We start from the raw sequence: 57,671 nt of genomic DNA, 5'->3' as shown, positions 1-57,671 counted from the left end.
GGCGTACCCGCTCGTCGTCCTCGAGCATGCAGTCCAGGTAGCTGTCGGCCACCTCCCACGGCAGGTGCACCGCCCCCAGTACCAGCAGGCGGGCCTCGTCCCAGGCGTTGTCGGCACCGTGGCCGAAGAACAGGTCGTGCTCGTGGAAGCGGCTGACCGCCCAGCGGATGTAGTCGCGCAGCGTGCGCAGGCGGGATGTGATCACGGGGTACTCCTAATTCAGACCGGACAAAAGTCTAACAGCCCCACCCGCACATTTGTTCCTTTGCCTTACCCAATGGCTAGCCACAAGCCAGTAACCATGCCGCTTGCGTTGTCAACCATTCCCATTGGCGCCAAGGCAGGGGAGAATAGGTATACAAAAGCCCTATCCAAGGAGCCCTTGATGTCCGTTCCAACCACGATGTTTCGCCTCACTGGCCGCGACTACCCGCCGGCCAAGCTGAGCCACGCCAGCCTGATCATCATCGATGCGCAAAAGGAGTACCTCAGCGGGCCCCTGGCGCTGTCGGGCATGGACGAGGCCGTGGCCAACATCGCCAGGTTGCTCGACGCCGCGCGCAAGAGCGGCCGTCCGATCATCCACGTTCGCCACCTGGGCACTGTCGGTGGCCGCTTCGACCCACAGGGGCCGGCCGGCCAGTTCATTCCGGGGCTGGAGCCGCTGGAAGGCGAAATCGTCATCGAAAAACGCATGCCCAATGCATTCAAGAACACCCAACTGCATGAGACCCTGCAGGCGCTGGGCCATCTGGACCTGATCGTCTGCGGCTTCATGAGCCACTCCAGCGTCAGCACCACGGTACGCCGCGCCAAGGACTATGGTTACCGCTGCACCTTGGTGGAAGACGCTTCGGCGACCCGCGACCTGGCATTCAAGGATGGGGTGATCCCGGCCGCGCAGATCCACCAGTGCGAAATGGCCGTGATGGCCGACAACTTCGCCTGCGTGGCCCCCACCGCCAGCCTGATCTGATCGGCTGGTACAACCGCCCGGCAGCCGGGCGGAACCCGATGGGCGGCTCCAGGTCGAATTCCGGATATCCACAGAGGAGAGCGGAATGAAGCTCAAAGGCAGTTTCGACGCCAAGCGCCTGCGCCCGCGCGAACCGCGTAACTGGGGCGCCCGCCTGGCGGCCGGCCTGTCGGCCATGCTGGCGACCCTTGGCGTGCTACTGGCAATGGCCGGCGTCGCCGGCCTGCTGGGCAACTACCCTGCCCTGGCGGAGCTCAATGCCAACAAACCGCTGGCCGGCATCCTCACCGTGGCCGGTTTGCTGCTGCTGTGGCTGGGCGTGCGCTTCTGGCGGCGCAGCCGCATTCGCCTGCGCCGCGGGCGGGAACTGAACCTGTCGCCACACCTGATGAAAAAGCATGACTGATGGGGTTGTATTACCTGTATCGGCCTCTTCGCGGGCACGCCCGCTCCCACAGGTACCCCGCTCACTTCAGCCCCTGTGATATCCCTGTGGGAGCGGGCGTGCCCGCGAAAGGGCCGGCACAGGCTGCACAAGGCCCCACAGTCGCGTAAACTACGCCGCCCACGTGGAGGCATCATGCAAGACGACGATTTTTCCCTGTTCAAGGCCGAAGTGCGCGGTGTCAAACCGATCACGCACGACCGCGCCGAAGTCGGCAAGCCGAAGGCCGACCGCCAGAAGCTGGCCGGCCTGCGCCAGGCGGCGACCGTGCGCAGTGACAAGGCGCTGGTGATCGACGGCATGTCCGACCAGTTCGTCATCGACGTTGGCGCCGAAGACGAGCTGCTGTGGCGCCGCGACGGCGTGCAGGAAGGCCAGCTGCGCAAGCTGAAGCTGGGGCAGATCCCGTTCGAGGGCAGCCTCGACCTGCATGGCATGACCGTGGAAAAGGCCCGCGAAACCCTGTGGGACTTCATCGCCGAAGCCACCAAACTGGAAGTGCGCTGCGTGCGGGTTACCCACGGCAAGGCCGCGCGCCTGGACGGCAAGCGCCCGATGATCAAGAGCCACGTCAACACCTGGCTGCGCCAGCACCCGCAGGTGCTCGGTTTTGCCTCGTGCAACGCCCGCCACGGCGGCACCGGCGCGGTGTATGTGATGCTCAAGCGAACCATGCTCGAAGGCCGCGACGAGTAACGCCGCGCTTGCAGCGCCGCCCTCACCGCCGTACCCTTCGTTTTTGCGATTTTTTCCCACAGGTAGATCCATGTCCCTGGAACAGAACTACACCGAGATCCTCAGCCAGATTGGCGAGGACGTCTCCCGTGAGGGCCTGCTCGACACGCCCAAGCGGGCTGCAAAGGCGATGAAGTACCTTTGCCGCGGTTATGAGCAAACACTGGAAGAAGTCACCAACAACGCGCTGTTCAGCTCTGACAACAGCGAAATGGTGCTGGTCCGGGACATCGAGCTGTATTCGATGTGCGAACACCACATGCTGCCGTTCATCGGCAAGGCGCACGTGGCCTACCTGCCCAAGGGCAAGGTACTGGGCCTGTCGAAGGTGGCGCGCATCGTCGACATGTACGCTCGCCGCCTGCAGATCCAGGAAAACCTCAGCCGCCAGGTTGCCGAGGCCGTGCAGCAGGTAACCGGTGCCGCCGGCGTTGCCGTGGTCATCGAAGCCAAGCACATGTGCATGATGATGCGCGGTGTCGAGAAGCAGAACTCGACCATGATCACCTCGGTGATGCTGGGTGAGTTCCGCGAAAACGCCGCCACCCGCAGCGAGTTCCTCAGCCTGATCAAGTGATTGGCTGCTGACCCCGAGCCGACCCTGCCGGGTCGGCTTTTTCATTTCAGGAGTTGCCCATGATCGTCAAAGCCCTGCGGGTTGGCCTCGGCCAGCTCATCGTGTTCGGCGACTGGATCAGCCGCCCGGCCAAGCGCAAGCGCGACGCCGCCGCCCAGGCCCGCGTCGAGCAAGCGGCCCAGGGCCTGGCGCTGTACCAGTTCCACGCCTGCCCGTTCTGCGTCAAGACCCGCCGCACCCTGCACCGCTTGAACGTGCCGGTGGCGCTGCGCGATGCCAAGAACGACCCGACGCACCGCCAAGCCCTGCAGGAAGGTGGTGGCCGGGTGAAAGTGCCGTGCCTGCGCATTGAAGAAGCGGGCAAGGTGACCTGGATGTATGAGTCCAAGGCGATCATTGCCTACCTGGATGAGCGGTTCGCTTCGGCCTGACCGTTTGCAGGTGGCCTGTACTGGCCCTTTCGCGGGTAAACCCGCTCCCACAGGTACTCCACTGCCGTCAGGTCCTGTGATTTCCCTGTGGGAGCGGGTTTACCCGCGAAGAGGCCGGCACAGGCTAGAAACTAGCCCACCATCGGCACATGCCGTGGATGGCTGCTGACCCGCTCCAGCCAGGCCCTCACTGCCGGGTAGTCGGCCAGGTCGAACCCGCCCTGCTGCGCCACATGGGTGTAGGCATACAACGCCACATCGGCAATCGAATACTGCTCGCCGACCAGGTACGGCGTCATCTGCAGCTGCCGCTCCATCACCCTCAGGGCCTTGTAACCGCCCTTGTGCAGCTTGCGGTACTCCTCCAGGCGCTCGTCCGGCAACCCCAGGTAGAACTGGATGAAACGCGCCACGGCAATGTACGGCTCATGGCTGTACTGCTCGAAGAACTGCCACTGCAACACCTGAGTGCGCAGGCGTGGCTCGGTAGGCAGAAACTCGCTGCCATCGGCCAGGAAGTTGAGAATGGCATTGGACTCCCACAGGTAGCTGCCGTCTTCCAACTCCAGCACCGGCACCTTGCCGTTAGGGTTCATCGCCAGGAACTCGGGCGTTTCGGTCTCGCCCTTGAGGATGTCCACCGGGTGCCATTCATATGGCCGGCCCAGCAGGCTCAACATCAGCTTGACCTTGTAACAGTTGCCCGACTGGTAGTCGCCATAGACCTTGTACATCACCCCTCTCCCCTCTATGCCAAAGATCTCGCCTGGCCCTGTAGGAGCAGCCTTGTGCTGCGAAGAGGCCGTTACAGGCGCAGCACCTGCATGGGCTGAAACGGCCTCTTCGCAGCACAAGGCTGCTCCTACAAAAGCGGGCACCATTCTTGTGGCTGCCTGTGCAGTTCTGCATTTGCGCCCAATAGTTGGCGACTGTACGGCTAAAAGCAATGGCCGCTGTATGGCAAGGATCAACCTTGCTCGCTGTAGTCTGAAAAAACTGCTTACACCTTTACAAGGATTTTGTTCATGACCGATGCCACTTCCGCACGCCTGCGGCCCCTGGCAGACAGCTCCCCGTCGGCGGTGGTCGCCGGCTTCATCGCCATGCTCACCGGCTATACCAGCTCGCTGGTGCTGATGTTCCAGGCCGGCCAGGCTGCCGGGCTGACCAGCGCGCAGATTTCGTCATGGATCTGGGCGTTGTCGATCGGCATGGCGGTGTGCAGCATCGGCCTGTCGCTGCGTTACCGCACACCGATCACCGTGGCCTGGTCCACCCCAGGCGCCGCCTTGCTGATCACCAGCCTGGGCGGGGTCAGTTATGGCGAGGCGATCGGCGCCTACATCACCTGCGCCGTGCTGGTGGTGATCTGTGGCCTGACCGGCAGCTTCGAGCGCCTGGTCAAGCGCATCCCGGCCTCGCTGGCCTCGGCGCTGCTGGCGGGCATCCTGTTCAAGATCGGCAGCGAAATATTCGTTGCCGCCCAGCACCGCACCTTGCTGGTACTGGGCATGTTCTTCAGCTACCTGCTGGTCAAGCGCCTGTCGCCGCGTTACTGCGTACTGGCCGCGTTGCTGGTGGGCACGGTGCTGTCCGGTGCCCTGGGCCTGCTGGACTTCAGCGGCTTCCGCCTGGAAGCGGCCACGCCGGTGTGGACCACGCCAAGCTTCTCGCTGGCGGCGACCATCAGCATTGGCATTCCGCTGTTCGTGGTGGCGATGACTTCGCAGAACATGCCGGGTGTGGCCGTGCTGCGCGCGGACGGCTATCAGGTGCCGGCCTCGCCGCTGATCTCGGCCACCGGCTTTGCCTCGCTATTGCTGGCACCGTTCGGCTCGCACGGGGTCAACCTGGCGGCTATCAGCGCGGCGATCTGCACCGGGCCGCATGCCCATGAAGACCCGGCCAAGCGTTATACCGCGGCGGTGTGGTGCGGGATTTTCTATGGCATTGCCGGGGTGTTCGGCGCGACCTTGGCGGCGTTGTTTGCGGCGCTGCCGAAAGAGCTGGTGCTGTCGATTGCGGCGCTGGCGCTGTTCGGCTCGATCATGAACGGGCTGACCGTGGCCATGAGCGAAGCGCGGGAGCGGGAGGCGGCGGTGATTACCTTCATGGTGACCGCTTCGGGGCTGACCTTGTTCTCGATTGGTTCGGCGTTCTGGGGGATTGTGGCGGGGGTACTGGCCTTGATGATCCTCAACCCGCGCAGGGCCTGAAGGTATTTGTTGCCTGTACTGGCCTCTTCGCGGGCACGCCCGCTCCCACAGGGATATCACTGGACCTGAGGGCAATGATATCCCTGTGGGAGCGGGCATGCCCGCGAAGAGGCCGGTACAGGCAACACAAAGCCCAAGCCCAGATCACAACCTGAAATGCCCCACCATCCCCTTCAGGTCGGTCCCCAACTGCGCCAGCTCGATACTCGACCGGGCATTGTCCTGCATCGCCAACGCCGCCTGATCGGCACTACCACGGATCTGCGTGACGCTACGGCTGATCTCTTCCGCCACCGAGCTCTGCTGCTCGGCCGCCGCGGCAATCTGCTGGTTCATCTGCTGGATCAATGACACCGCCGCCGCAATGCTGCCCAGCGCGCTTTCGGTCTGCAGTGCATCGGCCACCGCCAAACGCACCAGCTCGGTACTGCCGCGAATCTGCGCCACCGACTGCTGAGCATTGCCACGCAGGCTGGCGACCAGGGTCTCGATCTGCTCGGTAGACTGCCGGGTACGCCGCGCCAGCGCACGCACCTCATCAGCGACCACGGCAAAACCACGCCCCTGCTCACCCGCCCGGGCGGCTTCGATAGCAGCATTCAGCGCCAGCAGGTTGGTCTGCTCGGCCACGCTCTTGATCACTTCCAGCACGTCGCCAATGGTGTGGATCTCGGCACTGAGGCTGTCGATGCCGGCGCTGGCCGTCTCCGCCGCCGACGCCAGTTGCTCGATGCGCTGCATGCTCTGGCGCACCACCTGCTGCCCGGAATCAACCTTCTCGTCCGCAGCCTGGGCCGCCTGCGCCGCCTCTTCGGCATTACGCGCCACATCGTGCACCGTGGCGGTCATCTGTTGCATGGCGGTGGCTACCTGCTCGGTCTCTTCCTTCTGGCTGCCCACCTCGCGGTTGGTCTGCTCGGTCACCGCCGACAGCGCCTGCGCATTGCCGGCCAGTTGCTCGATGCCCTGCTGCAAACCGCTGACAATGCCCGACAAGCCCGCCGCCATCTGCTGCATGGCCTGCATCAGCTGCCCTACTTCGTCACGCCGTGGTGCCTGGGCGTCAAAGCTCAACTCCCCGGCAGCGATGCGCTGGGCGCGGGCAATCACATGCTTGAGCGGGCCGACCACGGCGCGGGTGATCAGCCAGGCGGCCAGCACACCTACCAGCAGCGCCAATGCCGTAGCCAAGCCGATGGCCACAGCATTGCGTTGCAGTTCGCCCTGCAGGGCCTGCTCCTGCCCCAGGTAAGCCTGGTCGACCCGGCTGGTGACTTGTTCGGCACTGGCCTGCAACTGCGCCTTCAAGCCCTGCTCGCGGGCCAATTGGTCAGTGTATTCGTTGAGTTTTTCCGAGAAGCTACCAATGTGCCCCGCCACTTCGCCCAGCACACTCTGGTAGCCAGCATCGCTGACGGCGCCCTGCAACTGGCTGACCAGGCTGGCGGCCTCGACGGTCTGGGCGATGCGTTCCTGGCTGACGCCCTCTTCGCCCTTGCGGCTTTTTTCCAGGCGTACCCGCGCTTCGTCCATGGCCTGCAGCATCAACCGCGACACCTGCGCCACCTGCCCGGCCTGCTCGAGGAACGCACCGCCCTGCTGGCCCTGGGACTGCTTGAGGGTATACACACCGTCGTCAGCCAGGCCGGCCTGCAGCACATCGAGGTTGTTGGCCACGCTGGACACCGACCAGCTGGCCATGTCCAGCGCCAGCTCCTTGGCCTGCACCGCCTCAACAAAGGCCTCGAATGCCTGGCCGTAGGCGGCCAGGTCGGTTTCCGCCGCCGCCAGCGCCGGCAGGCCACGGGCGCGTTCGGCCAGGCCCTGCAGGCCGCTGCGCAAAGCCTCGGCCTGCTGCAGGTCGGAGCGCAGGGCAAAGGCCTGCTCGTGCTGGCGCAAGCGCAGCAGGTCGGTATTGAACTGGGCCAGCTGGCGCAAGCTGTCGAAGCGCTGGCCAACACTGTGCAGCGCGGCAATGCCAATGGCCGCCACCGCCAGGGTCAGCACCAGCACCAAGGCAAAGCCCAGGCCAAGTTTGCGGGCCATGCCCAGGTTGGCCAGCACACCGTGCTTGCTCGCGCCCATGCCGATTCCCCTTCTGCGTGCGAGGTTATCCCGAAGGCCAAGGGTGGCAACGTTGCCAGCCGATGAACAAGGGCCTGGCGTCAGAATAGTGTCAAATAGCTATGAGCATGTCGCTATCAGCTTGCCAGAGGTCGCCCTGCGTGCTGAAGGAAGGCCTGGGCGCGGGAGTCCTGCCCGTAGGCGACATTGATGCGCAGCCAGGCGCTGGCCGCGCCCTGGTAATCGAAGGCGCTGCCGGGGGTGAGCAGCACATCGTGTTCCAGCGCCAGGCGCTCCAGGCTGGCGAAATCCCGGCCCGGCACGCAGGCCCAGACGAACATGCCGCCGTAGGGTTCGCAGAACACCTGCCAGCCCGCCTGTTCCAGCTGGCCTAGCAGCCTGGCCATGTGCTGCCCCAGGCGCACACGCAGACGCTGCACGCTCTTGCGGTAGCTGCCGTTGGCCAGCATCTGCCCCACCACCTGCTCGGCAAAGCGCGAGGTGCCGATGCCGCTGACCATCTTCAACTCGGCCAGGCGCGCCAGCAACGCGGGGTCGGCGACCAGGTAGCCGACCCGCAGCGAGCTGCTGAGGGTTTTCGAGAAGCTGGCCATGTAGATTACCCGCTGTTCGCTGTCGAGGGTGGCCAGGCGAGTGGCCGGGCCTTCCTGGAAGTCGGCGTAGATATCGTCCTCGATGATGCGCAGGTCGTGCTCGCGGGCCAGCTCCAGCAGGCGATACGCCACCTTGGGCGTCAGGCTGGTGCCGGTGGGGTTCTGGTACAGGCTGTTGATGAACAGGCAGCGCGGCTTGTGCGCCGCCAGCAGCGCTTCGAGGGTGGCCAGGTCCGGGCCTTCGGCGGTGCGCGGCACCGGCAGCATGTGCACCTGGTGCTGGCGCAGCAGGTTGTACAGGTTGTAGTAGCCGGGGTTTTCCACCAGCACCGTGTCGCCCGGGCGCAGCAGGGTGCGCACCAGCAGGTCGAGGCCGTGGCTGGCGCCATGGGTGGTGAGGATACGTTCAGGGCCGGCGGCGATGCCCAGCTGCGCCAGGCGCTTGTGCAACTGCTGGCGAAGGCTGGCCAGGCCCAAAGGTGGGCAATAGTCGAACAGGTCCTGTGGGTTGCCGCGGCTGACCTGGCGCACTGCCTGGGCCAGTTCGGTGGCGGCGCGCCAACTGCTGGGCAACCAGCCACAGCCCAGCTTGAGCAACTCGTCATGGCCCTCGCGAAACTGCCGCCAGCTGCCGTCGCCGGCCTCGCCCCAGGGTTGGGCGTCTTCCACGGCCAGACCGGGTTTGCGCTCGGCGACGAAAAAACCAGTGCCGTGGCGGGCCTCCAGCCAGCCGCTGGCGACCAGGCGGTCGTAGGCTTCGATCACACACGACGCACTGACCGCCTGGCTGCGGGCCAAGGCCCGGATCGACGGCAGGCGCGCGCCGGGGCGCAGGCGTTGCTGGTCGATCCAGGTTTGCAGGTGGTCGGTGAGTTGCTGTACCAGCGGGGTGGGGCTGGTGCGGTCGAGGGGCAAGTGCATGGGGCAGGTGTTCGCTGGTTTTGAGCGAACAGTTAAGCATAAAAGGGGTGGCGGTGTGTCTGGTGGACGGTAATCAGAGTTATCACCATTCAACCGGCTGACGCGGTTCTTGTAGGAGCGGCCTTGTGTCGCGATGGGCTGCGTAGCAGCCCCGGCAATTTGTGCTTGAGCGGAGATCTCGGGGCTGCTGCGCAGCCCATCGCGACACAAGGCCGCTCCTACAAGAACCGCATGATGCCTGGATTTCCTACACCTGCAGACAAGGACCCTACCCATGCCCTCCGCCCCGGCCCGCCTGGCCTTCGCCCTCTGCCTGATCACCCTGGCCGTCAACCTGCAGGCCCCGCTGTACATCACCTACGCCGACCTCTCCGGCCAAGGCGCCGCCGCCACCGCGGTGGCCTTCTCCGGCTATGTGCTCGGCGTACTACCCGTGCTACTGGCCCTGGGCGGGCTGGCCGATCGGGTTGGGCGCCGGCCATTGGTGCTCGCCGCACTGGCCCTGTCGATGGTCGCCACCGTGCTGATGCTGCTGGCCCCCAGCCTGCAAACCCTGGGCCTGGCGCGGCTGTTCCTCGGCCTGGGCACCGGCCTGGCCTCGGCCACGGCCACCGCCTACATGGGTGAACTGATGGGCGGCGCAGACAACACCCGCGCCGCCAATTGGGTTACCGCCAGCACCTCGTTGGGCTTTGGCCTGGGTGCGGCGCTGACCAGCCTGTTCCTGCTGCGCGGCCCCAGCCTGACCCCAGGCAGCTTCCACCTGCAACTGCTGCTGGCGGCGCTGGCCATGCTGCTGGTGTGGCGCCTGCCGGACCCACGCCCGGCACAACGCAACCCCATGCTGCGCCTGCCCTGCTACCCCCGTGGCAGCGTGGCCTATGGCCTGGCCATTTTGCTGGCATGGGCCTGCGTGGGGCTGGTGATCGCCCTGCTGCCGGGCATACTGCGCCAGCACGGACTTAGCGCCTGGTCGGGGTTCTCGACCTTTTGCGTGATCAGTTGCGGGTTGTTGTTCCAGCCCATGGCACGGCGCCTCAGCAGCCGTACGGCCACGTTGCTGGGGCTGGTGATATTGCCGTGCAGCTATGCCGTGCTGGCCTGGGGTGCGGACAGCGGCCAGCTGGGCGCGGTATTGCTGGGTGCGGTGGCGGCCAGTAGTGCGTGCTACGGGTTTATCTACCTGGGCGGGCTGGCGGCGGTGAACGAGCTGGCCGGCAGCGAGAAGACACGGGCCAGTGCCGGGTTCTTCCTGCTGGCGTACCTGGGGTTCAGCCTGCCGGTGATCTTTACCGGGCTGTTGAGCGACCGGTTGGGATCACGATTGGCGTTGCTGGTATTTGGTGGGGTGTTGATGGTGGGGTGTGTGGTTGTAGGGCTGGCATTGCTATCCAGCTCGGTGAAAACCGCACAGGCAGCGCGGTCAGCGTAGGAGCGGCCTTGTGTCGCGATGGGCTGCGCAGCAGCCCCGGCAAATCATGCGGCGAAGCTGAGATTTTGGGGGCGCTTCGCACCCCGCTCGCGACACAAGGCCGCTCCTACACGGCCCTCAGGGCCAGTGATATACCCGCGAAGAAGGCCACGCGGTTTCGGCTCAGATCGCCGTAGCCCCACCATCCACCGCCAGGCAATGCCCAGTAGTAAACGCCGCGCCGTCACTGCACAGGTACAGCACGGCGCTGGCAATTTCCTCGACCTTGCCAATGCGCCCCACCGGATGCATGGCAGCGGCAAACTCGGCTTTGCGTGGGTCGGCCTCATAGGCACGGCGGAACATGTCGGTGTCGATCACCGCCGGGCACACCGCATTCACCCGGATGCCCTTCTTGGCGTACTCGATGGCCGCCGACTTGGTCAGGCCGATCACCGCGTGCTTGGAGGCGCTGTAGATGCTCATCTTCGGCGCCGCGCCCAAGCCCGCCACCGAAGCGGTATTGACGATGGCCCCACCGCCCTGGGCCAACAGCAACGGCAGCTGGTACTTCATGCACAGCCACACACCCTTCACGTTGACGCCCATGATGGCGTCGAACTCCGCCTCGCTGCCCTCGGCCAGGCGGCCCTGCTCTATCTCGATACCTGCGTTGTTGTAGGCATAGTCCAGCCGGCCATAGGCGGCGATCAGGCGCTCGTGCAGTTGGCGCACCTCGGCGTCACGGGTAACGTCGCAGGCAATGAACAGCGCCTCCCCGCCCGCAGCATGGATCAGGGCCACAGTTGCCTCGCCACCGGCCGGGTCGAGGTCGGCCACCACCACCTTCAGGCCCTCCCGGGCGAAAGCCAGGGCAGTTGCCCGGCCGATGCCGGCGGCACCGCCAGTGACCAGGGCTACCTGGCCGGAAAAGGTCATGCTCATCGCGTGCTCCAAAGCGTGCTTGGTGGGGTTCAGAGCATAGTCAGCCACCACCCGCCCGGGCAGCATCATCACCCCACCGGTTGGGCTACCATGCTTGTCAGTGATGTTAAGGACCTGCCTACATCAACAGGGTAGATTTGACGCCTCCCCCTTCCATTGCCCACAAGGACCCGCCATGACCAACACCAACCGCCGCTTCCTGCTCGCCAAACGCCCGGTCGGCGCCGTGCGCCGTGACGACTTCAGCTTCGAGACCGTGCCCGCCGAACAACCCGGCGAAGGCCAGGTGCTGGTGCGCAACCTGTACCTGTCGCTGGACCCGGCCATGCGCGGCTGGATGAACGAAGGCAAGTCCTACATCCCGCCCGTGGCCCTGGGCCAGGTGATGCGCGCGCTGGGTGTTGGCGAGGTTGTTGCCTCCAACCACCCCGCCTACAAGCCGGGCGACCATGTAAGCGGCGCCCTTGGCGTGCAGGACTACTTCACTGGCGAACCCCAGGGCCTGCACAAGATCGACCCCAGCCTGGCGCCCCTGCCGCGCTATCTGTCGGCGCTGGGCATGACCGGCATGACCGCCTACTTCGCCCTGCTGGACGTCGGCCAGCCCAAGGCCGGTGACACCGTGGTCATTTCCGGCGCGGCAGGCGCGGTGGGCAGCATTGTCGGGCAAATTGCCAAGATCAAAGGCTGCCGCGTGGTCGGCATTGCCGGCGGCGCCGAGAAGTGCCAGTACCTGAAGGACGAACTGGGCTTTGACGGGGTGATCGACTACAAGGCCGAAGACGTGCTGGCCGGCCTGAAGCGCGAATGCCCCAAAGGCGTGGACGTGTACTTCGACAACGTCGGCGGCGACATCCTCGACGCCGTGCTGACCCGCATCAACTTCAAGGCACGCATCGTGATTTGCGGCGCCATCAGCCAATACAACAACAAGGAAGCGGTGAAAGGCCCGGCCAACTACCTGTCGCTGCTGGTGAACCGTGCGCGCATGGAAGGCTTCGTGGTGATGGATTATGCCAAGGATTACGGCAAGGCCGCGCTGGAGATTGCCGGGTGGCTGGCCAGCGGGCAGGTGAAGAGCAAGGAGGATGTGGTGGAAGGGCTGGAGACCTTCCCCGAGACCTTGCTGAAGCTGTTCAGTGGGGAGAACTTTGGCAAGTTGGTGCTGAAGGTATAAACCCCTCAACACTGCGCGGCCCCCTGTAGGAGCGGCCTTGTGTCGCGACGGGGTCGCGCAGCGGCCCCTCATTTGTAGCTTCGCCGCAGATATTGCCGGGGCCGCTTTGCGGCCCAATCGCGACACAAGGCCGCTCCTACACTGACCACCTATGCAGGAGCAGCGCGTCAGACTTTCCTGAACCTTGCCCCCAACCGCTTCAGCTTGAAGCAGCAAGCGAACTATCCTACGCAGCGGTCGGAAGCAGCTGAATTGTCGGGGAAATCCCTCAGGGTTAAGTTCACCGGGTCGCCATGTTGGTGACCGGGTGTGAGAACCTGTTATGCACTGCTGCTCCACTGTTCAATGGCAGCCATTCGCGGGCAGGCTTCGGCTTGGCCGGCGTCAGTGCACCGGTTTCTCACCCCGCGCAATGGCTGCCACCTTTGTCCGTGAGAAAGATCCGGGTGGTTGCTCCTCGTCACGCACTGGATTTTAACCATGAAAAAGTACACCCCCTCCCCCATCCTAACCGCAGGCCTGGAAACCTTCCTCGAAGCCGGCAACCCCACCCTGGACCTGCTCCGCGTGCAACCCGGCATACCGATCGATGATGCCTACGAGCACGTGTCAGTCCTGCTGGGCTACATCAAGCACCTTGTGCGCGAAGGCGACATGGAAGATGACCACAAACTGCTGGGCTCCGCCGATTACCTGCTGGCCATGGCCAAGGCCCTGATGAACGACATCGAACTGGCCAAGAATAAGCTGCACTGACCTGCAAAACCTTGGCAGCAGAGGCCGCACAGGAGCTGGGCCTGCTTAGAAACCTATGACTCTGAGGAAGGCATGGTTTTTTCATAGCCAATCATAAACTCGGAAACTCCTGACATCGGTGGCCCTCCTTTGCATATGGAGTCTGTGCCTTGAGTCTATATTTCACGATTCTCGAAAGGTAATGCGCCCGAGCGATATCATGACAATCTCGAGATTTTGGATAGCTACGAACACGTGGCCCAGTCAAGGGGGAAAAAGACTGGCCCCAACCCAATGTACGATACCAGCCAGTACCCGAAAGCCAATGTGGCTGCCAGTGAGCACCCACACAAATTTACGATCGACGCCCTGAAAAGAATGCAAAATGATCTTTTGGCGCATTCAGTCGCAAAACATGATTACGTAGGTGAGCCAGTATGATTCCTGTTCAATTTGCAAAATTTATGGACTTCGTTCTAACTCAAACCAGGAACGGAAAGTTGAAATGGCGCGAAGGGGAAGGCGGCTCCTATATAGCCAGCCACAAGGACATGAGCTTATTCATCTCATCTGACTACGACCCAGACAGAGAACTCGCCACCTTTTGGTTTCGATTGAATGGTGCTTCAGGCTCAACGCCATTTTCCGTTTCTGATAGAGAGCATGACTATAAAGACATGAAAGTACTTTTTGAGGAGGTCATCGCCAACGCTAACGATGTGGAAAGCGATGTCCAAAAATTCATGAACGATTTCGACTATTGATTTCAAGCTGCAAGGGGTACTTTAGTTCGAGGACGAAACCGCTAGCACAAACTTCCAACAGCTGCGCCATTGGGATTATTGTCTTGCTCAATGTCCAAAGCTTGCCCTCCCCTGTGGGAGCGGGTTAACCGGCGAAGCCGGTGCCATCCATCGCGTCGCATGCTTCGCGGGTGAACACGCTCCCACAGGTCCTGAGCAGGCCCCTGAAGCTTGGCTCTGCTATGTGAGCCTGCCTTGCGCAAAGCCAAAAATTTGTGCAAGGCCGCTTCCACACCGTTACAACCCCACACAAGTCTTCGCACCGTCGCTCTGGTAGCATCCGGCGCGCACCAACATCTTCGCCGCCTGAACCGGCAATCATAGGTAAATCAAGAGCATGGGCCGTGCAAGCAGCACGGCTCCAACGGGGGGGATCAGTGGATTTATGGACTGCCTTCCAGGCAATCATCCTGGGAGTGGTTGAAGGGCTCACGGAGTTTCTACCGATCTCCAGTACCGGGCACCAGATCATCGTTGCCGATTTGATAGATTTCGGCGGTGAACGCGCGATAGCGTTCAACATCATCATCCAGCTGGCGGCGATCCTGGCGGTAGTGTGGGAGTTTCGCGGCAAGATCCTGGAAGTGGTGTTCGGCCTGACCAGTCAGCCCGCGGCGCGGCGCTTCACCGGCAACCTGTTGCTGGCGTTCCTGCCAGCGGTGGTGCTGGGCGTGCTGTTCGCCGACCTGATTCACCACTACCTGTTCAACCCGATCACCGTGGCAACGGCCTTGGTGGTTGGCGGGGTAATCATGCTCTGGGCCGAACGCCGTACCCACCGCGTGGCAGTCGACCACGTCGATGACATGCGCTGGAGCCATGCCCTGAAGATCGGCTTCGTCCAGTGCCTGGCAATGATCCCGGGCACGTCGCGTTCCGGGTCCACCATCATCGGCGGCCTGCTGTTCGGCCTGTCGCGCAAGGCGGCCACCGAGTTCTCGTTCTTTCTGGCGATGCCGACCATGGTCGGCGCAGCAGTGTATTCGGGTTACAAGTACCGTGAGCTGTTCCAGCCCGGCGACCTGCCGGTGTTCGCCATCGGCTTCGTGACCTCGTTCATCTTCGCCATGATCGCCGTGCGTGCGCTGCTCAAGTTCATCGCCAACCACAGCTACGCGACGTTTGCCTGGTATCGCATCGCCTTCGGTTTATTGATCCTGGCTACCTGGCAGTTCGGCTGGATCGACTGGTCGACAGCTCAGGGCTGATAGCACGACACAAAAATGAAAAAGGGCTGCATCCGCAGCCCTTTTTCATTGGTCAGGTTCAGCCGCGTATTTCAGCGACTACCGCTGCCAGCGCTTGAGCCGGGTCGGCGGCCTGGCTGATCGGGCGGCCGATCACCAGGTAGTCCGAACCTGCATCCAGTGCCTGGCGCGGGGTGAGGATACGGCGCTGGTCATCCTGCGCACTGCCTGCCGGGCGAATGCCCGGGGTCACCAGCTGCAGCGACGGGTGCGCCGCCTTCAGTGCCGGGGCCTCAAGCGCCGAGCACACCAAACCGTCCATGCCAGCCTTCTCGGCCAGCGCCGCCAGGCGCAGCACCTGCTCTTGCGGGTCGACATCCAGGCCGATGCCGGCCAGGTCTTCACGCTCCATGCTGGTCAGCACGGTCACACCAATCAGCAACGGCTGCGGGCCGCTGCGCTTGGCCAGCTCTTCACGGCAGGCCGCCATCATGCGCAGGCCACCGGAGCAATGCACGTTCACCATCCATACACCCATCTCGGCCGCGGCCTTCACCGCCATGGCGGTGGTGTTGGGGATGTCGTGGAACTTGAGGTCCAGGAACACTTCGAAGCCCTTGTCGCACAGGGTTTCGACAATGCCCGAAGCACTGCTGGTGAACAGCTCCTTGCCAACCTTCACCCGGCACAGCGCAGGGTCAAGCTGGTCAGCCAGCTTCAGGGCGGCCTCACGGGTAGGGAAATCCAGGGCGACGATCAGGGGCGTCTGGCAGGCGGACATGGGCAGGGTCTCTTGGCAAGTCGAAAACGGCGCGCATTGTAAACGAAGTGGCACAGGCTTTGGGGCCCGCAGGTCACGGAATTGGCCCGACAGTGGCTGGCTCCTATAATTGAACCAACGGAACGGGCAATTGCTCAACATTTGTACAAGCGCTGCCCATCACCAGCAAAGGAGAACGACAATGCCCTGGTATGCCTGGCTGATACTCATCATAGCCCTCGGCTCGATCGTCGGCGGGCTAATGCTGCTGCGCGATACGGCAAAGAAACTGCCACTGACCGAAGAACAGCTGCGCAAGGTGCATGAGCGCAATGCCGAAGCGGATGCCAAGGATGCGCAGGACCGCTGACACGCCCTGCGATCAAGCACGCTGGCTGGCCAGCTGCGCCCACAGAACTTCACATAACTGACTGATTTAGCAGGGCCCCCTGTGGGAGCGGGCGTGCCCGCGAACACCGGCGCAGCCGGTGCCATGCACCGCGCAGGATTCTTCGCGGGCACGCCCGCTCCCACAAGGTACGCTGAGCGCCTGCCAGCATCAGTTCTCCGCGCGACAGCGCAGCCCAAAAGCTCGACGATCTCCCACAGGAACACCATAACCCCCCAGGCCTGCACCGTACCTGTGGGAGCGGCCTTGCGTCGCGAAAGGGCTGCAAAGCAGCCCCGGCAATATACGCGGCGAAGCTGAATCCCGGGTGCGCTGCGCCCCCCGCTCGCGGCACAAGGCCACTGTTACAACGACCGCATCAAAAGTTATCAACTAGTTAGCCTGCTGACACATAGCAAGCTAATAAAAAATACGACCCTCTCATTTTCAACAGGTTAAAGAGTCAAACCTTTATAACGTCAAACTTTCAACAAAAAGGGCCAGGGCAAAAAGCCCCAGCCCCTCCCCGCTTACTCCACCATCACCTTGTCCCGGTTACGCTCCAACAGTGCGTTACCAATCCCCTTTATCTCCAGCAGCTCATCCACCGAAGCAAACGGCCCATTGGCCTCACGGTAGGCCACTATCGCCTCGGCTTTGGCCTTGCCTATGCCATTCAATTCCTTCTGCAAGGTCAGTGCATCGGCCTTGTTCAGGTCCAGCCGCGGCGCCTGCTGCGCCTGCACCTGGGCCACCACCGGCACCGGCTCGGCCGCCGCCGTGACGCTGGCCGGGGCGGCGCTAATGGAGAACGACAGGCTGGCGAACAGCGGAAGCAGCAGGGACGACAGAAGTTTATTACGCATGGTGAACACTCCTTGGGTTGGTCATTTTTCAGCAGCCGTTTTCCCTCGGCTGCGCAATCAACCCTAGCGGTTCTGCGGTTATCCAAACAGCCACTTGGCCTGTTTAAACGTAACCAGATCAAACATTAAGAAAACCAGCTTCGACCACCCAAAAATGATGGCGTTCAGCCATATTTCGAGTTAACTTCATGAAAAAAAAGCGATAGCAAATCGCCGCCAGGTAAATTCCCGTTTAACCTGGGTTTCATTCAGACCAAAAGCTGTTGCTTTTCCTAAAGGCCTTGCAGCGCAAGGCCCCCACCCGTTCGTCGCATACGATGGTCATATTGATATCGTTGGCACGATGCCTGTATGACATCAAACAATCGTTTTCTCAGATAAATAAATGCTATTTATGATCCAATAGCTCGATGATTATCACCAATTCGCTGGATCAGGGGGAAAAAAATCGTGCCATAATGGGATGTCATAATGATGACGAAATGATAAATTTGCGGCCTTAGGACAACCGCTTCGCTTGAAGGATCCGAGCCGAATGAATTTTTTTTCACCTCCTCCCACTGGCCAAGCCCGTTTTCGAACGTGCTACGCCAGCCAGGCCACCCTAGGCCGCACTGAGTAACACTCGAAATCGTCACCCGTAGCACCCGTTTCAGCCGCCTTGACTCACACAGAAGACCCTCGCCGTGTCCCTGAAGACCCTCATCGTATTTGGCACCCGCCCAGAAGCCATCAAAATGGCACCGCTGGCCCTCAAACTTGCCCAGGACGATCGTTTCGAGTCGCGCGTCTGCGTAACGGGGCAGCACCGCCAGATGCTTGACCAGGTTCTAGGGCTGTTCGAGATCAAGCCCGACTACGACTTGAACATCATGAAACCCGGTCAGGACCTGACTGATGTGACCACTGCCATCCTGCAGGGTCTGAAACCTGTCCTGACCGAGTTCAAGCCAGATGTGGTGTTGGTGCACGGCGATACATCCACTACATTTGCAGCCAGCATCGCCGCCTATTACCAGCAGGTTCCGGTTGCCCATGTCGAGGCTGGCCTGCGTACTGGCAATATTTATTCCCCTTGGCCAGAAGAGGGCAACCGTAAACTCACTGGAGCACTTGCTTCACTGCACTTCGCACCTACCGAGACTTCGCGCGATAACCTGTTGAGAGAAGGAGTAAACCCTCAGAGCATTGCCGTGACAGGCAATACCGTGATCGATGCGCTCTTGCAGGTAGTCGCCAAGCTGGATACAAATGTTGAGCTCAAAGCACAATTCGCCTCACGCTTTGAATTTATACGCCCGGAACGCAAGTTAGTTCTGGTCACCGGGCACCGGCGAGAAAGCTTTGGTGACGGCTTCGAACGTATCTGCCAAGCCTTAGTACAGACTGCGCAACGCTTTCCTGACACTGAAATCGTCTACCCGGTGCATTTGAATCCTAATGTACGAGAGCCAGTCAATCGCTTATTAGGCGCTATCGACAATGTGCACCTGATTGAACCGCTCGATTACCTTCCCTTTGTCTATCTGATGAACCAGGCATATCTGATTCTCACTGATTCGGGTGGCATTCAAGAGGAGGCTCCTTCTCTAGGTAAGCCTGTACTGGTAATGCGTGAAACCACAGAGCGACCTGAGGCAGTTGCAGCCGGCACCGTAAAACTGGTGGGCACGAGTGTAAACGCAATTGTTGATGGATTAAATACTTTGCTGACCGATAACGATACATATAGAGCCATGAGCCAAACCTATAATCCATATGGAGATGGAAAAGCATGCTCGCGAATTATCGACTCCTTAAGCAAATTGGTTAAGAGGCAGTAAATGAATCTGGGCACCATCGCCGTGATTGGATTGGGCTACATTGGTTTGCCCACCGCAGCTGTATTGGCATCTCGAAAAATAAAAGTAGTAGGTATCGATGTCAACCTTCAGGCAGTAGAGGCGATCAATCGCGGCGAAGTTCATATCGTCGAGCCTGATCTCGACATGCTCGTGCATGCAGCTGTGACAGAGGGTTATCTACGTGCCACATCAGTAGCTGAACCAGCTGACGCATTTCTAATTGCGGTACCTACTCCCTTTAATGAAAAACATGAGCCGGATTTGTCTTTTATCAAAGCCGCGAGCAAAAGCATCGCGCCGATGTTGAAAAAAGGTAATCTGGTCGTGCTCGAATCCACCTCGCCAGTAGGAGCGACTGAGCAAATGGCCACCTGGCTGGCAGATGCTCGTCCGGATCTATCGTTCCCACAGGATGCAGGAGAGGCGTCGGATATTCGTATTGCGCATTGCCCCGAGCGTGTATTGCCAGGGCGTGTCCTGCGTGAGTTAGTACATAACGATAGAGTGATTGGTGGCATAACTGCGCGTTGCTCTGAAGTAGCTGCCAGCCTATATAATATATTCGTTGAAGCTGAGTGCGTCATTACCGACGCTCGTACTGCTGAAATGTGCAAGCTGACTGAGAACAGCTTTCGCGACGTCAATATTGCTTTCGCCAATGAACTGTCAGTTATTTGCGATAGATTAGGTGTCAATGTATGGGAGTTAATTCGCCTGGCGAATAGGCATCCGCGGGTAGATATATTAAAGCCTGGACCGGGAGTGGGAGGGCACTGTGTCGCAGTAGACCCCTGGTTTATTGTAAATCAGGCTCCCGAACTGTCTCCACTGATACGTACGGCGCGCGAAGTAAACGATGGGAAGCCAGCTTGGGTAATCAATAAGGCTCAGAGCCTGATCGATGAAGTAAGCTCTATTACTGGAAAAAAAAGAGAATCCATCCAGATAGCTTGTCTGGGCCTAGCCTTCAAAGCAGACATTGACGATTTACGTGAAAGCCCGGCATTGGCAATTACGCTCGAACTTGCCAAGTTGTTTCCTGGACGAATAGTGGCAGTTGAGCCAAATATTGCGTTGGCTCCGGATATCTTGTTTGAAGCGGAGGTTCCTTTGATTGAGCTTACGGCGGCCATGGAGGCAGATATTCTATTGCTGCTGGTCGACCATAAGACCTTCTCGCCGCAGTTGTTCAACCTGCGGCAGGAGCAGCGGCTTTTGGATACGCGAGGCGTATTCGCCTAACGTCAGTTTCAATTATTATCTTTTCTATTGGGCGCGAGCCCGAATCAATTAACACGGAGTAAATAATGAAGCAGAGGCTTCTGGAAAAACTTAATGACAGGACTGGCGTCATCGGTATCGTCGGGCTTGGCTATGTAGGCCTACCCTTGGTGCTACGATATGCTGAGGTTGGCTACAAGGTAGTGGGTTTCGATATCGATCAATCGAAGATCGATCATATCGAAGGTGGCACCAGTTACATTGAGCACATTCCGGCAGCCTCTATCGCCCGCGCGGTAGAACAGGGCTTCAAGGCTACTACTGACTTCTCGCTTGCCAGTGAAGTAGACGCACTCATTCTCTGTGTGCCTACGCCGCTGAACAAATACCGTGAGCCAGATCTGAGTTACGTACTGGATACCACTGATTCGCTAGTCCCCCATCTCCGCGTCGGGCACGTGGTTTCATTAGAAAGCACGACTTACCCAGGCACCACGGAAGAAGAATTGCTACCGCGTATTGAATCGCGTGGCTACAAGGTGGGCGAAGATGTGTTCCTGGTTTACTCGCCAGAGCGTGAGGATCCGGGCAACCCGAATTTCACCACGCGTACAATCCCAAAAGTGTGCGGTGGGCATACCACTTCCTGCCAAGAGGTAGGGATGGCTCTGTACGGACAGGTTATCGATCATGTAGTACCTGTTTCCAGTACCCGTGCTGCTGAAATGACCAAGCTGCTCGAGAACATCCACCGAGCTGTGAATATCGGCTTGGTTAACGAAATGAAGATTGTAGCTGACAAGATGGATATCGATATTCACGAAGTCATCCGTGCGGCGGCAACCAAGCCCTTCGGTTTCGTACCCTATTATCCTGGGCCTGGCCTGGGTGGACATTGCATTCCTATTGACCCTTTCTACCTGACGTGGAAGGCCCGCGAATATGGTTTGCACACTCGTTTCATTGAGCTAGCCGGTGAGGTTAACTCAGCAATGCCTGACTACGTGATCTCCAAGTTGACAGGTGCACTCAACAATCGAGAGAAGTCTGTAAAAGGCAGCAAGATCCTGGTTCTCGGAATTGCATACAAGAAAAACGTAGATGACATGCGCGAATCTCCGTCTGTTTTCATGATGGAAAAGCTGCGTGAGCTTGGTGCTATTATAAATTACAGCGATCCGCACGTTCCGGTATTCCCCTACACGAAAGAACACAGCTTTGACTTGAGCACAGTGCCCCTGTCTGCGAAAAACATAGCATCGTATGACTGCGTTCTTCTTGCTACGGATCATGACTGCTTTGACTTTGAGCTTATAGGCTCTAGCGCTCAGCTCGTTATCGATTGTCGCGGGCGCTTTAAAACCACTGCAGACAATGTGGTGCGCGCTTAATATGAAAGACAATGTATTCGAGTTTAATTATCACGGTGCAGCCATAGCTTTTAAATTCCCCGAACGATCGGATTATATAAAAGACAAAATTATTTCCAATGCAAACTTCTATGAAGAAGACCTGCTGAGCGAAATAAGTAGACTACCCATCGCTGAAGGTGCCTTCTGCGACGTGGGTGCCAATATTGGTAATCACAGTGTATTTTTCTCTCGGATACTGAGTCGAGATGTCTACTCCTTTGAGCCCGTCTTGGAAAGTTTCGGGCTTCTATCCGAGAATCTAAAGCTCAATGGAGTAGCATCCAAGGTTCATGCATTTAATGTTGCATTGGGCGCCAATGAAGGTTGCGGCGTCATGCATGTTCATGCAAGCAACCTGGGCGCGTCCAGGTTGACGGAAGAAGATGGCGGCGGTGTCAAAATATCGCAGCTGGATACCATGCTACCTACTGATTCCCGCATTGCGCTCATCAAGATTGATGTGGAAGGGTTTGAGTGCGCCGTACTGCGAGGAGCGGCCAATACGATAAAGCGTTGCAGGCCTGTGTTAGTTATCGAATCACAGTCAATCGTATCTTTTATTGAACTCAGTGCAGTCTTACGGGGGTATGGATATACACCCATTGGGCAAAAAGGGAACACTGCGACTGTCTTCTTTGTGCACGAAGATCATATGCCACTCTATCGGGATATGATTCCATTCCTTTCGCGAAACGATATAGACGAGGCTCGCCGCAGAGTTCAGGGACAACTGGAAGGCGTCAAGTCTAAAATCCTCTCTTCAATAAAAACCGTTGCTGAAAAAATTGAGCATGACGGTTCTGATCTTGCTGCTGATATTCAGCAACTAAAAGGTGCGAGCGCTGGCGTACAGCATTTGCTAGAGGGCGTTGTCGCCAACCTTAATGAACACTTGCGGGACGAACAGCGTTCGCGGGAACTGGAGAGTCGCTACAATAAGCTTGAATCCGAGTTCGAGCAACAAGTGGTCGCGCTCAAGGAACTCAATCATTCCTCGGACCGTAAGGTAGAAGCTTGCGAGCGGACCATTTCTGTCTTGGAGGTGAAGAATTCTGATCTCAAAGGGCAAGTAGACTTGTTAGAAAAGTCCGCTCTCTCTGCTAAGCAGGAGCTCGCAGAATGCGAACAGACTATTTCTGCTTTGAAGACAAACAACTCAGCACTTGAACATCAGGTACTGTTGCTTGAAGAGACCAGTCGTTCTTCCGAACAAGAGCTAGCGGCCTGCGAGCGAACCATTTCAGCTTTGAAGATGAATAACTCTGAGCTTGAAGGTCAAGTACTGCTACTCGAAGAGTTTAGCCGTACTTCTGAGGAAGAAATTGGCGCTTGCGAAGATACCATATCCACACTGAAGAAGCACAACACTGAACTCGAAGAAAAAGCTCTCACGCTTGAGCAACTTAGCCGGTCTTCTGAGCAAGAGTTAGCGGTGTGCGAGCAGATTATTGCCACATTGAAAAAGCACAACACTGAACTCGAGGAGCAAGCTCTCACGCACGAGCAGCTTAGTCGTTCTTTTGAGCAGAAATTGGCAAACTCCGACCAAACCATTCTCACCTTAAATATGAACAACTCGAAACTTGAGCGACAAATACACTCCCTCCAAGAAAACAATGTTGTTTCCGAAAAAAAATTAGCATCCTTTGAGCAGACCATATCACATATAGAGATGAGCAATCAGGAACTGGCATCTCGCTTGAGACTTGAGCAAATAAAGTCGGAATTATTATACGCTGCGCTGGAGCGAAGCTTTAATAGCAAGCTACATAAATTGCAAACCAATATGTTCTCCTTGTCCAACAAGGCAACATTTGGTTTAGTCTCTACCCGAAAAAGCTGGGATGTTTTTTCGGGCCAGCTGGATAGACAAATCCGTGCAGCTCAGGAACGACAAGGTGTTGCACTGACCTGTGCAGTAGAACGGCCTTCAGATCTTCCACAACGCTCACCTGTACTCGCACACGAACGCTCGCACAAAGCCACTTCGGCAGCGGCGCATAAAATACGGGTCGGTATTGCATCTATCGAAATCCGTAGAACGGCCTTGAGTCATGTCATAGACTGCCTTTATGATCAGGTTGATGAACTGTACATTTACCTGAATGATTATTCCTTTGTGCCGGACTTCCTGAAAAGGGAAAAGATTACCGTAATTCATGATCAAGGCGACGTTGGCGATCGTGGAAAATTCTATGGACTCATCGACTTTGAAGGATATTTCTTCACCTGTGATGATGACATCTCCTATCCTCCGTACTATGTCAAGCACTGTATCGATGGTATTGAGCGCTACGGCCGGAAGTCTGTAGTCGGATGGCATGGATCGCTTATTCTGCAGCCCTTTGAAGATTACTACACCCCAACATCCAGGCGTGTCTTGTCGTTCCGAGCGGGACGCCCCAAGGACACTGCAGTACACGTTCTGGGTACTGGATGCACTGCCTTCCACACCAGTACTATCCAGCTAAAATATGAAGATTTTAAAACATCTAATATGGCGGATATTTATTTTGCCCTGGTGGGTCAGGAGCAAAATATACCTTTCGTGGTCTTGAAGCACGACGCCGGTGAGGCGCTGCCTTTGGATATTCCAGATGACAAGGCCATTCATAAGGAATCCATGGCATCGACTGGTTCAAAAGCTGATACGAAAGCGTTGCAAAATAAGCTGGTTGCAGAACATGAAAGCTGGAACGCGCCCGTCGCCGATCTTGTTGTGCCACGCGATTCAAAGACTGTGGCTTATGTTGGCCGTGTTGATACAGAACGCTGGAAAAAAGGCGGCATCCTCAAGTCCGGTAAAATGATCATCAGCGCTCTGCGTCGATTCGGCCACAGGGTCATTCCCGTGGAGCTCGACACTGAATACAGCAGTCAGGTGTCCAGCATCAAAGATGCCGACATTGTCTGGATCTATCCTGGAGATCCAAATCGTCCAGATTTTCGCCTTGTAGAGCAACTGATTGAACATGCCGCAGGACGCGGTAAATCTGTTTTTGTCAACCTGTCTTTCAATGCGATGCCTGCTCGAACTGAGTGGATTATAGAGAAGCTCTCGGCCTGGAAACTTGCCTATGGCAATCGCGTGAAGGCCTGTGTGTTTACCAATACACTTAAAAGCCTTCCTTCCTTCGCTGAGCTTGAAGGCAATTTGGTTTGCCTGCCTAAAACCATTGACTTTGACGTAGACTTCCCCGCGCCGACATTTGGTTCTACCAAGGGGATATTCTTTGGCGACCTGCAAAAGTTGCTAAACAGGGAGTTGGTTGGCGGTGATATAGCTGACTGGCTTGACGCGCTACGAAAGGAGCTGCCAGGCGTTCCACTCTATGCCGTTCGTCAATATGGTGGGAACATTGACAGAGATTTGGGGCTTGAGGTTATACCTTACACCGTTGGCCAAGCGTGGGACGAGTTCATTTCATCTTGTCGCATCGTCACATGCTTAACGCCTCACGCCACGTTCGAAATGATACCTGTCGAGTCTGCCGGCTTAGGCATTCCTTCGATTTATCGACCGATGTTGCATGCTCACTCTGAAGCGCTTTCGGTTGCAGGAGTAGAAGTAAATAACATCGAAGAATTTGTCCATGCTTGCAAGTCTTTGTACAACGATGAAGCGATATGGAATAGTTACAGCACCGGTTCACGCCTGCGGGCACAAAGCCTTCATATAGATCACGTTTCTGCGTCTATTCATCAGCAGATGGTGATGGCTAGCCGCTGAGATAAAGGGTAAAAGCAATGGCGTTCAACAAGGAATTAAAGGCAAGAGGGTTGTTTGTAGCTGATCAGCACATACCCCGCTCGCCATTTCGATTTGAATCGAAAGTAACACTGGGCACCTGCGAAATACAGGCAGGTGTCAGTGTAGGCATGCACACTTATATCAATGATGGCTTTGTCCGCTCAAATGTTGTTATTGGCCGCTACTGCTCTATTGGTCGCAATGTGATAATTGGTTCAGGCCACCACGAAATGGGTTTTTTGTCTACAAGTTCATTTTTCCAGCCACCGCCAAATACAGGCTCCAGTATCAAGTTAGCGGATTACAAAAAAAGAATCAGAGTGCAAATAGGGCATGATGTTTGGGTAGGAGATCGTGCAATAATTTTGTCTGGTGTCACGGTCGGTAATGGCGCCGTTATTGCTGCTGGCTCGATTGTGACGAAAGACGTTGCTGACTATTCGGTTGTCGCTGGCGTTCCTGCAAAAGCGTTGAAATGGCGATTCGAGGATGAGACCGTTCGTGACCGGCTGTGCAAAGTACGCTGGCATGAATTTGATCCGGAAAGACTCAAGGCCCTGGACATTTCCAACATCCATGAAACCTTGGATACGCTGGAGTCTTGGCCGGATGATTGGCGGACCGCGAAAATTAGCCGGCATGTGCTGCTGTGAGACCGTCCGTGCAAGATAGACTGATAAGAGTGATAAAAAGGGTCGGCGACTACGCGCTAGACCTTGCATTTGGTTTATTTTGCCTGCGCAAAAGAACATACAGCGACGATGTGTACATTTTTTTGGCAATAAATGGCGCTGGTCTTGGCCATTTGACCAGAGCACTCGGTATCGCAAAGGCGCTGAAGCGTAAGAGACCTGATAGTAAAATCATATTTCTCACCACCAGCATCGGTGTGCCCTTGGTTGTTCGTCAAGGGTTTACCTGTTTTCATGTGCCACCTTTTGCCCTGGCGGGAGATGTAGGTTCGCGCGAATGGAATGGATTATTCTTTTCCCAGCTCTCAAGCCTGATTTCGCTGTATCGCCCGTCCAAAGTTGTATTTGACGGAACTGCCCCTTACGAGGGGCTGTTAAGAGCGATGCGACGATTCCCGGCGATCAAGTATGTCTGGATAAAAAGAGGGCTTTACAAGAGCGCGGCCCTTGATGAGAAACTAAAAAAGCATGTAAAGCGCTTTTCTTCCGTTATTATCCCCGGCGAAGTTGGTGATGAAACGTCAGCCCCAAACGAAAATGTGGTATTTGTACCACCCATTGTAATGTGTGGGTCTGATGAGGTTTTGCCCGCCGAGATTGCGATAGAGCGACTCGGATTGCTACCAAGCAAGAAAAGAGTACTTATTCAACTCGGAGCCGGAAATATCAATGATATTTCCGGCCAATTGGGGCAGGTCGTTTCATTCTTTAACGACCGTAGCGATGTGGAAGTCTGTGTCGCTCACTCGCCTATTTCTCTAAACCAGTTATTTCTTCCTAACGTGAAGAATATCGAAGTCTACCCGATGAGTTGGTATTTCTCGGCCTTCGATCTGGTGGTGTGTGCCGCAGGCTATAATTCGGTCTGCGAGATCGTTTATCACAAGGTTCCGGCAATCCTTATCCCCAACGTGTCTACAAAATCTGATGATCAAGTGACACGAGCGAAGATGGCGGCACTATTTGGAACCTTGGCGCTCAACGAGCCGCTGGATAGAAGCGAGTTTCTCAACTGCGTTAGCCAGCTTTTTGATGGACAAAATAACAATACTGCCAGCCGGACAGAATGCCGGATGGTGAATGGGGCGGACAACGCCTCTCATGTCATACTTAACATTTAGTGAGTAAAATTGATGTCTTCTGCGCTTGTTTTCAGACGCGACATTGCAGGGCTAAGGGCTGTTGCGGTTATTGGCGTATTGCTATTCCATCTCGGCTTCTCTTGGATTCCCGGTGGATTTGCAGGGGTTGATGTTTTTTTTGTAATTTCTGGCTATCTGATTACCAGTATATTACTGCGTGAGGCTGCATCCAAAAGCTTCACGTTCTCTGACTTCTATTTGCGCCGGGTAAAACGATTACTTCCTGCCGCTTTGGTAGTAATGGTATCCAGTTTGTTTGCCGGCTATTTCTTGCTGGCCCCTGCGGCATTTGAAAACTTGGCCTCCAGCACCCTGTACGCATCATTTTTTTCTGCGAACATATATTTCTACATGAATTCGGGTTACTTTGACCCAAGTTCTGAAGAATCGCCACTTTTACACATGTGGTCGCTGGGAGTGGAAGAGCAGTTTTATATATTTTTCCCTCTAATTATTATTGCGCTTCTTTCCCGGAGCCGACGCGCGGCCTTCATCGGAATCGCATCGCTTTTCATTACGTCTTTTATAGTTTGCTTGATCATGGCCGTTCAGGATCCGATGTTCGGGTTCTACATGTTCCCGATGCGGGCTTGGGAACTGGGTGTCGGATGCCTTCTTGCTTTTTCAGCTGGCAGCTCCGCCCCGAATCGAGTGAGAGAAGGCCTAGTACTGTTGGGTTTGGCATTGATTCTCGGGGCAATGCTGTTGTTGGATAAAGGGCTTTCCTATCCAAGTTACTGGGCTGCAGCTCCAGTGCTGGGGACTGCGTTGCTGATTCACTTTGGTCGTAATGTGGCATTAAGTGAGCGCTGCCTTGGCGCTTGGCCAATGCAATTTGTAGGCAACATTTCGTACTCTGTTTATTTGTGGCATTGGCCTCTGATTGTTTTCTATCGCACCTATTGGTCTGGAAAGGAACTTTCCTCCGCAGAAGCGATAGCGATTTTCTGCCTGAGTCTACTCATAGGGTGGCTGTCTTGGCGGTTTGTAGAGGAAAAAGTTCGTAAGACTTCTTTCAAGCCTCAATTTGTTGTTAGTGCTGCTACCTTGGCTACCTGCACACTGGTTCTTCTGGCAGGGTCTGTACTGCTATCGAACGGCTTTGAAAGCCGAGTCGCAAGAAACACTGTTGAACTTACAGATGTCAAAAAGATGTGGGATTGGCCTTGTGTGGAACAAAAACTTGTTCCGGGCGCCGGGCCAAGCTGCGTGATTGGGGCTAGCTGGAACGGCGCTGCGAAGCGGGGAGTTGTTTGGGGTGATAGCCATTCTGAACACTTTGCTGCCATTTTGGATCTGGTAGCTCGCAAGAAAAATATCTCTATCGTCATTGCTCCGCGCTCCTGCCCGCCTTACCTGAATACAAGCTACGTTGGTTATAATCGACCAGACAACCCACTTTTTGGCGAGCGCTGCACGACGAAGCAGAAGTTAATGTCTAAATGGATTAATGAAACCAAGGATCTTGACTTCATTATAATGGCCGCTGCCTGGAGCGGTCATGGTGATAGCCTTGTATCACTTTCAGCAGATGATAACAGGCGCGGCCCTGTGTTGATGTACGACGCCTTCACCGAGCTTCTTGGTCACTTGAAGCTTGACGGACGAAAATTGCTTTTCCTTGGTGAGGTGCCGAGACTGGATAGTAATTACAACGCCTGCGCTGCGGCCTCTTTGAGCATTCCATTCCGCCATTGTAATTATGATTTCCGCCACATGAATTACGGAAAGATTTCTGCTAGGCATGAACCTTATAATAGTGTTTTGACACAACTGGCGTCGGATTGGGGAGCAAAAGTCCTGCTCCCAAGTAAGGTGATGTGCACCCCTACTAACTGTGGAACTATTTTCGCGGGCGAGTTCGTATACCGGGATAACAATCATTTGCGTAGGAACTTAAAGCCTGAAACGAACGCGGCGCTCGCCAACATCATTGGTCTCGATGATTTTGTAGACAAGCTTTAGTATTTTCCGCAGGGGCTATTTTTAGTAGCCCCTGCCTTTGCACAGGGTAAAACACCAGCGTCATTATGGCTATAGGGTAGTAAAGATGAAAGGTTTGTGGTTGACCTCAGTGCTGAGCTCCTTCTTTCAGTGGTCGGTATCATTACTGAATAAACTTCTGCGCGGGGCAACACTCTGCACGTTATTGGTTTTATTTCTTTCCATTGTGTCTCAATTGTTTTTGATGGCGTCATTTTTATTACCATTAAAAGTCATCATATTAATTGGCTCAGAAGGCATGCCGGGTTACTTTCCAAGCGCATTACGAGCCTATGAGAAGAATCATGTTGTTCTATTTCTCGTAGCCCTGTCTGTAGTCTTTTATTTCTTATATTGGGCAAGTGAGCGTCTGATTCATATCTCCTCTGACAAAGGTGCGACAACACTTTTATCTCGCAGTCGCAAACTGATTATCTTTCCCAATCAGCGAGACCTTGCGAAGAGTTTTTTTCATCGTTACACCGGCATGCTGTCTGCATTTATTTTCTGCTTAATCGCATTTTGCTGTGTGGCTTTTGTTTTTGGTGCACTGGCACTATTTCTCACTGGGCTTGTTCTTACGATAGCATTGACATTAGCGCTTTTTCTCCAGTACTCCGAGTCCTTAAGAGAGATTGTTTACCGAAGCAGAGTGGTGATTTTTAACGCCGCTGCGGCGCTCATGTTCATGACCGGATTCTGCTTTATCGTCGTAGACTTCCTGTTGGGAGGGGGCGTGCCAGGTTATGTCGCAATCATTGCGCTTCTTCTGGTTAGGCAGATGTTTTTCCGCGCCTCTCAAGGCGTATTGGACGGTATGTCGCTGTCGTCGCAGCGGGAGCAAATCAACGCGCTCTTCTTCCACTCGCACTCTTATTCCGCCCGTAATGCTGTTTTTGACCGCCCAGGTTTTTGGGAATTGCTGGGGCAAAAGAACACCGTGATGATTGAGTCGGTCGTGCAGGATGTCACTGGACGAGAAGCGAGTGTCGTGGATTTTAAATGGCGCGAAGTTGGATGCTTTGGCGTGTTGGGCTTTGAGGCAAAGTGCCTGATAGATGGCAAACCAAAATTATTTGTTGCAAAGGTGTTCGAGCCAAGCCGAGAGGGCTTGCTCATGCACGAGCAAGCGCTTCTTTCGGTTGTTGATCAACATTTCCCTTCATTCTCGTTTTTAGGCAGCACCGTATTTGAAGAATTCAAGGTAAGTGTTTTCTCCGCCTATCCTTCAAGGGATATCGTATTGGCCGAACAAAACCTTTGTGGCCTGGAGGTATTAGCTGAGCTTTGGTCGCGGCCACCACCTGATACATTGGTGGATATGCATGCTCGCTCGAAGCCCACGATTTCTGTACGTGCGGCCGACATTGATTTTAGCCTTTTGAGATTAGCAGCTTATTCCGAACACGAGTCGGAAATGGTGGATCGTTGTGCTAGCTGGATGCCTGACATACTGGACTTTATGCAGAGCATGCCTCTTTCCATTTTCAATCCCGAGTTGAGCTTGGCATCCATGCGACGCACCGAAAATCAGGTTATTGTTTCGCATTGGGGAGCGTGGTCCATCGAACCCATTGGCGTGGGATGGTTCTTCAAAGATAGCAGCTATCGGTTTCTAAGCGAATGGCTGCAGTTCGCCAAGCAGCGACGACCTGAACTCGAGACACTGACTGAGGCACAAGTAACCTTGGTCTCCCTTATCTCAGCCTTGGATTTCTATTATCGCCGGCAGTCGTTTAGAAGTGCTATCGAATTACTTCCCAATATCTTGTCTGCGGCCGAGACATTTCTCGTTGAAGCTTGATGCCACTTAAACGAATAGTTTCCTTGGAGGGATAATGGCAACAGTTTCAATGATCGTGTGGAACGATTTTCTCAATGATGCTCGAGTTCTCAAAGAGGCCGAAACTCTGCAGAGCATGGGGCATGAGGTGACGGTCTTTGCACTGCACACGCAAGGCGTGACTTCTCGCACTCAAGTTTTGAGCAGTCAGATCAAGATAGTTCGTATTCCACGCAGCCTATTTTCTCGGCCAAATAGACTTCCAAGGCGTTCGGGCGTGGCGATCGATCAAATGGGATTTTTTGGGCGAATGTCTCGAATAGCGGCAAGGCTATGGACGCATGGCATGTTGTGTTGGCATATGGCTCGCAGACGCGCTGATGTAGTACACGCTCATGATGTCAATGTACTCCCGACCGCATGGCTAGCGGCCCGTTTGAGCAACGCGAGGCTTGTGTACGACGCTCACGAAATTAGCACCGGGAGAGAAGGCTATGCCAATTTCCGGACGCTGGTAGCGAACATCGAACGGGCCTTGATGCCACGAGCACAAGGCACCATCACCACTACTGACGCTCGAGCCAAGTTTTTTGCAAGGGCCTATGGTGTTGCGCGTCCAATTGTTCTGCAGAACCGACCGCGCTTCCAGGCGGTGCAGGCTTCGAATCGTATTCGCAGCGAACTCGAGCTCAAGCAACCTTGGCCTATCGTTCTGTATCAAGGAGGCTTGCAGCAAGGACGCGGGCTCGAGCGCCTTGTTCGGGTAGCGGCTCAGGTACCGAACACATACTTCATCTTCATCGGCGGAGGACGACTCGATGCAAGTTTGCGGTCCATCGCTGCAGAGCTGGGTCTAGAGGAACGGGTGTGCTTTATTCCAACCGTGGCTCTGGCAGAGCTGCCCAGTTATACCGCATCGGCAGACATCGGCGTTCAACCCATCGAAAATACCTGTTTGAACCACTATACCACTGATTCGAACAAGCTGTTCGAGTATGTGCAGGCTGGTTTGCCAGTGGTGGCCTCCGACCTACCGGAAATTCGTCGGGTAGTGAAAAGCCATGATCTTGGCCTGCTAGTACCTCCTGGAGACAACGATACTCTGGCCGCGGCACTCCGAACTTTAGTTGAGGACGACGCCAGGCGTATGCGTTATGCCGAGAATTCACGCGCTGCCGCTGCCGTATTGAACTGGGAGGCGCAGGAGAATGATCTGCTGGCGCTCTATACACGGGTGCTTGGGCCAACGGAGGGCTGACTAAATGCGTCCAGTGACAAAACGAATCCTCTTTCTCAGTTTCTTTTATCCCCCGGATCTTTCGGCTGGTTCATTTCGCTCTGCAGCGCTAGTGAAGGCGCTGCGTTCGCAGGGGGGGGATCGGGTGCATCTCGATGTGGTGACCACCCGGCCAAACCGTTACAACACCTTCAAACGCGAGGCAGATAGCAGCGAACAGCATGACGGCTTGCATATCCGACGAATTGTTCTACCGAAGAACAAAGGAGGACTGCTGGGGCAGGCTTGGTCGTTCCTATATTTTGCTATCGTGGCATTCCGGTTCGCGCGTGCCAGGAAATACGACGCGGTGTTCGCGACATCGTCTCGCTTGATGACTGCTGTGCTTGGGGCGTTCATAGCTGCTTGCAAAGGAGTACAGCTGTACCTCGACATCCGCGATATCTTTGTTGAGACGCTGGCAGGCGTGTTCAATGCTACCGTCTGGCGACCGGTGGTATGGCTGTTCTCGATGCTGGAGCGTTGGGTCATACGACGAGCAACTATCGTCAATCTTGTTTCGCCCGGTTTTTTGCCTTATTTCCAGTCTCGTTACCCGGATGGAAGATTTTCGTTATTCTCCAACGGGGTGGACGCGGATTTCATCGAGCCACTTGGCTGCACCGACAAAGGCCGAGTAAAAGGTGAGCCTTTGCGCGTGCTATATGCTGGCAACATTGGTGACGGACAGGGACTGCATCTAATCCTGCCTGCCTTGGCAGAGCAGTTACGAGGAAGGGTCAGGTTTCAGGTCATCGGTGATGGCAGGCACTTCAGCAGTCTTCGTGATGCACTTAGTCTGCGCCAGCTCGACAATGTCGAATTACTGGCACCCGTACCACGGCAGCAAATCAAGCTGTTCTATGAACAGGCCGATGTGCTCTTTCTGCACTTGAACGACTTGCAGGCTTTCAAGCGAGTATTGCCCTCAAAGCTGTTTGAATACGCAGCGTCAGGAAAACCAATATGGGCGGGGGTTAGCGGATTTTCTACTGATTTTATTAGCAAGGAAGTCGCCAATGCTGCTGTTTTTCCCTCGTGTGATGTAGCTTGCGCGATTGAAGCTTTCGAGGCAGTGCATTTAGCTAGCGTCGACCGCCGGCAATTCGTTGAACGTTACGGCCGCGAGCGTATCATGGGGGAGATGGCACGTGAGATAATGGCGATGGCCGGATCGACCTGATCCGAAGTTCATCGACGCGGTCGATAAAGGGTGAAAGTTTACGCTAGAGTCTGAAACGTTCGAGTAACCTTCAACTCATCGACTCCGTACGAAACACTATGCCACCAGGGTATCTCTGGCTTGTTCCATGCGCGGCTTGAGGCATCTATTTCGTACAGAGCCTTGGGTAGGATGAATCTCCAGCCCACAAGTAATGCAGGCTGGAGCCAGCGTTTACCAATTGACGATTGATACCTCTTCATTCGGAGGTGTGAATACGACCCCAGCCCGGTAGCCGTAGCTATCGCCCTTTTTAAACTCGAAGCCGTTGGGCCTGGTTGACAGGTCTGCCAGTACAACACCGAGATACCATCTAGAGTACTGGCTGCCTCTTATGAGCATTTGACGATCGTCCACGTAACGGACATCGCCGTCTTTGTATCCGCGATCCATCCAAAGCATCATGCCGCCATGCTCAGCGCTCTCAAAGGATGCTGCCCAGACACTGGGGTTTTGCGATTTTGGTCCAGTATTAAAATCAGCATCAACGTATGGTTCGGTTGAGACTTCTGAGCCATAGGATGTCCGCTGGCCTTTGAACCCGGTGGTGATAGGTTGAAGCGCGTAATCGACAACAACCCCTACATTCTCAAGAGCGGTATTGTCGGTATCAATATAAATCCCACCATCACGAAACTCGATTACAAACTGCTGACGCATCACCAGGCGCCCAGATTCCTTTGTATTGAAACCAACAATATCGTTTGTCACATACACTGTAATATCTTTAGCCTTACCTCTTCCAGGCGCATCTTTTTCAGCACCATCCACAACAATCTGGAAGTTGGTGTTTTTTGCTGTCGGCCTGCCGTCCGCAGCTCCTGTAGAACCATGGCTGCCACCCGTAAACGCCCGAGGGCCTTTATCGTAATTCTCGAGGGCTTTTACAATCAGTGGCGGAAGCCAACCACTATCGGAGCGATTGACTAGCATCCACTTACCGAAAACGTCTCCATTTTTCTGTCGATGTTCCACAGCACGTATATTTGGCAGATTATTTACACCCAGGCGCTGAAGTGTAATTCTATAGCTGTGATCGCCATCATCCCACCAAACCCGCAGAATTTTTTCATCCCTGAGATCCCAGCCAAGATCAGAAATTCCTCTTTCTTTTTTCTCGCCGGATACAGACCAGAAGTCATTACCTTTGAACGGTGGCAAGTCACTTTTAGGCAATGATACTATTACTAATACTGCGATCGCTAATGCAGTAGCAAAAACTAAAGTCTTTTTTTTCACGAATTGCTCTTCCAGAAATGGCCCCTCCCGGGCCTTGCAGTCGCAATACTATCCTTTGAAACGAGGATTCGCAAAAGTAGAGAACCGCTTACGTTGGCCACTTACGGCAAACTGCTTGCAGAGTCCCCGCCTTCGGCCGCTGATTCTTTTGATGGCACAGCGTTACCAACTCTCGGATGTGGCAAAAGGCTGCTTTTGCTGACCTCATTATCTACAACCATGGTGGTAGCGGCCCGCCCAAGCGACCGCCTGAAGCCTGATGGCATGCTCTGGCTGCGATTCGGGGACCTGGCACCGCTCTCACTAAAACGAATGCTCACCCCCTCTCAATAAACCCTACCCCCACCAACCTCTTCAAATACTGCCCATACCCATTCTTAGCCAACGGCTCAGCCAGCTTCAGCAACTGCTCGGCCCCAATCCACCCCTGCCTATACGCCACCTCTTCCGGACAAGCCACCTTCAACCCCTGCCGCCGCTCGATGGTCGCGATATAGCCACTTGCCTCCAGCAACGAATCATGCGTCCCGGTGTCCAGCCAGGCATACCCGCGCCCCATGATTTCTACCGACAACCGGTGCTGCTCCAGGTATGTGCGGTTTACATCGGTGATCTCCAACTCGCCCCGCCCAGACGGTCGGATGCCCCTGGCAATCTCGATCACATCGTTGTCGTAGAAGTACAACCCGGTCACGGCATAGTTGGACTTGGGTTTGGCCGGTTTCTCCTCCAGGCTGATCGCATTGCCCTGCCCGTCGAACTCGACCACGCCGTAACGCTCGGGATCTTGCACGTGATAGGCGAACACGCTGGCGCTATCCTGGCGGTCCATGGCACTGCGCAGCAACTGCTGGAAGTCATGGCCGTAATAGATATTGTCACCCAGCACCAGCGCCGTGGAGGCGTTGCCGATGAAGCCTTCGCCAATCAGAAAGGCCTGGGCCAGGCCGTCCGGGGATGGCTGTACAGCGTAGCTAATGTTAATGCCCCACCGGTGGCCGTCGCCCAAAAGTTGTTCGAAACGCGGGGTGTCCTGCGGGGTGGAGATGATCAGGATGTCCTGGATACCCGCCAGCATCAGGGTGGTCAGCGGGTAGTAGATCATCGGCTTGTCATAAACCGGCAGCAGCTGCTTGGAAATAGCCAGGGTCGCTGGGTGCAGACGGGTACCCGAACCGCCCGCCAGAATGATGCCTTTACGCTTCATAGTGGTCATTTCTCGTGTATTTCCGTGAGCATGCGTGCCACACCCAGGCGCCAGTCTGGCAAGGTCAGGGCAAAGGCTTTCTGCAGTTTGTAGGTATCCAGACGCGAGTTGGCCGGCCGCTTGGCCGCAGTCGGATAGGCATCAGTGGTCAGCGGGCTGATCTGTCCGGCATGGGCCTTCAACGGCACGCCCTGTGCTGCAGCCTGCTCCAGCACATAGCGGGCGTAGCCGCACCAAGTGGTTTCGCCGCCAGCAGCCAAGTGATACAGGCCAGCCAGAGTTGGGTTGGCGCGGGTGGCAGTGATGGCGTGAGCGGTAATGTCGGCAATCAGTTCGGCGCCCGTCGGGGCGCCGTGCTGGTCATCGATCACGCCAAGGCTGTCGCGTTCCGCAGCCAGGCGCAGCATGGTCTTGGCGAAGTTGTTGCCGCGTGCGGCATACACCCAGCAGGTTCGGAAGATCAGGTGTTGGCAACCGGCGGCCTGGATGGCCTGTTCGCCGGCTAGCTTGCTTTCGCCATAGGCATTCCGTGGGCCGACGCTGTCGTCTTCGCGCCAGGCTTGGGTACCCTGCCCTGGGAACACGTAATCGGTGGAGTAATGCACCAGCAATGCTCCGCAGTCGGCGGCGGCGCGGGCCAGCACGCCGACGGCTTCAGCGTTTACCTTGAAGGCTTGATCGCGGTCGCTTTCTGCCTTGTCCACGGCAGTGTAGGCGGCGGCGTTGACGATTACATCGGGGGCGTAGGCGCGCACTGTTTCGGCCAGGCCCGGCAGGTTGGCCAGGTCGCCGCAGTGTGCCTGGCTGCGGGAATTGAGCGCCAGCACCTGGCCCAGCGGGGCCAGGCTGCGTTGCAGCTCCCAACCTACCTGGCCGTCCTTGCCCAGTAGCAGTATCTTCATGCCGAGCGCCCTGCGTAGTTTTTCTCGACCCAGTCCCGGTAGCTGCCGGATTGTACGTTCTGCACCCAATCCTGGTTGTCGAGGTACCAGGCCACGGTCTTGCGAATGCCGGTTTCGAAGGTTTCGGCAGGCTTCCAACCCAGTTCGCGCTCAAGCTTGCGGGCGTCGATGGCGTAGCGGCGGTCATGGCCTGGGCGGTCGGTCACGTAAGTGATCTGCTCGGCGTAGGGCTTGCCGTCGGCGCGGGGGCGCAGTTCGTCCAGCAGGGCGCACACGCGGTTGACGATTTCCAGGTTGGGCTTTTCGTTCCAGCCGCCCACGTTGTACACCTCACCGGTCTTGCCGGCTTCCAGTACGCGGCGGATGGCGCTGCAGTGGTCCTTGACGTACAGCCAGTCGCGAATCTGCTGGCCGTCGCCGTATACCGGCAACGGTTTGCCGGCCAGGGCGTTGACGATCATCAGAGGGATGAGCTTTTCCGGGAAGTGGTAAGGGCCGTAGTTGTTCGAGCAGTTGGTGGTCAGCACCGGCAGGCCGTAGGTGTGGTGGTACGAGCGCACCAGGTGGTCGCTGGCGGCCTTGCTGGCCGAGTATGGGCTGTTGGGCTGGTACTGGTGGGTTTCGGTGAAGGCCGGTTCGCCGGCGGCCAGCGAACCGTACACTTCGTCAGTGGACACATGCAGGAAACGGAACGCCTTGCGCGCCTGTTCATCCAGGCCCCCCCAGTAGGCGCGTACGGCTTCCAGCAGGCGGAAGGTGCCAACAATGTTGGTTTCGATGAAGTCTTCCGGGCCGTGAATCGAGCGGTCTACGTGCGACTCGGCGGCAAAGTTGACGATGGCGCGTGGCTGGTGGGTTTTCAGCAGCTTCTCTACCAGCGCGGAATCACCAATGTCGCCATGCACGAAAATGTGCCGCGCGTCGTCCTGCAGGCTGCTCAGGGTCTGCAGGTTGCCTGCGTAGGTAAGTTTGTCGAGGTTGACCACGGGCTCGTCATTGCCGGCCAGCCAGTCCAACACGAAGTTCCCGCCGATAAAGCCTGCACCGCCGGTTACCAGAATGGTCATATTTGTCTGCTTCCGCTGTCATGTTCTGCTCTCCCACTTTCTGGATTCTAGCCTGTCGGCGATTGATCCGAGAGCGAGAGGCGACATCAACATGCCACTCGACCATGACCGCGCGGGTTACTTCGTTCAATCGAAGCACTCCAACTCTTGCAGCGTTTTGCCCAATTGGTCCTTGCCCGATAGGAACGGCTGCTCAATAGGCCATTGAATGCCGACCGCTGGGTCATTCCAGGCTAGGCAACGTTCGAATTGGGGGGCGTAGTAAGCCGTGGTCTTGTACAGGAATTCCGCATGGTCGGACAACACTACGAAGCCGTGCGCGAAGCCTTCCGGTATCCAGAGTTGGTGCTTGTTGTTTGCTGAAAGGTGGGCGCCGACCCAACGGCCAAAGGTACGCGATGAACGGCGCAGGTCTACCGCAACATCGAACACTTCACCGACCACTACTCTTACCAGTTTCCCTTGGGGTTGGTGTACCTGATAGTGGAGGCCGCGCAGAACGTGCTGTCGCGAGCTGGAGTGGTTGTCCTGGACGAAGTTGACGGGGCGTCCTACGGCACGTTCGAAGGCTGTGTGATTGAAGCTTTCGAAGAAGAATCCGCGTTCATCGGTGAATACGTTTGGCTCGAGCAGGAGTACTTCGGGTATTGCGAGAGGGGTTGCTTTCATTCAACGGCCTTGAAAGGTAAAGCATGGGGGCAGGAGATTGTGGGGGTAGGCATTCACTATCCCTGTGGGAGCGGGTTTACCCGCGAACACCGGCGTAGCCGGTGCCAAATACGGCGTCGTACTATTCGCGAGTAAACCCGCCCCACAGGGAAAGCGCAAACTTTTGAGCCTTGAGCAAGACTAACCCGCGCACTGCAGCTGAATCAGGGTTCCAGCCGTCGCTGCTGGTAAAGCCAGTCCACAATCTCGCCTTCCGGCGAATAGCCGCTTACAGTTTCGCGCAACAACTGCCGTACCCGCACAAAATCATCTGCCGCCACCGCCGCCAGCAATTGCCGCAGCACATCCTTTAGCGTATCCCAGGCCAGGAAGTCTTCGTTGGCGCTCATGATCATCGGGTGGCGAGTGGCAATCACGTTATCGCCAATCAACAGCTCCTCGTACAGCTTCTCCCCTGGCCGCAGACCGCTGAACTCGATGGCAATATCGCCCATCGGGTTACGTTCGGAGCGCACGCTGAAGCCGGACAGGTGAATCATCTTCTCAGCCAGCTCCACAATCTTCACCGGCTCGCCCATATCCAGCACGAACACATCACCACCCTTGCCCATCGAGCCGGCCTGAATCACCAGCTGCGCCGCTTCGGGGATGGTCATGAAGTAACGGGTGATCTTCGGGTGGGTGACCGTCAGCGGGCCACCTGCCTTGATCTGTTTGTGGAAAAGCGGAATCACCGAACCCGACGAGCCCAGCACATTGCCGAAGCGAACCATGGTGAAACGTGTCTTGTTCACCTGCGAGACATTGCTGCTGTCGCCGAACAGCACTGGCGCCATTTCCCGGCTAAGGGCTTGCAGGGTCATTTCCGCCAAGCGTTTGGTGCTGCCCATCACGTTGGTAGGGCGCACAGCTTTGTCGGTAGAAATCAGCACGAAGTTGGCAACGCCAGCCTGAAGCGCAGCCTGGGCGGTGTGCAGGGTGCCGATGACGTTGTTCATCAGGCCTTCGGCGATGTTGTGCTCCACCATCGGCACGTGCTTGTAGGCGGCGGCGTGATAGACGGTGTCGACCCGCCAGGTTTTCATTATATCGAACAGTTGCGGCTGGTTGCGGACCGAACCCAGGATTGGTACCAGGCACACCGACAGCGATTCGCGGGCTATGCGCTGCTCGAGTTCGGAGAGGATGCTGTACAAGTTGAACTCGCTGTGATCGAACAGCAGCAAGGTTTTCGGCGCCTGGCCCAGAATCTGTCGGCACAGTTCCGAGCCGATCGAACCACCGGCACCGGTCACCATCACAGTCTGCTCGACGATGCAGCGCTCCAGCAGGTCGGCCTGAGCGGGCACCGCATCGCGGCCCAGCAAGTCAGCAATGTCCACTTCCTGGATGTCGTCCACCTTGACTTTGCCGCTGGCCAGGTCCATGAAGCTGGGGATACTGCGCACGTGCAGCGGGTAGCCTTCAAGGAAGTTGAGGATCTCGCGGCGGCGGGTGCGGGTGGAGGATGGTATGGCCAGCAGAATTTCCTGGGCGCCGGTAGCATCAATCATGTCTTGCAACTGGTCAGGGCGGTACACCTGCAGGCCGGCAATCACCCTGTCGGTGATGCTCGGATCATCGTCGATGAACGCTACCGGGCGCAGCGCTCGGTCGGACCGCAAGGCTGCAACCAATTGGTTGCCGGCACCACCAGCACCATACACGGCCACCCGCGGCAAACCGTCGCCGCGGCTGCTATTGGTAAAGGGCACGTGCTGCACGGCGGTGGTAAACCAGTCGCCAAGAAAGTACTGGCGCATGGCCAGACGAAGGCCGCCGACCATGATCAGGCTCAGCCACCAGTAGTTGAAGGTGATGGAGCGTGGCACTACGTTTTGATGGTTGCTTGACCAATAAATGATAAAACCGAGAATCAGCGCGGACAGGGTTACAGCCTTGGTGATGGCAATCAGCGCGTCAGTGCCGAAGTAGCGCATTACCGCGCGGTACAGACCAAAGCGGATGAACAGAGGGATGCCTACCATCGGCGCGACGAGGAACAGCCAGCCGTGGTCGAGGATGGGGTTGGCCAACTCGTCGATGCCAAGGCGTACCACGAACGCCAGCCACAAGGCAGCCCAGATCAGGACCACATCGGTCAACACCTGCAGCAAGCGTTTGTATCTACGTGGTAGAGCAAGCAGTTTAGCGCGCACCTTGTCCATCGCTCCTCTGAAACGTTTCCAGAAATTCCCTGACATCAAGTCGCTCACATCACCTTAATGTCTTTCTTCAATTTGGCCAGCGCGAAAGCGCACCGCCAGCAGCACCAGCGGGATATAGGCAAGCAACACGCCCACTGTGCCATCCAGGCCTAGCCGCGCAACGCAAAAAGCTATCGGCAGCAACCAGCACAGGTTCAGCGCGGCTACCGCCAGCGTTACCGGTAGGTGCCTGCCGAATTGCCGCGAGGCGAACTGATAGCCGTGGCTGCGATGGGCCTCGTACACCTTGTCACCGCGCAGTAGGCGGCGCACCAAGGTATAGGTTGCGTCGACAATGAACACCCCGAGCAGGATCAACCAGCACCAGAGCAGCTCCGGGGCCAACCAGGCCGCCTGCAAAGACAGGCCTCCGAGGACGATGCCGAGGAAGCCGCTGCCAGCGTCACCCATGAAGATTTTTGCCGGCGGGAAGTTCCAGAACAGGAACCCGGCCACCGCAGCGGCCAGCAGCAATGGCAGCACGGCATGCCCCCCCAAGCCCGCCAAAGAGTATAGCGAAGCCGCTCCCAGGCACACAGTGATGGCTTCGATGCTCGCAATGCCGTCGATGCCGTCCATGAAGTTGTAAAGGTTCAACAGCCACACCAGGTATACGGCGGCCAGTACGCCCCCCAGCCAACCTAGATCCACCTGCCAGCCAAAGAAAGTGAGCGGCGGCAGCCCGCCCATCCAGACCAGCATCCAGGTGGCGGCTATGAAATGCCCCAGCAGACGCCAGCGGGCCGGAATGTGACCGTGGTCGTCCATGAAACCGATAATGGCGATCAGCGCACCGCCGCCACCCAGAGCCATCAGCGTGCGGCTCTCCCCTACCCCGCTGAGCATTACACCGACAATAGCCAGCAGGAAAGTCACCACGATCGCCACACCACCACCGCGTGGCGTAGGTACGGTGTGCGAACTGCGGGCATTGGGCACATCGATGACACTTCGCGCCAGCGCGTAGCGGCGCAGGCCGGCGGTCATCAGCAAGGACAGCAGCAGTACGGTGGGTAAAGCCCAAAAGAGCATCATTGATTGTTTTTTTCCTGATAGTACCTGGCTGCTGCCAAAAGGGCCGCATCCACCCGCACCGGGGGTCGCCAGCCGAGCAGTTTACAGGTTTTATCGATGTCTACTTGTAGCGAGCCACACAGGCGCTGGGACAGCGAACCCTTGCCCAGGACCTTGGCACCGCTGCTCAACAGCCAGGCCGGCACCGGCAGCAGACGTGCCGGCTTGCCCAGGGCTCTGGCCATGCGCGCCAGCAGTTCGGTGGTGGACAGGTCTTCGCCATCACTGACCAGAAACACCTGGTTGGCCGCTGCCGGGTGGTCGATGCAGGTCAGTACCAGGTCCACCACGTTGTCCAGCGCCACCAGACTGCGACGGTTGTGAATGGCGCCAAAAGGTAACGGCACGCCACGGTCAAGCCAGCGCATCATGCTGAGGAAGTTGGCCTTCACCCCCGGGCCATACACCAGTACCGGGCGGATGATGACGATTTCCATACCGGTTTGCGCTCCCAGCGCCAGCAGCCCCTGCTCCGCCTCGTGCTTGGAAATACCGTAGGGGTCGACCGGGTGCGGCATGTCATCGGCACTATAGGCCTGGCCAGGGTGGGTCTGCTCGCCATTGACCTTGATAGAGCTGATGAACACGAAACGGCGGGCACCGGCCGCGCTGGCAGCGCGGGCGAAGGCCAAGGTACCGTCAACGTTGATGCGGCGAAACTCTGCCAGCGGGTCGCTGGCGGTGTCGCTCATGATGTGCACGCGCGATGCACAGTGCACCACCACATCGGGACGGTGGGCCAGCAACTGCGCGCTCTGGTCATCGGTGAGGTCGCCAATCGGGTAACTGACAACCCCAGCTGGCATCTGGCGCAATGGTGAACGCAAAGGGACGACTGTTTCGACGTTTGCATTACGACTGAGCGCCTTCAGTACTGCCCCCCCGACGAAGCCGGACGCACCCGTCAAAATTACTTTCATTCGCACCTGATCACTTTTTGGGTTTAGTGGTTATTACTATCGGACAGAACGCATGACAATTGAAGGCTCGCACGTAACATGCAGAAATTTCTGACAAAACCTTGGTCTAGGACACCCAGGCATCAGCTAATTTGCGCAAGCTGAACAGCGGATACACACGACCCTAATGAATCCGAACCAAAACTACAAATCGGCTGTCGATATTCCAGCTCATATCCATGAGCGATATCAAAATGCCTCGACGCCATTGCATACAGAGCATGGACAGCCTATGCAAAACAAAACAGAATCCCTCCTCCGTTCCAGGTACCTATAAGAATCCATGTCCACAGGGAAAGTCACCAACGCGCTATCCTCCCCCATAGCCGCAAGTATTGCCGCCATATTTGGCCGCTTCCTGCTGCTGGGTACCGGCGCCCTGACGGGCATCATCATTCCCCTGACCATGCCGCAAACTTCGGTGGGGCTGTTCTTTCTGGCGCAATCGCTGATTGCCGCACTCGCTACCTTGGGCCAGTTGGGGCTAAGCATCACCGCACCGGCCTGTATTTCCACAGCACAGGGGCACCGCGACGGTGGTCAGGTCAAACAGGTATTACGCCGCACCTTGCTGCTGGCGGTGCTTTCGACCATTGCCCTGGCCATCGGGTTCAACGTTTTCATGCAGGTGTTGTCGCGTTACGAAGGCGACGACCTGCTGCGCCTGCTGCACGGTATTGCGCCGCTCGTGTCGCTGAGCATGATCCTGGCGGCGATGAGCACTATCCTGTCCGAACAGCACCGGGCGCTGGGCCACTTCGTGCAAGCCAGCTTCCTGACCACCGGGGCCAGCCTGGCCAGTGCAGCAACGGTGATCCTGGCCTGGCGCGGCGAATTGCACATAGAGCTGAGCACGTTGATCCTGGCCGGTGCGGTGGGTGCCGGCTGCACCACGCTGCTGGGCGCCTGGAGTCTGCGGCGCTGGTATCGGGCGCAGCAGCAGGACAAGCCAGCCAGCAACATTGGCTATACTACCCTGCTGCGTGAAACCCGCCCCAACCTCACCACTACCGTGGTGCTGTTCATCATGGCGCAGGCCGACTTATGGATCATCGCCTGGTTCGGTGATGCGGCCGGGCTGGCCATCTATGGCCTGGCTTCACGCCTGGCAGCCTTGGTACTGATACCTTTGGCGGTGATCAACACGGTGGTGGCGCCCTCCATCGGGCGCATCTGGGTTCGGGGCAAAAGGCGCTACCTGCAGCGCGTGCTGGGGGTGGGCGCTGGTGCAGCGACGGTGCTCGGCCTGGCGGGCTACCTACTGTTCATTCTGTGCGGCCAGTTCCTGCTGGCCCATGTCTGGTCCAGCGAATACGCCAATGCATACTATATTTTTGCCATCCTCGGCGTTTCGCAACTGGCGCAAACTTACGCCGGTACTGCCGGGTTTGTGCTGATGATGCTGCAGAAACAGCACGTGGCCATGCGTATTTCCGTGATCAGCGGCCTATGCATGATTGCGGCCGGACTAGTGGCCATGTGGCTGCATGGAATCATCGGTTTGGCCGTGGTATACAGCCTCGGTGGGGTCTGCCAATCGCTGGCACAGATCTATTGCGTCAAACGCATATTCAACCTCAGCACTACCGCCGATTACTCTTCATTGCGCAGGTTCATGCGCCTCTATTACCGTCGAAAGGTATCTCATGGACGCTAGCAACATAATGCCCAAGGTGTCGATCATCATCCCTACCTATAATACCGGGCGCTATGTTCTGGATGCGATCGACAGTGTGCTACAGCAGACCTACCCGAACGTAGAGCTGATCGTCGTCGACGATGGCTCCACCGACGACACCGCGGCACTGCTGGAGCAACACCCGGGCAATTTCATTCGTTACCGTCAAGTCAACGCCGGACAGAGTGCGGCGATGAATTTTGGCTGGCAGCAAAGTAGTGGCGAGCTGCTAGGTTACCTGAGCGCCGACGACCGCCTGCACCCACGCGCCGTCGAGGCCATCGTCGCAACCATGGCCAAGGAGCCTGAGGCCGTGCTGGCCTACCCGGACTTCTGCGTCATCGATGAAGACTCCAAGCACGTGCGCACTGTGCAGACACCCGACTACGAAGAGCGCCTGCTGATCGCAAACTTCCAGTGCCTGCCAGGCCCTGGGGCGCTGTTCCGGCGTTCGGTGTGGGACAAGGTGGGTGGCTGGAACACCGGACTGCGCAATATCCCGGACATGGACTTCTTCCTGCGCCTTTGCCAATACGGGCCATTTACTCGGGTGGCCGAGCCACTGGCAGACTTCCGCATACACTCCGGCTCGACCACTTACAACCCATGCAACGCCGAACGTTCCGACGAGCCGCTGAAGGTAATCAACAGCCTTTACCAGACCAGCGGTCTGTCGCCTTCCATCCTTGGCTGGAAGCGCAAGGCGGTTGCCAATGCCCATATGCTTTCGGGCTTCATGCACGGATTCTCCGGGCGCTATGCAATGTTCGTGGTACGCATGGGCAAGGCCGCACTGCTGGACCCGCCGTCGATTCTTTCCCGCAAGATGGTAAGTTACGTGCTGACCATTTTCAGGCCCAAGTCCAAAGCCTGAGTTTCCGGGGCAATCGATGATTGCCCCAACTCCGTTAATCTTGTGCAGCGCCTGTAGGTTCAGCGGTCCCGCAGGTATCGAGAGCAGCAAAACCATTATCCCCCTCCTGGAGCGCGCGGATGAAGAGTGTTCAAGCTCACTTGCTGGGTAACCGCTACTTGCATGTCAGTGCGTTACTGCTGGTTGCCGTGGCCACACTCGCCGCAGCAGTGGACTATCCAGCGTCCCTGGCGCCGCTGCTGCTTAACGGTTTTCTGGCCGGCTTGCTGGTACGCAGCTTGCTGTCCAACCGCACCAGCTTCTTCTCGTTCTTCCTGTTGGCATTCCTGATTCTCGGCTGCTGGGCGAAGCTGGTGCTGCATTTCATTCTCGGCACCCAGTTCATCGAACCAATCGGGGCCTTCGATAATTCGTCGAAGGCATGGGATTCAGCCATGCTGGCCCTGAATATCGCATTTGCCACACTACTGGCCTGCCAAGCCGTTGCTTCGCGCCTACAGCCGCCAGCAGTCATCCATATCGAGCGGCCGCGCGGGCTGCTCAAACCGTCCATGTGGCTGGCCATACTGCTCACGGCCCTGTTACTGGCCGCAAATTTCAAGTTTGCCATTCTCAAGGTGGGCACCGAGCCTGCGCTGAAGCTCCACAGCTACGTCTACGTACTGGTCTCGTTCATGATCGCCTGGGGCAACCTGATCCTGCTTGCCACCTTGGGTTACTGGCTGGTACAGGCGCGCCAGATGAAGCTGGAGACGCTGTTCTACATTCTCATTCTGGAAGGCGCGGTAACAGCGGTATCCATGGGCAGTCGGGCGCAGATGATCCTGCATGTGGCCGCGCCGTTCGCGGTTTACCTGGTGCATGGCCGCGATCTGGTCACTGCATTGCGCTTCGTCCAATGGATCAGGATTCTGCTGGTGACGGCGGTGTTGTTCGTGGCATCACTGCTATTGGTGTCTGCCGACCGACTGCAGTCGTTCGCCCAAGCCCGACCAGTCGTGGCCTCCATGGCTATCGGCGAGCAGGCGGTGAGCGACGTCAAACTGGCGCCTGTGCGTCCATCTACCAGCCTGCTCATAGCACCGGCCGATTCAGCGCAGGCAGTTGCAGGCGCACTGGCACCAGCACTCCCTCAACTGCAGCTGATCGCGAACCCAGTATCGGCGGCGCCTGTCTACGCAAAACCTGTTCCAGTAACCGTGGCTCCTCTCGAGGAAACCGCCGAGGTCAAGCGTGCCCGCTGGAAAGGTATGCTGATGGAACTGAGCAAACTGGTGGTGGACCGCTGGGTTGGCCTGGAAGGGATACTGGCGGTGGTCAGCCACGAGAACACCGGCTGGCCTCTATTTCTGCGCAGCCTGGCCGAGCGCCCGGAAGCCGGCACTCAGGCCATCTACCAGCGTATGTCGAATGCACAGTACCAGGCTTTCGAAAACTTCACGTTCATGACCATTCCCGGCCCGCTGGCCATTCTGCTCTACAGCGGCAACCTGGCAGTGCTGGCCGCCGGCCTGACACTGCTGTTTGCCGCCGGCATTCTTGCCGAACGGCTGGCGAGCCAACTGGTTGGCAATGTATTCACTCGCGCGACCATTGGTGTGGCCTTGGCCTATCTGGTGGTGCAGACCAACTTCCCGCGCGTGCAGATGTTCTTCCTCATCGAACTACTTGGGTTCATCGCGGGATTGTATCTGGCGCGCATTATTGTAAGTGCTCCAAGAACGGGGTCGGTTGCACTCACACCAGCGCTTTAATTCATCGTTTCGGCTTCAGGGACAGAGGGGATCGCCGGAGGTATCCGACGAACGTGCGAAAGATTATCGCACCGCTGCGCCTCGCTACTTGTCAAAGCGAGGTCAATCCTCCCAACCCTAAGCCGAGCACATGCCGATACTGCCTGTTGATCGGCCTGGCTCAGGTGTGATCAGGCAGATCCCCTCACTATGACTGTGGCTATAAGGACTTACAGCTCGAGCGCACCCATTGACGCCATGCTGGCGCCGCTATTTTCGCTATGCGCCTGGGTAACACTGAACCCGTATTTTCTCTGGAATTCGTTGCGTCACATGGCAATTGCCGGGATGCTTTCGGGTTGCCTGGCCATCGGCGCCTTCCTGCTCGGCGACCGCCCGCGCCGGCGCGAGGTGCCAGGGTTCATCCTGATATGCCTTTTCGTGCTCTACATCAGCATGTTGCCCAAGCTCGACGGCAGTACTACGCGCTGGTATTTCGTGCTACCAACCATCTTTGCCCTTGCGGTGTTCTCAGACCAGCGCCGCGGCAAGGTACTGCAATGGTTCGCCTGGTTCTTCGCGGTCAGCCTGATCCCGGGTATCGTCGTGTCCCTGTGCAAGATTGCCGGCCTGACGGTGCATATGGACCGCCTGCCTCTGCTCAACCCTGCGATGGCTGAAGCCGGGGGTTTCTACTTGCACGCACCCGGGGCGCTTCTGCTGTCCGGCAACCACGTGTCGCTACCTTGGGGTGGCGAACTCTACCGGTTGTGCGCCATGTACGACGAGCCCGGCATGGTCGGCACAGTTTCGGCATTCCTCCTGGCGGGCAACCGCTTCAGGCTCAAGCCTTTCCCTTTTCTCATCATCTTTGTTGGTGGTGTGTTGTCGTTTTCCCTGGCATTCATAGTCATGGCTACCATCGGCTTCCTGTTCCGTCTGATGCAGGCGCGCTCACCGCTGACCCTGCTTCCACTGGCCATCCTCGGGCTGTTCGGCCTGCTGGTATTGGGCATCATCAAGCCTGACGGCCCGGACCGGCAACCAACGGCACCCACGCCAGCACGGACACACGCCCTCGACCCGAGCACTCCGACCCGACAAGCACTGGTCATCCCGCAGGGTAAAAACGCCACATCATCGGCCAGCACTGGCGCCCCAGTGTCTGCTGCACCAGTTGCAGTGCAACCGCCAGAACCTGACCAACAATTGCGCCAGACCGAGTACATCAACAATCGCTCGTTACCAGAGATGGACAAACTCTTCGCCCGGTACCTGGATGCAGACACCCGTACTCTGCTGTTCGGCATGGGGGCCGACTCCAGCGTGGTCTATGGCGGGGTTTCGCAGGTGGTGACACGCATACTTACAGATTTTGGCCTGATCGGTGCCGTGCTGTTCGCGTTGGCCATGATCAGCCTGACCCTGGCCATAACCCACAATGCCAAGCGCCGTTTGTGGGTGCTGCTGTTCTTCGGTCTGTTTGCGTTAAGCATCTACCAGCGCCCGATCGTTTGGATGCCCTATGCATTTACCCTGTTCATTTGCAGCTCAACCCTGGCAGGACGCCGCAAATCGGCTAGCGAGGTGCAACCGGCAAGCTGAACCTTATCTCGCCACGGTCAGGCCGACACTGGTGCTTTCAGACACAGCTGGCGACGCGGCCCATTCGGCACCTGAGCTTCTGGCGATAGCCAGCGCAAACAGCGATGCCAGCAAAGTATCATAAGCCGGTGTCAGTAAAACTACTTCAAAGAGGCTCCAAAGGAGTGTAACGGCTGAGGCTATGAACACCGAGCGCCAAAACGTCGAGCCGCTTGCCAGTTGCGAAAACAGCCGCATGACGCAGTAAAGATAAAACAGGTAGACGGCAGTACCGCCCACCCCCAGCAACAGGAGCATGTTCAAGATCGAATTGTGCGGGTCCCATGCCAATCCATTGAATATGTAGAAATATTCGGAGCGTGGCGTACCGATCAGCGGATGGTCGGCAATGTGATACACCGCCGCATGCCAAAGGCCTGCGCGGATGGACAAGGACTCCGGCAACCCGTCTTTCAGGAAGAAAGCGGTCAGGAACACAATCAGGCTGCAGGTAATGAACGCAAAGGCAAAAAAACGGGGGTATCGGGTAAGCAGTGTGGTTCTGGTGTCGAGCAACCAGATGGCGACAGCGAGCATCAACATCGCATACCCGGTACGGGAAAACGTGAACATGAATGCCCCAACCAGGGCAATGGCACATAGGTACTGCCTGGCATACAAAGCCACCAGAGTACCGACCAGCAAAAAGACGGCCAGGTAGTTGGAGCTTCCCAGAGGCGTCGCAACCAGATTCTTCAAGGTGTAGAAATCGAGCTGTTCCCGATAACCAAGCGCCGCATTCGCCAGCATGATGAACGCAATCAATATACAGCCGAAGAGGATGCAGTTCTGAACCAGCAATTCTTCGACCCTGCATCTGCTCAGCACCAGGATGGATACGGCAGAGTAAAAGAAGCAAAAGTAGACGGAGATATCATTCTTGATCGGTGGGTACGCACCGAAAAACTGAAACACTACCGGCAGGCAAGCCAGCGCGGGCATCACCGCCTGCCACTTGATCGTTCTGATCTTCAAGCGTAACGCCAGCATCGGCAAAATATATATTGCGAGCGGTAGCGTCACCCTTGCATAGATATTTCCATAAAATATCGCCAGGAAAAACAATGCAAACAGCACATGCTCCTGGGTAACGCCTTTATAACAACGCTCAAGCACCGACATTTCAAACCTGACCGCCATGAATCGTTGAAAGGACAGCTGCGCCTCGTCATCCTGCATCGCCGGGGAGCTAGCACAACTGCGATGCCCTCCGGCGAAGCCGACAGGCACGCTCACTCGACCATCGAACCCGTACGCAGCAGGCGGGTAAAACGCTGCAACATCACCTGCACCGTGGCCGACCAGGTGTAGTGCTCGATAATGTAGGCCTTGAGTCGCCCGCCCTTGGCCTTGAGCTCGGCAGAATCAGCCAGCATACGCTCAAGGCCTGAAGCGATACCTGCAGCACTGGCCGGGACCACCAGCCCACCCTGTACCTGCTCGACCTGGTCGAAACCGCAAGTATCAGTGAGCAAAACCGGTAAACCGACAACCCCGGCTTCCAGGGCAACCAGCGACATGGCCTCCGAACGCGAAGGAATGACCAGCATCATTGCCTGGCGATACACCTGGGTACGCTGTGTTTCGTCAAGAAAACCGATGAAGTGAATGCGCCCGGCCAGGCCCGAGGCATCTACCTGAGCCTGAAGTTCCTGCTGCATGCCAAAGTCCGGACCAGCCATCACCAAGGGGTAACGCTGCGCCGTGGGCGAGTCGAGATAGGCCTGAATGAGGAAGTCCGGCCCTTTGACCGGGGCAAGCCGGCCCATGAACAGAATGAAGGGCTCATCCGGCAGTGGCACAGCCCCTGCCCCCCACGTCGGACCTGGCTCAGCCACGGCATTGCCGATAACCGGAATAGAAGCCGCCGGCATGCCTGCCACCTGAGCAATCAGCCCCTGCTCCAGGTCGGTAATGGCGATAAAGCCTGAAGCCCACTTGATCAGCCAACGGCCCAGCAGCAAGTGGAACACTTTCATGATCGGTCGTGGCGAACCAACTGAGGCAAATTCGCCCGCCGGGCACAGTATATAGGGACGCCGACCAATCACCGCCAGCAGGCCCATGGCGACGCTCAACAGATTCCAGTAGCCCATGATGTGCAATACATCGGCGTTGCGCACCGCGCGCCAAGCCCGCCAGGGGTTGAGCAACGGGATCGGAAAGCGCTGGCCGATGCGGCCAGTGATATAGCTTTTCACTCCCTGCTCGTCAAAATCCTGCTGCCACGAGTTACCGGTCATGGCCACGACTTCGCACGTGCTACCGGCCTTGGCCAGGTGCAGCGCCAGGTGCCGAGTGCGCTCCGCTGTACCACCGCCGAGCTTGGCATCCAGTGAAATATTCACCAGTAACACCCTCATGCCGACGCCCTCAGCAGTACGATGTAGCGCTGCAATTGCTGTTTGAAGTCGGCCGTAGTTGGCTGCTGCCACTCAGCAAGCCGCCGTTCACTGAAGCGGCGCATCGGGTTTGCATTGCTGATTCGGCGCATACGTAACAGTAAGCCGAGCAAACCTTGCGGCAGGTGTGGCAAGTAGCTGATCGAGGGCCGGCCAAACGCCTGCATCAGGGCGTCCTGCAAATAGCCAAAGTTGTTTTCCGGAGCCGCGTCATCCGTTACGAGGACGACTTCCCCTTGGCGCACCTGTGGCACCCGGGCAACGAATGCCAAGGTTTGCGCCACCTTTTCAACACTGACCAGGTGCATGCGGCGAGGCCCGTAAAGCATACGGCGTAATGCCAGCTTCCAGGCAGGCGCGCTGGACACTTCGCGTACGAACGACACGATGTTCAGCCCGCCATCACCAAACACCGCTCCCAGGCGCAGCACCACCACTTCGAAACGGGTAGCCGGTACCGCGCGTGCCAGCGCTTCAGCACCGGCGTGCTCACGCTCGTATGGCGTTCTTGGTTCGAGCCGCGTGGAGGCATCGACCACCGCGTCCGGCGCGGCACCGAACACATCGATACTCGACACGTGCACATAACGCTTGATGCGCGCTTGATCGCACGCAGCGAGCACATTGGCGATCGCCGGTTCGAACCAGCCACTGCCATCGGGCCGCAAAAGATTGATCACAGTGCAGCCAGGTACAAGTATGGCTGCGAGGCTCCTGGGGTCATTCACATCAAAGCGTTCAACATGCACCGTGGCGTTGGTCAACCAGTCGGGCTCGGTACGGTGGACCGCATAGATGACCTCGGTGTCATCCAGCGTGTTACATACATCCAGGAAATGCCGGCCAACGAAGCCGCTTCCCCCAATCACTACCAGCGTGTTCATAGGCCGTTCGCTTCTCCATCAGCCAAGGCGGGGTTTAGTAAGCGCTGATACCTGTCAGCTGGCTAAAAAGGGGCTGCTGCACAGTCCTTCGGCGACAAGCTTCCCACAGAAAGCGCGCCATTCTTGAGCTCCGCTCAGAATTGACGCTGGCTTGCCGGCAATGGCCCGCAAGGCGGCCCCGATTAGCGTGATTGACGGGAACTAGCCTTGGACTGGTTACTTGGACCAGACCGTACGGTTAATGTAATCGGTATAGCTATACACGATCCGTACCACCTGCTTGGAGACCGGCCCGCCCAGGTAATCCTGCACCACCGGGATCACCCGCTGGCCGCGGTCATGCTGACTGATCACCACGCGCACGGCATCCAGCACGCGGTCCGGGGTAAGGCCGCACATGATCAGGGTGCCTTCATCCATGCCTTCCGGGCGCTCATGGGCGTTACGGATCGTGACCGCCGGCAAGTTCAGCAGCGAAGCCTCTTCGGTGATGGTGCCGCTGTCCGAGAGCACACACAACGCGCCCATCTGCAGACGGATATAGTCGAGCAGGCCATAAGGTTTGACGAAGCGAATCAGTGGATGCTCCAGGCTTTCGCCCAGGTCCTCGAGGCGCTTGCGGGTACGCGGATGGGTGGAGACGATGATCGAGAAGCCATAGGTATCGGCCAGGGCGCGCAGCGAGGCCAGCAGATCGCGCAGGTTCTGTGGCGTATCGACGTTCTCTTCACGGTGGGTGCTGACGATGAAGTACTTGCCCTCCTCCAGCCCCTCGCGCTCCAGTACCGTGGAGGCGTCGATACGAGGTCGGTAGTAGTCCAGCACCTCCTGCATGTGCGAACCGGTCTTGATGATGGTTTCCGGGCGGATACCTTCATCCAGCAGGTAGCGCCGGGCATGCTCGGTCAGCACCATATTGATATCGCTGAGGTGGTCGAGCACCTTGCGGTTCAACTCTTCCGGCACCCGCTGATCGAAGCAACGGTTACCCGCCTCCATGTGGAACACAGGGATCTTCCGACGCTTGGCAGCGATCACGGCCAGGCACGTGTTGGTGTCGCCATACAGCAGCAGGGCGTCGGGTTTTTCCAGCTCGAAGATTTCATCGGACTTGGCGATGACTTCGGCGATAGTACCGGCTGCCGTGCTACCCACCGCCCCCAGGAAGTGATCCGGCTTGCGAATGCCCAGGTCATCGAAGAACACCTGGTTGAGCTCGTAATCGTAGTTCTGGCCGGAATGCACCAGTACATGGTTGGCCTGCTCGTCGAGTTCAGCGATGACGCGGCTCATCTTGATCAGTTCAGGCCGGGTGCCGACCAGGGTCATGACCTTAAGCATTGAGTTGTTCCTGGATATAGTCGAGTTTCAGCAGCAGGGCCTTGATGCCATCGATGTCGAGCCGCTCGGTATTGTGGGAGGTGTAGTCATCCAGCTCGGAGATATGCTGTTCGCCTTCGACAAAGTATTTTTTGTAGTTCAGGTCGCGGTTGTCGGCCGGGATCCGGTAGTAACGGCCCATGTCGTCGGCCTTGGCCATCTCCTCGCGGGAAATAAGGGATTCGTAGAGCTTTTCGCCATGTCGGGTCCCAATCACCTTGATGGGGTTTTCCCGCTTGAACAACTGGCGCAGCGCTTCTGCCAGCTCCTGCACGGTAGAGGCCGGCGCCTTCTGCACGAAAATGTCCCCCTGCTGGGCGTTCTCGAAGGCATGCAGCACCAGATCCACCGAGTCCTCCAGCGACATCAGGAAGCGCGTCATGTTCGGGTCGGTCACTGTCAGTTCGTTGCCGGCCTTGAGCTGATCGACGAACAGCGGAATCACCGACCCCCGCGAGGCCATGACGTTACCGTAACGGGTGGCGCAGATCACCGGGCCCTGCTGAGGAATCATCCGTGACTTGGCCACCATCAGTTTTTCCGCCATCGCCTTGGAAATGCCCATGGCGTTGATCGGGTACACTGCCTTGTCGGTGCTCAGCACCACCACGCGCTGCACTCCGTTGGCGATGGCCGCATTCAGCACGTTTTCGGTACCGATGACATTGGTCTTCACGGCTTCCATCGGATAGAACTCGCAGGACGGCACCTGCTTCAACGCAGCGGCATGGAAGATGTAATCCACCCCGACCATGGCCTCTGCCACGCTTTGATAGTCACGCACATCGCCGATATAAAACTTCACCTTGTCGTTGGACAAGGCAATACGCATGTCTTCCTGCTTTTTCTCGTCACGGCTGAAAACGCGGATTTCCTTGACGTTGGTATTCAGAAAACGCTTGAGTACCGTATTGCCGAAAGAACCGGTACCACCGGTAATCATCAGAATCTTGTTATCGAACACCTGTGCGCTCCTTGTAATTCGTTATTGACGCTGCTCGTGCATGAATTGTATGAGCGCCGGCCAGGAAGGTGGCTGGTAGCCCGCATCTGCACGGAAGCGAGAAGAGTCCAGCGAACGATCGATCACCAGTTTGTCGTCCGGTACGATATTGATGTCCTTGCCGTAAACCTTCGCCACCTGCCTGAGCAGCTCATACTTGTCGATCGGCTCTGCAGAAACGTGGTAAAGCCCCTTCAGCGCAGGGTTGGGAATGACGTAGTCCAGCATCACCCTGGCCAGTTCGGCGGTCGGCAGCCCCGAGAAAACCGCCTTGGTGAAACCCTTCACACTGCCCTGCTGGGACAGGAACCAGTCGACCAGCGATGCATTGCTTTGCAATTCATGACCAATCATGGATGTACGCAGCGTTACGGCATCGTCAAGGTCGTGCAATTCGCCAATGTATTTGGACTTGCCATACAAGTCGGTGCAGTCAGACTCGTCCTGCTCCCGGTACATGCCCTTGGCACCCGAAAATACGCAATCGGTACTGACATGGATCAGGCGCGCGCCAGCCACGCGGCAGAGCGTAGCCAGGCGATGCGGGAGCATGGCGTTGATTGGCAGTGCAGTAAGCGGGTCCTTGGCATCAGCCAGTTGCTTGATCAGGCCCACGCAATTGATTACCACATCCGGCTTAGCCTTAGCGAAAGCCGCCATCAGCGCGTCAGCATCAAGTACATCTACACCACACAGGAGATGCTCAGCCTGATCAGGCGTGAAGAACCTGCGCCCGGACGACGAGCGCAGCGTGCCCACCACCCGGTGCTGCGAATTGGCCGAGAAATACCGGAAGACGGCGTTGCCCAGCATGCCCGAGACACCCAGTACCAATATGTTCATTGCGTCGCCTTGTCCTGTTCAATCCGTTGTTCGAACATGCGCACCAGTGCCTTGCACTGGGCCTTGAGTTCGAAGTGTTTCAAGAAGTAAGCCCTTGCCTGTGTGCCCATCTGTTCTCGCTGCGTCTGCGGCATGGCCAGCATCGACCTTATGCACGCTGCAAGCCCGGCCGCGTCTTCGGCAGGGCAGGTAATACCGGCAGCAGCGTCGTTGATGACGCGGGCGCCCTCACCATCCAGGCTGCCAATTATCGGCCTGCCCGCTGCCAGGTAGGCCTGCACCTTACTCGGAATGGTACAACTGAAAATCTCGTCTCGCTTGAGTGTAACCAGCAATGCGGCACTGAGTTCGAACAGTTCGGCCATCGCCGTACGAGGGTAGGCGCCAGCAATGATCAGGTTGTCCAGGCCCCATTTGCATTTCTGCTCTGCCAGCCAGTCGGCTTTGCTGCCGGTGCCGACCATCACGATAAGGGCTTGCGATTGCTCGGCGTGCAGCACCCGCGCAGCTTCGACGATGGTGGCCAACCCTTGCGCGCTACCCAAATTGCCGGCGAACACTACGCAGAAGTGACTACGCAACACGGCAGTCAATGACTCAGGCAATTTGCAGATTTCGCCGGAATCATCCTGTTGCAGGTAAGAGTTGGGGTAATAATTGATCTTGTCGGCTCGCGCGTAGCGCTTGACCGGGTCAATGAACGCCCGTGACTGTACCAGCAATACATCCACGGCCCAATAAAGGCCGCGCACCAGCAAGCCGACGATCGACAATAGGAATTTGTTGCGAATGAAGCCCGTGGCCGCAAGGCTTTCCGGCCACAAGTCCTGTACCCATAGAAACACAGGGGCACGGTGGGCGCGTTTCATGGCTAGTGCCGGAATTACAGAAATGACAGGCGATGGCGCAAATACGAAGTAGGCATCAAACTGGCCGCGCTTTGCATGGCGTGTGAAGTACCTGACGCCGTTGGCCACGAATGAAAAATAATTGAGGATCAGGTTTTTCGCCCCACCTTTCTTGCGCGGCCGCAGTGGCGCCCGATGAACAGCTATCGTTCCAGCAAAGCAGTCTTCAACCGCATCATGGGCAGTATAACCTGGGAAAACCTCACCACTTGGATAGTTAGGTTTGCCGGTAAAAACTTCAACATGCACACCCAGCGCACTCAATTCCCGAACGATATCGTTGATGATAAAGTTTTCAGGAAAAAAATATTGGCTGACCACAGCAATTTTCAAAGGTGTTTGCGTCACACTGACTTATCCTTCTGGGCGTGGCGATATCGGCGCTGCATGAAGTGCCCTGAACTCTAATGGAGGCATGCATGATCGTTAACAAGTCGCAAAAGCTGACCTGCTGGATACCGACTATGCGCCGCGGAGACTGACCTGCCGCAATCCCTGAAAATTCGGAATACCAGAAGCCAAGCCCCCCACGATCATTGCCCCAATCACGCTCCGATGCTGGCGCATGTTATTGTAGCTACCCGCCCTTAGCCATACTTTGGCCATCATTTATAATATGTAGCTTGCTATCGGTTATCGTTCCAATGCGAAATCACGACCATCAAGCTACTATCCTGAGCGGCTCGCTTCAACCCCGAGTCGGCACCTTGGCTAAGTCAACCGTTTGCTTCGGCAAGTTCCTCAAAACGCTAAAAAAAACCTGCCATCCATCGGATGCACCTACACACCCTTAGAAGTGCTGCGTTTGCAACAAAAAGATTGTCCCTCTCTAGATTTGGCTGGCATAGCCCTCATGGGATGAAGACTTTGATCGAACGCCCCTGCTGCTTGATTTTCTCTTCGATGGCCTTACCCAGAGCCATCTTGGCATTGTTATCACCGTGTACCAGCACCACGCGCTCGGCCCCGCCCCGGTCCGGCGATGCAAAAGCCACGAGCTCTGCCTGGTCGGCATGACCAGAGTAGCCCGGCAAGGTTACAACTTTTGCGCGCACCTCATACATCCGCCCATCCAGATCAATCTGCACAAATCCTTCCGCCCCTTCGCTGGCCTGTATCACCGCGCCTGGCGTGCCCTTGGCCTGGTAACCGACAAACATCACCTCGTGCCGCGAGTCCCCCAGCATAGCCTTCAGGTAATTGACGATGCGCCCACCCGAGCACATGCCATTGCCCGCAATAACGATCGCCGGACGCCCGGTGCTCTTCAGATAATTGACCACCTGCTGGTGGCGGGCGTGGGTGTCCACGCTGATCAGCTGACTGAAACCCAACGGGTCGCGCCCTTCGGCAAGGCGCGCCCGGGCTTCGGCATTCCAGTA

At 57.2% G+C, this 57,671-nt stretch carries 49 protein-coding genes and 1 pseudogene (2 of these 50 cut by a window edge); 26 read left to right on the top strand and 24 right to left on the bottom strand.

From position 1 onward, the window contains the following. On the bottom strand, positions 1-205 hold the 5' end (the start) of the coding sequence (gene prmB / locus ABIB24_RS13815; RefSeq protein WP_015269350.1) for a 50S ribosomal protein L3 N(5)-glutamine methyltransferase. The gene continues 704 nt to the left of window position 1, outside the view; 205 of the gene's 909 nt are visible here — the first part of the coding sequence; its start codon is at positions 203-205; the stop codon falls past the left edge of the window. A gap of 180 nt (positions 206-385) precedes the next feature. Here prmB and ABIB24_RS13810 point away from each other — a divergent pair, with 180 nt between their 5' ends. From ABIB24_RS13810 to ABIB24_RS13790, 5 genes are all read left to right on the top strand, one after another. Continuing rightward, on the top strand, positions 386-976 hold the full coding sequence (locus ABIB24_RS13810; RefSeq protein ID WP_025338152.1) for a cysteine hydrolase family protein: 591 nt from the start codon (positions 386-388) through the stop codon (positions 974-976). Between the two features lie 85 nt (positions 977-1,061). Next, positions 1,062-1,382: a hypothetical protein gene (locus tag ABIB24_RS13805; RefSeq protein ID WP_024086500.1), complete on the top strand. Its 321-nt coding sequence runs from the start codon at positions 1,062-1,064 to the stop codon at positions 1,380-1,382. Between the two features lie 174 nt (positions 1,383-1,556). Then, a complete protein-coding gene (locus tag ABIB24_RS13800) occupies positions 1,557-2,117 on the top strand; it encodes a Smr/MutS family protein (protein WP_024086499.1) in 561 nt (186 codons plus the stop codon). Between the two features lie 70 nt (positions 2,118-2,187). Further along, a complete protein-coding gene (folE, locus tag ABIB24_RS13795) occupies positions 2,188-2,733 on the top strand; it encodes a GTP cyclohydrolase I FolE (protein WP_013971502.1) in 546 nt (181 codons plus the stop codon). 59 nt (positions 2,734-2,792) lie between these two features. Beyond that, positions 2,793-3,164, top strand: coding sequence for a glutaredoxin family protein (locus ABIB24_RS13790; RefSeq protein ID WP_075044087.1), 372 nt, complete (start codon positions 2,793-2,795; stop codon positions 3,162-3,164). 131 nt (positions 3,165-3,295) lie between these two features. Here ABIB24_RS13790 and ABIB24_RS13785 read toward each other — a convergent pair whose 3' ends face one another. Then, entirely contained in the window at positions 3,296-3,898 is a 603-nt protein-coding gene (locus tag ABIB24_RS13785) for a glutathione S-transferase family protein (RefSeq protein ID WP_025338149.1), read from the bottom strand. Between the two features lie 291 nt (positions 3,899-4,189). Between ABIB24_RS13785 and ABIB24_RS13780 the strand changes: the two genes are divergently transcribed. Further along, positions 4,190-5,380, top strand: coding sequence for a benzoate/H(+) symporter BenE family transporter (locus ABIB24_RS13780; RefSeq protein WP_354316652.1), 1,191 nt, complete (start codon positions 4,190-4,192; stop codon positions 5,378-5,380). A gap of 144 nt (positions 5,381-5,524) precedes the next feature. Here the strand turns inward: ABIB24_RS13780 and ABIB24_RS26845 are convergent, their stop codons facing one another. The 3 genes and pseudogenes from ABIB24_RS26845 to ABIB24_RS13770 form a co-directional block, all read right to left on the bottom strand. Continuing rightward, on the bottom strand, positions 5,525-6,388 hold the full coding sequence (locus ABIB24_RS26845) for a methyl-accepting chemotaxis protein (RefSeq protein WP_371858040.1): 864 nt from the start codon (positions 6,386-6,388) through the stop codon (positions 5,525-5,527). Next, a pseudogene (locus ABIB24_RS26840) lies at positions 6,386-6,913 on the bottom strand (HAMP domain-containing protein); the annotation flags it as partial. The pseudogene ABIB24_RS26840 and the gene ABIB24_RS26845, both read right to left, overlap by 3 nt. Positions 6,914-7,581: 668 nt before the next feature. Beyond that, the gene (locus ABIB24_RS13770) at positions 7,582-8,979 is read right to left on the bottom strand and encodes an aminotransferase-like domain-containing protein (protein ID WP_137163241.1); all 1,398 of its coding nucleotides are present in this window, start codon (positions 8,977-8,979) and stop codon (positions 7,582-7,584) included. Between the two features lie 274 nt (positions 8,980-9,253). Between ABIB24_RS13770 and ABIB24_RS13765 the strand changes: the two genes are divergently transcribed. After that, complete coding sequence (locus ABIB24_RS13765; protein ID WP_354316650.1) at positions 9,254-10,411, top strand: MFS transporter; 1,158 nt, start codon at positions 9,254-9,256, stop codon at positions 10,409-10,411. Positions 10,412-10,573: 162 nt separating this feature from the next. On the opposite strand, the gene ABIB24_RS13760 is transcribed toward ABIB24_RS13765, so the two are convergent. Beyond that, positions 10,574-11,335, bottom strand: a complete 762-nt coding sequence (locus ABIB24_RS13760) for an SDR family oxidoreductase (protein ID WP_025338144.1) — start codon at positions 11,333-11,335, stop codon at positions 10,574-10,576. A gap of 175 nt (positions 11,336-11,510) precedes the next feature. Here ABIB24_RS13760 and ABIB24_RS13755 point away from each other — a divergent pair, with 175 nt between their 5' ends. The 4 genes from ABIB24_RS13755 (at position 11,511) to ABIB24_RS13740 (ending at position 15,258) form a co-directional block, all read left to right on the top strand. Further along, positions 11,511-12,512: an NADP-dependent oxidoreductase gene (locus ABIB24_RS13755; RefSeq protein WP_024086491.1), complete on the top strand. Its 1,002-nt coding sequence runs from the start codon at positions 11,511-11,513 to the stop codon at positions 12,510-12,512. A 480-nt stretch (positions 12,513-12,992) separates the two neighbouring features. Further along, positions 12,993-13,268 carry a DUF3077 domain-containing protein gene (locus ABIB24_RS13750; RefSeq protein ID WP_075044081.1) on the top strand — a complete coding sequence of 92 codons (276 nt, stop codon included), beginning with the start codon at positions 12,993-12,995 and terminating at the stop codon, positions 13,266-13,268. A gap of 416 nt (positions 13,269-13,684) precedes the next feature. Further along, complete coding sequence (locus ABIB24_RS13745; protein ID WP_354316649.1) at positions 13,685-14,011, top strand: hypothetical protein; 327 nt, start codon at positions 13,685-13,687, stop codon at positions 14,009-14,011. A gap of 416 nt (positions 14,012-14,427) precedes the next feature. Further along, positions 14,428-15,258, top strand: a complete 831-nt coding sequence (locus ABIB24_RS13740; protein WP_025338140.1) for an undecaprenyl-diphosphate phosphatase — start codon at positions 14,428-14,430, stop codon at positions 15,256-15,258. Between the two features lie 58 nt (positions 15,259-15,316). Here the strand turns inward: ABIB24_RS13740 and pyrF are convergent, their stop codons facing one another. Further along, positions 15,317-16,018, bottom strand: coding sequence for an orotidine-5'-phosphate decarboxylase (gene pyrF / locus ABIB24_RS13735; RefSeq protein WP_010952851.1), 702 nt, complete (start codon positions 16,016-16,018; stop codon positions 15,317-15,319). Between the two features lie 181 nt (positions 16,019-16,199). On the opposite strand from pyrF, the gene ABIB24_RS13730 reads away from it, so the two are divergent. Next, positions 16,200-16,367, top strand: a complete 168-nt coding sequence (locus ABIB24_RS13730) for a DUF2897 family protein (protein WP_010952850.1) — start codon at positions 16,200-16,202, stop codon at positions 16,365-16,367. 548 nt (positions 16,368-16,915) lie between these two features. Here ABIB24_RS13730 and ABIB24_RS13725 read toward each other — a convergent pair. Continuing rightward, positions 16,916-17,251: a ComEA family DNA-binding protein gene (locus tag ABIB24_RS13725; protein ID WP_354316647.1), complete on the bottom strand. Its 336-nt coding sequence runs from the start codon at positions 17,249-17,251 to the stop codon at positions 16,916-16,918. A gap of 686 nt (positions 17,252-17,937) precedes the next feature. On the opposite strand from ABIB24_RS13725, the gene wecB (ABIB24_RS13720) reads away from it, so the two are divergent. From wecB (ABIB24_RS13720) to ABIB24_RS13675, 10 genes are all read left to right on the top strand, one after another. After that, complete coding sequence (wecB, locus tag ABIB24_RS13720; protein ID WP_025338138.1) at positions 17,938-19,074, top strand: non-hydrolyzing UDP-N-acetylglucosamine 2-epimerase; 1,137 nt, start codon at positions 17,938-17,940, stop codon at positions 19,072-19,074. Continuing rightward, positions 19,075-20,337, top strand: coding sequence for a UDP-N-acetyl-D-mannosamine dehydrogenase (wecC, locus tag ABIB24_RS13715; protein WP_025338137.1), 1,263 nt, complete (start codon positions 19,075-19,077; stop codon positions 20,335-20,337). Positions 20,338-20,402: 65 nt separating this feature from the next. Then, complete coding sequence (locus ABIB24_RS13710) at positions 20,403-21,707, top strand: nucleotide sugar dehydrogenase (protein WP_025338136.1); 1,305 nt, start codon at positions 20,403-20,405, stop codon at positions 21,705-21,707. 1 nt (position 21,708) lies between these two features. Next, on the top strand, positions 21,709-25,458 hold the full coding sequence (locus tag ABIB24_RS13705; protein ID WP_038407984.1) for an FkbM family methyltransferase: 3,750 nt from the start codon (positions 21,709-21,711) through the stop codon (positions 25,456-25,458). A gap of 17 nt (positions 25,459-25,475) precedes the next feature. Then, entirely contained in the window at positions 25,476-26,132 is a 657-nt protein-coding gene (locus ABIB24_RS13700; RefSeq protein ID WP_081742242.1) for a CatB-related O-acetyltransferase, read from the top strand. An 8-nt stretch (positions 26,133-26,140) separates the two neighbouring features. Beyond that, positions 26,141-27,292, top strand: a complete 1,152-nt coding sequence (locus ABIB24_RS13695) for a glycosyltransferase (RefSeq protein WP_155951610.1) — start codon at positions 26,141-26,143, stop codon at positions 27,290-27,292. Between the two features lie 12 nt (positions 27,293-27,304). Then, the gene (locus ABIB24_RS13690) at positions 27,305-29,278 is read left to right on the top strand and encodes an acyltransferase family protein (protein ID WP_354316646.1); all 1,974 of its coding nucleotides are present in this window, start codon (positions 27,305-27,307) and stop codon (positions 29,276-29,278) included. An 85-nt stretch (positions 29,279-29,363) separates the two neighbouring features. Then, positions 29,364-31,100 carry a hypothetical protein gene (locus ABIB24_RS13685; RefSeq protein WP_354316645.1) on the top strand — a complete coding sequence of 579 codons (1,737 nt, stop codon included), beginning with the start codon at positions 29,364-29,366 and terminating at the stop codon, positions 31,098-31,100. A 34-nt stretch (positions 31,101-31,134) separates the two neighbouring features. Further along, positions 31,135-32,337 (top strand): glycosyltransferase family 4 protein, encoded by a 1,203-nt coding sequence (locus ABIB24_RS13680; protein WP_354316644.1) that lies wholly within the window; start codon positions 31,135-31,137, stop codon positions 32,335-32,337. Between the two features lie 4 nt (positions 32,338-32,341). Beyond that, positions 32,342-33,538, top strand: a complete 1,197-nt coding sequence (locus tag ABIB24_RS13675; protein ID WP_354316643.1) for a glycosyltransferase family 4 protein — start codon at positions 32,342-32,344, stop codon at positions 33,536-33,538. Between the two features lie 213 nt (positions 33,539-33,751). On the opposite strand, the gene ABIB24_RS13670 is transcribed toward ABIB24_RS13675, so the two are convergent. From ABIB24_RS13670 to ABIB24_RS13635, 8 genes are all read right to left on the bottom strand, one after another. Continuing rightward, positions 33,752-34,816, bottom strand: coding sequence for a hypothetical protein (locus ABIB24_RS13670; protein ID WP_354316642.1), 1,065 nt, complete (start codon positions 34,814-34,816; stop codon positions 33,752-33,754). 316 nt (positions 34,817-35,132) lie between these two features. Continuing rightward, positions 35,133-36,023 carry a glucose-1-phosphate thymidylyltransferase RfbA gene (rfbA, locus tag ABIB24_RS13665; protein ID WP_354316692.1) on the bottom strand — a complete coding sequence of 297 codons (891 nt, stop codon included), beginning with the start codon at positions 36,021-36,023 and terminating at the stop codon, positions 35,133-35,135. A gap of 5 nt (positions 36,024-36,028) precedes the next feature. Continuing rightward, positions 36,029-36,925 (bottom strand): dTDP-4-dehydrorhamnose reductase, encoded by an 897-nt coding sequence (gene rfbD / locus ABIB24_RS13660; RefSeq protein ID WP_354316641.1) that lies wholly within the window; start codon positions 36,923-36,925, stop codon positions 36,029-36,031. Continuing rightward, positions 36,922-37,992 carry a dTDP-glucose 4,6-dehydratase gene (gene rfbB, locus ABIB24_RS13655; RefSeq protein WP_354316640.1) on the bottom strand — a complete coding sequence of 357 codons (1,071 nt, stop codon included), beginning with the start codon at positions 37,990-37,992 and terminating at the stop codon, positions 36,922-36,924. Before rfbB ends, rfbD begins: the two co-directional genes overlap by 4 nt. A gap of 126 nt (positions 37,993-38,118) precedes the next feature. Further along, positions 38,119-38,661 carry a dTDP-4-dehydrorhamnose 3,5-epimerase gene (gene rfbC / locus ABIB24_RS13650; RefSeq protein WP_289515123.1) on the bottom strand — a complete coding sequence of 181 codons (543 nt, stop codon included), beginning with the start codon at positions 38,659-38,661 and terminating at the stop codon, positions 38,119-38,121. A 203-nt stretch (positions 38,662-38,864) separates the two neighbouring features. Next, the gene (locus ABIB24_RS13645) at positions 38,865-40,868 is read right to left on the bottom strand and encodes a polysaccharide biosynthesis protein (protein ID WP_274121060.1); all 2,004 of its coding nucleotides are present in this window, start codon (positions 40,866-40,868) and stop codon (positions 38,865-38,867) included. A gap of 54 nt (positions 40,869-40,922) precedes the next feature. Next, the gene (locus tag ABIB24_RS13640) at positions 40,923-41,942 is read right to left on the bottom strand and encodes an MraY family glycosyltransferase (RefSeq protein ID WP_274121061.1); all 1,020 of its coding nucleotides are present in this window, start codon (positions 41,940-41,942) and stop codon (positions 40,923-40,925) included. Beyond that, on the bottom strand, positions 41,939-42,901 hold the full coding sequence (locus ABIB24_RS13635) for a UDP-glucose 4-epimerase family protein (protein ID WP_394520676.1): 963 nt from the start codon (positions 42,899-42,901) through the stop codon (positions 41,939-41,941). The genes ABIB24_RS13640 and ABIB24_RS13635 overlap by 4 nt, the downstream gene beginning before the upstream one ends. A gap of 322 nt (positions 42,902-43,223) precedes the next feature. Here ABIB24_RS13635 and ABIB24_RS13630 point away from each other — a divergent pair, with 322 nt between their 5' ends. From ABIB24_RS13630 to ABIB24_RS13615, 4 genes are all read left to right on the top strand, one after another. Next, positions 43,224-44,597: a lipopolysaccharide biosynthesis protein gene (locus tag ABIB24_RS13630; protein WP_354316636.1), complete on the top strand. Its 1,374-nt coding sequence runs from the start codon at positions 43,224-43,226 to the stop codon at positions 44,595-44,597. After that, positions 44,587-45,492, top strand: coding sequence for a glycosyltransferase (locus tag ABIB24_RS13625; protein WP_274121064.1), 906 nt, complete (start codon positions 44,587-44,589; stop codon positions 45,490-45,492). The genes ABIB24_RS13630 and ABIB24_RS13625 overlap by 11 nt, the downstream gene beginning before the upstream one ends. 119 nt (positions 45,493-45,611) lie before the next feature. Further along, the gene (locus tag ABIB24_RS13620) at positions 45,612-47,246 is read left to right on the top strand and encodes a hypothetical protein (protein ID WP_354316634.1); all 1,635 of its coding nucleotides are present in this window, start codon (positions 45,612-45,614) and stop codon (positions 47,244-47,246) included. A 189-nt stretch (positions 47,247-47,435) separates the two neighbouring features. Continuing rightward, positions 47,436-48,830 (top strand): hypothetical protein, encoded by a 1,395-nt coding sequence (locus tag ABIB24_RS13615; protein ID WP_354316632.1) that lies wholly within the window; start codon positions 47,436-47,438, stop codon positions 48,828-48,830. Between the two features lie 3 nt (positions 48,831-48,833). Here the strand turns inward: ABIB24_RS13615 and ABIB24_RS13610 are convergent, their stop codons facing one another. The 8 genes from ABIB24_RS13610 to ABIB24_RS13575 all read right to left on the bottom strand — a co-directional run. Then, positions 48,834-50,105 carry an O-antigen ligase family protein gene (locus tag ABIB24_RS13610; protein ID WP_354316630.1) on the bottom strand — a complete coding sequence of 424 codons (1,272 nt, stop codon included), beginning with the start codon at positions 50,103-50,105 and terminating at the stop codon, positions 48,834-48,836. Continuing rightward, positions 50,102-51,217, bottom strand: coding sequence for a glycosyltransferase family 4 protein (locus ABIB24_RS13605; protein WP_274121068.1), 1,116 nt, complete (start codon positions 51,215-51,217; stop codon positions 50,102-50,104). Before ABIB24_RS13605 ends, ABIB24_RS13610 begins: the two co-directional genes overlap by 4 nt. A gap of 11 nt (positions 51,218-51,228) precedes the next feature. Beyond that, a complete protein-coding gene (locus ABIB24_RS13600) occupies positions 51,229-52,155 on the bottom strand; it encodes an NAD-dependent epimerase/dehydratase family protein (RefSeq protein ID WP_289515116.1) in 927 nt (308 codons plus the stop codon). 216 nt (positions 52,156-52,371) lie between these two features. Next, a complete protein-coding gene (gene wecB, locus ABIB24_RS13595) occupies positions 52,372-53,496 on the bottom strand; it encodes a non-hydrolyzing UDP-N-acetylglucosamine 2-epimerase (protein WP_354316627.1) in 1,125 nt (374 codons plus the stop codon). Continuing rightward, a complete protein-coding gene (locus tag ABIB24_RS13590) occupies positions 53,489-54,499 on the bottom strand; it encodes a polysaccharide biosynthesis protein (RefSeq protein ID WP_133978601.1) in 1,011 nt (336 codons plus the stop codon). The genes wecB (ABIB24_RS13595) and ABIB24_RS13590 overlap by 8 nt, the downstream gene beginning before the upstream one ends. A 21-nt stretch (positions 54,500-54,520) precedes the next feature. Beyond that, entirely contained in the window at positions 54,521-55,381 is an 861-nt protein-coding gene (locus ABIB24_RS13585; protein WP_354316625.1) for a dTDP-4-dehydrorhamnose reductase family protein, read from the bottom strand. Further along, positions 55,378-56,637, bottom strand: coding sequence for a glycosyltransferase family 4 protein (locus tag ABIB24_RS13580; RefSeq protein WP_274121071.1), 1,260 nt, complete (start codon positions 56,635-56,637; stop codon positions 55,378-55,380). The genes ABIB24_RS13585 and ABIB24_RS13580 overlap by 4 nt, the downstream gene beginning before the upstream one ends. A gap of 503 nt (positions 56,638-57,140) precedes the next feature. Continuing rightward, on the bottom strand, positions 57,141-57,671 hold the 3' portion of the coding sequence (locus ABIB24_RS13575; RefSeq protein WP_354316622.1) for an MBL fold metallo-hydrolase RNA specificity domain-containing protein. The gene runs 900 nt beyond the window's last position; only the last 531 of its 1,431 coding nucleotides appear in the window; its start codon lies beyond the right edge, outside the window — the gene reads right to left on this strand; its stop codon occupies positions 57,141-57,143.

Origin of the sequence: Pseudomonas sp. UYEF17 (genome assembly GCF_040546125.1) — a bacterium.
In the GTDB taxonomy this organism is placed as follows: Bacteria; Pseudomonadota; Gammaproteobacteria; order Pseudomonadales; family Pseudomonadaceae; genus Aquipseudomonas; species Aquipseudomonas putida_Z.
The sequence above is the reverse complement of the archived record's forward strand: the minus strand, read 5'-3'. Positions and strand labels throughout refer to the sequence as shown.

Excerpts from the sequence above, each read along its gene's own strand:
- rfbC (WP_289515123.1), bottom strand. The coding sequence starts at position 38,661 with ATGAAAGCAACCCCTCTCGCAATACCCGAAGTACTCCTGCTCGAGCCA.
- ABIB24_RS13705 (WP_038407984.1), top strand. The coding sequence starts at position 21,709 with ATGAAAGACAATGTATTCGAGTTTAATTATCACGGTGCAGCCATAGCT.
- pyrF (WP_010952851.1), bottom strand. The coding sequence starts at position 16,018 with ATGTCCGCCTGCCAGACGCCCCTGATCGTCGCCCTGGATTTCCCTACC.
- ABIB24_RS13790 (WP_075044087.1), top strand. The coding sequence starts at position 2,793 with ATGATCGTCAAAGCCCTGCGGGTTGGCCTCGGCCAGCTCATCGTGTTC.
- ABIB24_RS13620 (WP_354316634.1), top strand. The coding sequence starts at position 45,612 with ATGAAGAGTGTTCAAGCTCACTTGCTGGGTAACCGCTACTTGCATGTC.
- ABIB24_RS13685 (WP_354316645.1), top strand. The coding sequence starts at position 29,364 with ATGAAAGGTTTGTGGTTGACCTCAGTGCTGAGCTCCTTCTTTCAGTGG.
- ABIB24_RS13710 (WP_025338136.1), top strand. The coding sequence starts at position 20,403 with ATGAAGCAGAGGCTTCTGGAAAAACTTAATGACAGGACTGGCGTCATC.
- wecC (WP_025338137.1), top strand. The coding sequence starts at position 19,075 with ATGAATCTGGGCACCATCGCCGTGATTGGATTGGGCTACATTGGTTTG.
- ABIB24_RS13785 (WP_025338149.1), bottom strand. The coding sequence starts at position 3,898 with ATGTACAAGGTCTATGGCGACTACCAGTCGGGCAACTGTTACAAGGTC.
- ABIB24_RS13805 (WP_024086500.1), top strand. The coding sequence starts at position 1,062 with ATGAAGCTCAAAGGCAGTTTCGACGCCAAGCGCCTGCGCCCGCGCGAA.
- ABIB24_RS13690 (WP_354316646.1), top strand. The coding sequence starts at position 27,305 with ATGTCTTCTGCGCTTGTTTTCAGACGCGACATTGCAGGGCTAAGGGCT.
- ABIB24_RS13585 (WP_354316625.1), bottom strand. The coding sequence starts at position 55,381 with ATGAACATATTGGTACTGGGTGTCTCGGGCATGCTGGGCAACGCCGTC.
- ABIB24_RS13625 (WP_274121064.1), top strand. The coding sequence starts at position 44,587 with ATGGACGCTAGCAACATAATGCCCAAGGTGTCGATCATCATCCCTACC.
- ABIB24_RS13635 (WP_394520676.1), bottom strand. The coding sequence starts at position 42,901 with ATGAAAGTAATTTTGACGGGTGCGTCCGGCTTCGTCGGGGGGGCAGTA.
- ABIB24_RS13600 (WP_289515116.1), bottom strand. The coding sequence starts at position 52,155 with ATGAACACGCTGGTAGTGATTGGGGGAAGCGGCTTCGTTGGCCGGCAT.
- ABIB24_RS13630 (WP_354316636.1), top strand. The coding sequence starts at position 43,224 with ATGTCCACAGGGAAAGTCACCAACGCGCTATCCTCCCCCATAGCCGCA.
- ABIB24_RS13750 (WP_075044081.1), top strand. The coding sequence starts at position 12,993 with ATGAAAAAGTACACCCCCTCCCCCATCCTAACCGCAGGCCTGGAAACC.
- ABIB24_RS13615 (WP_354316632.1), top strand. The coding sequence starts at position 47,436 with ATGACTGTGGCTATAAGGACTTACAGCTCGAGCGCACCCATTGACGCC.
- ABIB24_RS13640 (WP_274121061.1), bottom strand. The coding sequence starts at position 41,942 with ATGATGCTCTTTTGGGCTTTACCCACCGTACTGCTGCTGTCCTTGCTG.
- wecB (WP_354316627.1), bottom strand. The coding sequence starts at position 53,496 with ATGCTTAAGGTCATGACCCTGGTCGGCACCCGGCCTGAACTGATCAAG.
- ABIB24_RS13680 (WP_354316644.1), top strand. The coding sequence starts at position 31,135 with ATGGCAACAGTTTCAATGATCGTGTGGAACGATTTTCTCAATGATGCT.
- ABIB24_RS13780 (WP_354316652.1), top strand. The coding sequence starts at position 4,190 with ATGACCGATGCCACTTCCGCACGCCTGCGGCCCCTGGCAGACAGCTCC.
- ABIB24_RS26845 (WP_371858040.1), bottom strand. The coding sequence starts at position 6,388 with ATGGCGGCGGGCTTGTCGGGCATTGTCAGCGGTTTGCAGCAGGGCATC.
- ABIB24_RS13800 (WP_024086499.1), top strand. The coding sequence starts at position 1,557 with ATGCAAGACGACGATTTTTCCCTGTTCAAGGCCGAAGTGCGCGGTGTC.
- rfbD (WP_354316641.1), bottom strand. The coding sequence starts at position 36,925 with ATGAAGATACTGCTACTGGGCAAGGACGGCCAGGTAGGTTGGGAGCTG.
- ABIB24_RS13730 (WP_010952850.1), top strand. The coding sequence starts at position 16,200 with ATGCCCTGGTATGCCTGGCTGATACTCATCATAGCCCTCGGCTCGATC.
- ABIB24_RS13645 (WP_274121060.1), bottom strand. The coding sequence starts at position 40,868 with ATGGACAAGGTGCGCGCTAAACTGCTTGCTCTACCACGTAGATACAAA.
- ABIB24_RS13760 (WP_025338144.1), bottom strand. The coding sequence starts at position 11,335 with ATGAGCATGACCTTTTCCGGCCAGGTAGCCCTGGTCACTGGCGGTGCC.
- ABIB24_RS13755 (WP_024086491.1), top strand. The coding sequence starts at position 11,511 with ATGACCAACACCAACCGCCGCTTCCTGCTCGCCAAACGCCCGGTCGGC.
- ABIB24_RS13770 (WP_137163241.1), bottom strand. The coding sequence starts at position 8,979 with ATGCACTTGCCCCTCGACCGCACCAGCCCCACCCCGCTGGTACAGCAA.
- ABIB24_RS13765 (WP_354316650.1), top strand. The coding sequence starts at position 9,254 with ATGCCCTCCGCCCCGGCCCGCCTGGCCTTCGCCCTCTGCCTGATCACC.
- rfbA (WP_354316692.1), bottom strand. The coding sequence starts at position 36,023 with ATGAAGCGTAAAGGCATCATTCTGGCGGGCGGTTCGGGTACCCGTCTG.
- ABIB24_RS13700 (WP_081742242.1), top strand. The coding sequence starts at position 25,476 with ATGGCGTTCAACAAGGAATTAAAGGCAAGAGGGTTGTTTGTAGCTGAT.
- ABIB24_RS13675 (WP_354316643.1), top strand. The coding sequence starts at position 32,342 with ATGCGTCCAGTGACAAAACGAATCCTCTTTCTCAGTTTCTTTTATCCC.
- ABIB24_RS13745 (WP_354316649.1), top strand. The coding sequence starts at position 13,685 with ATGATTCCTGTTCAATTTGCAAAATTTATGGACTTCGTTCTAACTCAA.
- ABIB24_RS13810 (WP_025338152.1), top strand. The coding sequence starts at position 386 with ATGTCCGTTCCAACCACGATGTTTCGCCTCACTGGCCGCGACTACCCG.
- ABIB24_RS13725 (WP_354316647.1), bottom strand. The coding sequence starts at position 17,251 with ATGCGTAATAAACTTCTGTCGTCCCTGCTGCTTCCGCTGTTCGCCAGC.
- rfbB (WP_354316640.1), bottom strand. The coding sequence starts at position 37,992 with ATGACCATTCTGGTAACCGGCGGTGCAGGCTTTATCGGCGGGAACTTC.
- folE (WP_013971502.1), top strand. The coding sequence starts at position 2,188 with ATGTCCCTGGAACAGAACTACACCGAGATCCTCAGCCAGATTGGCGAG.